This is a genomic window from Bacillus sp. ISL-57, from assembly GCF_018613135.1.
GTDB classification, from domain to species: Bacteria; Bacillota; Bacilli; order Bacillales; family DSM-1321; genus Peribacillus; species Peribacillus frigoritolerans.
The window spans coordinates 772,283-829,953 of the sequence record NZ_JAGGQV010000002.1; the positions used below are offsets into that span (position 1 = coordinate 772,283).

55 protein-coding genes (2 of these 55 running past the window's edge) are annotated in these 57,671 nt (G+C 39.5%); 8 read left to right on the top strand and 47 right to left on the bottom strand.

All coding sequences use genetic code 11. The annotated features are described in order from the left end of the window. From J7I90_RS07030 to J7I90_RS07045, 5 genes are all read right to left on the bottom strand, one after another. A protein-coding gene (locus tag J7I90_RS07030) for a HAMP domain-containing sensor histidine kinase (RefSeq protein ID WP_251025164.1) crosses the window boundary here: on the bottom strand, positions 1–202 show its start. Its footprint begins 1,229 nt before the window's first position; 202 of the gene's 1,431 nt are visible here — the first part of the coding sequence; the start codon lies at positions 200–202; its stop codon lies off the left edge, out of view. After that, on the bottom strand, positions 192–881 hold the full coding sequence (locus J7I90_RS07035) for a response regulator transcription factor (RefSeq protein WP_053534009.1): 690 nt from the start codon (positions 879–881) through the stop codon (positions 192–194). Before J7I90_RS07035 ends, J7I90_RS07030 begins: the two co-directional genes overlap by 11 nt. A gap of 273 nt (positions 882–1,154) precedes the next feature. After that, positions 1,155–2,081: a cation diffusion facilitator family transporter gene (locus tag J7I90_RS07040; protein ID WP_214769748.1), complete on the bottom strand. Its 927-nt coding sequence runs from the start codon at positions 2,079–2,081 to the stop codon at positions 1,155–1,157. 204 nt (positions 2,082–2,285) lie between these two features. Next, positions 2,286–2,414: a hypothetical protein gene (locus J7I90_RS27705; protein ID WP_255256801.1), complete on the bottom strand. Its 129-nt coding sequence runs from the start codon at positions 2,412–2,414 to the stop codon at positions 2,286–2,288. Between the two features lie 98 nt (positions 2,415–2,512). After that, positions 2,513–3,256 carry a metallophosphoesterase family protein gene (locus J7I90_RS07045; RefSeq protein WP_214769751.1) on the bottom strand — a complete coding sequence of 248 codons (744 nt, stop codon included), beginning with the start codon at positions 3,254–3,256 and terminating at the stop codon, positions 2,513–2,515. Positions 3,257–3,470: 214 nt separating this feature from the next. On the opposite strand from J7I90_RS07045, the gene J7I90_RS07050 reads away from it, so the two are divergent. Further along, positions 3,471–3,605 (top strand): YjcZ family sporulation protein, encoded by a 135-nt coding sequence (locus J7I90_RS07050; protein ID WP_063577172.1) that lies wholly within the window; start codon positions 3,471–3,473, stop codon positions 3,603–3,605. 45 nt (positions 3,606–3,650) lie between these two features. Here the strand turns inward: J7I90_RS07050 and J7I90_RS07055 are convergent, their stop codons facing one another. Beyond that, positions 3,651–4,262, bottom strand: coding sequence for a DedA family protein (locus J7I90_RS07055; RefSeq protein ID WP_214769754.1), 612 nt, complete (start codon positions 4,260–4,262; stop codon positions 3,651–3,653). Between the two features lie 346 nt (positions 4,263–4,608). Continuing rightward, the gene (locus J7I90_RS07060) at positions 4,609–5,574 is read right to left on the bottom strand and encodes an NAD(P)H-dependent flavin oxidoreductase (protein ID WP_214769757.1); all 966 of its coding nucleotides are present in this window, start codon (positions 5,572–5,574) and stop codon (positions 4,609–4,611) included. A gap of 81 nt (positions 5,575–5,655) precedes the next feature. Between J7I90_RS07060 and J7I90_RS07065 the strand changes: the two genes are divergently transcribed. Beyond that, on the top strand, positions 5,656–6,168 hold the full coding sequence (locus J7I90_RS07065; protein WP_214769760.1) for a gamma carbonic anhydrase family protein: 513 nt from the start codon (positions 5,656–5,658) through the stop codon (positions 6,166–6,168). A gap of 65 nt (positions 6,169–6,233) precedes the next feature. On the opposite strand, the gene paaX is transcribed toward J7I90_RS07065, so the two are convergent. From paaX to J7I90_RS07135, 14 genes are all read right to left on the bottom strand, one after another. Continuing rightward, positions 6,234–7,115, bottom strand: a complete 882-nt coding sequence (gene paaX / locus J7I90_RS07070) for a phenylacetic acid degradation operon negative regulatory protein PaaX (protein WP_095391064.1) — start codon at positions 7,113–7,115, stop codon at positions 6,234–6,236. An 85-nt stretch (positions 7,116–7,200) separates the two neighbouring features. Beyond that, entirely contained in the window at positions 7,201–7,977 is a 777-nt protein-coding gene (locus tag J7I90_RS07075) for an enoyl-CoA hydratase-related protein (protein WP_214769763.1), read from the bottom strand. A gap of 66 nt (positions 7,978–8,043) precedes the next feature. Next, complete coding sequence (locus tag J7I90_RS07080) at positions 8,044–9,252, bottom strand: acetyl-CoA C-acyltransferase (protein ID WP_214769766.1); 1,209 nt, start codon at positions 9,250–9,252, stop codon at positions 8,044–8,046. Next, positions 9,249–10,121 carry a 3-hydroxyacyl-CoA dehydrogenase gene (locus tag J7I90_RS07085; protein WP_214769769.1) on the bottom strand — a complete coding sequence of 291 codons (873 nt, stop codon included), beginning with the start codon at positions 10,119–10,121 and terminating at the stop codon, positions 9,249–9,251. The genes J7I90_RS07080 and J7I90_RS07085 overlap by 4 nt, the downstream gene beginning before the upstream one ends. A gap of 118 nt (positions 10,122–10,239) precedes the next feature. Next, complete coding sequence (locus J7I90_RS07090; protein ID WP_214769772.1) at positions 10,240–11,760, bottom strand: aldehyde dehydrogenase family protein; 1,521 nt, start codon at positions 11,758–11,760, stop codon at positions 10,240–10,242. A 23-nt stretch (positions 11,761–11,783) separates the two neighbouring features. Next, positions 11,784–12,557 carry an enoyl-CoA hydratase-related protein gene (locus J7I90_RS07095; RefSeq protein WP_214769775.1) on the bottom strand — a complete coding sequence of 258 codons (774 nt, stop codon included), beginning with the start codon at positions 12,555–12,557 and terminating at the stop codon, positions 11,784–11,786. 10 nt (positions 12,558–12,567) lie between these two features. Next, a complete protein-coding gene (locus J7I90_RS07100; RefSeq protein WP_214769778.1) occupies positions 12,568–13,344 on the bottom strand; it encodes an enoyl-CoA hydratase/isomerase family protein in 777 nt (258 codons plus the stop codon). After that, positions 13,341–13,646 (bottom strand): EthD family reductase, encoded by a 306-nt coding sequence (locus tag J7I90_RS07105; protein ID WP_034314904.1) that lies wholly within the window; start codon positions 13,644–13,646, stop codon positions 13,341–13,343. The genes J7I90_RS07100 and J7I90_RS07105 overlap by 4 nt, the downstream gene beginning before the upstream one ends. A gap of 20 nt (positions 13,647–13,666) precedes the next feature. Then, positions 13,667–14,164, bottom strand: coding sequence for a 1,2-phenylacetyl-CoA epoxidase subunit PaaD (gene paaD, locus J7I90_RS07110; protein ID WP_214769781.1), 498 nt, complete (start codon positions 14,162–14,164; stop codon positions 13,667–13,669). A 24-nt stretch (positions 14,165–14,188) separates the two neighbouring features. Beyond that, positions 14,189–14,989, bottom strand: coding sequence for a 1,2-phenylacetyl-CoA epoxidase subunit PaaC (gene paaC, locus J7I90_RS07115; protein ID WP_214769784.1), 801 nt, complete (start codon positions 14,987–14,989; stop codon positions 14,189–14,191). Continuing rightward, positions 14,979–15,338, bottom strand: coding sequence for a 1,2-phenylacetyl-CoA epoxidase subunit PaaB (paaB, locus tag J7I90_RS07120; RefSeq protein ID WP_034314912.1), 360 nt, complete (start codon positions 15,336–15,338; stop codon positions 14,979–14,981). Before paaB ends, paaC begins: the two co-directional genes overlap by 11 nt. Positions 15,339–15,356: 18 nt before the next feature. Next, positions 15,357–16,313 carry a 1,2-phenylacetyl-CoA epoxidase subunit PaaA gene (paaA, locus tag J7I90_RS07125; RefSeq protein ID WP_214769786.1) on the bottom strand — a complete coding sequence of 319 codons (957 nt, stop codon included), beginning with the start codon at positions 16,311–16,313 and terminating at the stop codon, positions 15,357–15,359. A gap of 127 nt (positions 16,314–16,440) precedes the next feature. After that, positions 16,441–16,680 carry a ferredoxin gene (locus J7I90_RS07130; RefSeq protein WP_214769789.1) on the bottom strand — a complete coding sequence of 80 codons (240 nt, stop codon included), beginning with the start codon at positions 16,678–16,680 and terminating at the stop codon, positions 16,441–16,443. 114 nt (positions 16,681–16,794) lie between these two features. Then, positions 16,795–18,123 (bottom strand): phenylacetate--CoA ligase family protein, encoded by a 1,329-nt coding sequence (locus tag J7I90_RS07135; protein WP_214769792.1) that lies wholly within the window; start codon positions 18,121–18,123, stop codon positions 16,795–16,797. Positions 18,124–18,396: 273 nt separating this feature from the next. Between J7I90_RS07135 and J7I90_RS07140 the strand changes: the two genes are divergently transcribed. Genes J7I90_RS07140 through J7I90_RS07150 form a run of 3 tightly spaced genes read left to right on the top strand, consistent with a single transcriptional unit; the run spans position 18,397 to position 20,758 of the window. After that, positions 18,397–18,750, top strand: coding sequence for a DUF485 domain-containing protein (locus J7I90_RS07140; protein WP_214769795.1), 354 nt, complete (start codon positions 18,397–18,399; stop codon positions 18,748–18,750). Further along, entirely contained in the window at positions 18,747–20,297 is a 1,551-nt protein-coding gene (locus tag J7I90_RS07145) for a solute symporter family protein (protein ID WP_214769798.1), read from the top strand. The genes J7I90_RS07140 and J7I90_RS07145 overlap by 4 nt, the downstream gene beginning before the upstream one ends. Before the next feature lie 14 nt (positions 20,298–20,311). Further along, complete coding sequence (locus J7I90_RS07150; RefSeq protein ID WP_214769801.1) at positions 20,312–20,758, top strand: PaaI family thioesterase; 447 nt, start codon at positions 20,312–20,314, stop codon at positions 20,756–20,758. Positions 20,759–21,040: 282 nt separating this feature from the next. Here J7I90_RS07150 and J7I90_RS07155 read toward each other — a convergent pair whose 3' ends face one another. Next, positions 21,041–22,303 (bottom strand): pyridoxal-phosphate-dependent aminotransferase family protein, encoded by a 1,263-nt coding sequence (locus J7I90_RS07155; protein ID WP_214769804.1) that lies wholly within the window; start codon positions 22,301–22,303, stop codon positions 21,041–21,043. A 192-nt stretch (positions 22,304–22,495) separates the two neighbouring features. Here J7I90_RS07155 and J7I90_RS07160 point away from each other — a divergent pair, with 192 nt between their 5' ends. Next, positions 22,496–22,654: a hypothetical protein gene (locus J7I90_RS07160; RefSeq protein WP_214769807.1), complete on the top strand. Its 159-nt coding sequence runs from the start codon at positions 22,496–22,498 to the stop codon at positions 22,652–22,654. A 725-nt stretch (positions 22,655–23,379) separates the two neighbouring features. Here J7I90_RS07160 and J7I90_RS07165 read toward each other — a convergent pair. The 5 genes from J7I90_RS07165 to J7I90_RS07185 form a co-directional block, all read right to left on the bottom strand. Further along, entirely contained in the window at positions 23,380–25,554 is a 2,175-nt protein-coding gene (locus tag J7I90_RS07165; protein WP_214769810.1) for a malate synthase G, read from the bottom strand. 277 nt (positions 25,555–25,831) lie between these two features. After that, positions 25,832–27,136: a uracil/xanthine transporter gene (locus J7I90_RS07170; protein ID WP_214769813.1), complete on the bottom strand. Its 1,305-nt coding sequence runs from the start codon at positions 27,134–27,136 to the stop codon at positions 25,832–25,834. A gap of 217 nt (positions 27,137–27,353) precedes the next feature. Next, entirely contained in the window at positions 27,354–27,737 is a 384-nt protein-coding gene (locus J7I90_RS07175; protein ID WP_194719361.1) for a cupin domain-containing protein, read from the bottom strand. 128 nt (positions 27,738–27,865) lie between these two features. Continuing rightward, the gene (gene allE / locus J7I90_RS07180; protein ID WP_214769816.1) at positions 27,866–28,630 is read right to left on the bottom strand and encodes a (S)-ureidoglycine aminohydrolase; all 765 of its coding nucleotides are present in this window, start codon (positions 28,628–28,630) and stop codon (positions 27,866–27,868) included. A gap of 255 nt (positions 28,631–28,885) precedes the next feature. Then, positions 28,886–30,256 (bottom strand): allantoinase, encoded by a 1,371-nt coding sequence (locus J7I90_RS07185; RefSeq protein ID WP_251025122.1) that lies wholly within the window; start codon positions 30,254–30,256, stop codon positions 28,886–28,888. Positions 30,257–31,009: 753 nt separating this feature from the next. Between J7I90_RS07185 and J7I90_RS07190 the strand changes: the two genes are divergently transcribed. Continuing rightward, positions 31,010–32,662 (top strand): PucR family transcriptional regulator, encoded by a 1,653-nt coding sequence (locus tag J7I90_RS07190; RefSeq protein WP_214769819.1) that lies wholly within the window; start codon positions 31,010–31,012, stop codon positions 32,660–32,662. A gap of 339 nt (positions 32,663–33,001) precedes the next feature. On the opposite strand, the gene J7I90_RS07195 is transcribed toward J7I90_RS07190, so the two are convergent. From J7I90_RS07195 to J7I90_RS07280, 19 genes are all read right to left on the bottom strand, one after another. Then, complete coding sequence (locus tag J7I90_RS07195) at positions 33,002–34,252, bottom strand: allantoate amidohydrolase (protein ID WP_214769822.1); 1,251 nt, start codon at positions 34,250–34,252, stop codon at positions 33,002–33,004. Positions 34,253–34,455: 203 nt separating this feature from the next. After that, a complete protein-coding gene (locus J7I90_RS07200; RefSeq protein ID WP_251025123.1) occupies positions 34,456–35,436 on the bottom strand; it encodes a sugar phosphate isomerase/epimerase family protein in 981 nt (326 codons plus the stop codon). A 103-nt stretch (positions 35,437–35,539) separates the two neighbouring features. Further along, positions 35,540–37,297 (bottom strand): thiamine pyrophosphate-binding protein, encoded by a 1,758-nt coding sequence (locus tag J7I90_RS07205; protein WP_214769825.1) that lies wholly within the window; start codon positions 37,295–37,297, stop codon positions 35,540–35,542. Continuing rightward, positions 37,298–38,752 (bottom strand): four-carbon acid sugar kinase family protein, encoded by a 1,455-nt coding sequence (locus J7I90_RS07210; protein WP_214769827.1) that lies wholly within the window; start codon positions 38,750–38,752, stop codon positions 37,298–37,300. It lies immediately after the preceding gene. A 33-nt stretch (positions 38,753–38,785) separates the two neighbouring features. Then, positions 38,786–39,733, bottom strand: coding sequence for a transketolase family protein (locus tag J7I90_RS07215; RefSeq protein WP_214769829.1), 948 nt, complete (start codon positions 39,731–39,733; stop codon positions 38,786–38,788). Position 39,734: 1 nt separating this feature from the next. Next, the gene (locus tag J7I90_RS07220) at positions 39,735–40,559 is read right to left on the bottom strand and encodes a transketolase (protein ID WP_311315248.1); all 825 of its coding nucleotides are present in this window, start codon (positions 40,557–40,559) and stop codon (positions 39,735–39,737) included. Positions 40,560–40,831: 272 nt separating this feature from the next. Further along, positions 40,832–41,587, bottom strand: a complete 756-nt coding sequence (locus J7I90_RS07225) for an IclR family transcriptional regulator (protein WP_214769831.1) — start codon at positions 41,585–41,587, stop codon at positions 40,832–40,834. 167 nt (positions 41,588–41,754) lie between these two features. Beyond that, the gene (gene allB, locus J7I90_RS07230) at positions 41,755–43,137 is read right to left on the bottom strand and encodes an allantoinase AllB (protein ID WP_214769833.1); all 1,383 of its coding nucleotides are present in this window, start codon (positions 43,135–43,137) and stop codon (positions 41,755–41,757) included. Between the two features lie 134 nt (positions 43,138–43,271). Next, on the bottom strand, positions 43,272–44,669 hold the full coding sequence (locus J7I90_RS07235; protein ID WP_214769836.1) for an NCS1 family transporter: 1,398 nt from the start codon (positions 44,667–44,669) through the stop codon (positions 43,272–43,274). Positions 44,670–45,015: 346 nt separating this feature from the next. Next, positions 45,016–45,258 carry a hypothetical protein gene (locus J7I90_RS27265; RefSeq protein ID WP_251025124.1) on the bottom strand — a complete coding sequence of 81 codons (243 nt, stop codon included), beginning with the start codon at positions 45,256–45,258 and terminating at the stop codon, positions 45,016–45,018. Continuing rightward, entirely contained in the window at positions 45,239–45,676 is a 438-nt protein-coding gene (locus J7I90_RS27270; RefSeq protein WP_251025125.1) for a GntR family transcriptional regulator, read from the bottom strand. The genes J7I90_RS27265 and J7I90_RS27270 overlap by 20 nt, the downstream gene beginning before the upstream one ends. A gap of 554 nt (positions 45,677–46,230) precedes the next feature. Then, positions 46,231–46,761: a thiol peroxidase gene (gene tpx, locus J7I90_RS07245; RefSeq protein WP_214769839.1), complete on the bottom strand. Its 531-nt coding sequence runs from the start codon at positions 46,759–46,761 to the stop codon at positions 46,231–46,233. A 147-nt stretch (positions 46,762–46,908) separates the two neighbouring features. After that, positions 46,909–47,826 (bottom strand): class II fructose-bisphosphate aldolase, encoded by a 918-nt coding sequence (locus J7I90_RS07250; protein ID WP_214769843.1) that lies wholly within the window; start codon positions 47,824–47,826, stop codon positions 46,909–46,911. A 298-nt stretch (positions 47,827–48,124) separates the two neighbouring features. Then, complete coding sequence (locus J7I90_RS07255; protein ID WP_214769846.1) at positions 48,125–49,429, bottom strand: MFS transporter; 1,305 nt, start codon at positions 49,427–49,429, stop codon at positions 48,125–48,127. 1,035 nt (positions 49,430–50,464) lie between these two features. Further along, a complete protein-coding gene (locus J7I90_RS07260; protein WP_153246179.1) occupies positions 50,465–50,605 on the bottom strand; it encodes a hypothetical protein in 141 nt (46 codons plus the stop codon). A 517-nt stretch (positions 50,606–51,122) separates the two neighbouring features. Further along, complete coding sequence (locus tag J7I90_RS07265; RefSeq protein WP_214769849.1) at positions 51,123–52,022, bottom strand: carbon-nitrogen hydrolase; 900 nt, start codon at positions 52,020–52,022, stop codon at positions 51,123–51,125. 34 nt (positions 52,023–52,056) lie between these two features. Then, entirely contained in the window at positions 52,057–53,682 is a 1,626-nt protein-coding gene (locus J7I90_RS07270; RefSeq protein WP_214769852.1) for an amidohydrolase, read from the bottom strand. 27 nt (positions 53,683–53,709) lie between these two features. After that, on the bottom strand, positions 53,710–55,065 hold the full coding sequence (locus J7I90_RS07275) for an APC family permease (RefSeq protein WP_214769855.1): 1,356 nt from the start codon (positions 55,063–55,065) through the stop codon (positions 53,710–53,712). A 283-nt stretch (positions 55,066–55,348) separates the two neighbouring features. After that, positions 55,349–55,492 (bottom strand): hypothetical protein, encoded by a 144-nt coding sequence (locus J7I90_RS07280; protein ID WP_214769859.1) that lies wholly within the window; start codon positions 55,490–55,492, stop codon positions 55,349–55,351. A 437-nt stretch (positions 55,493–55,929) separates the two neighbouring features. Between J7I90_RS07280 and J7I90_RS07285 the strand changes: the two genes are divergently transcribed. Further along, complete coding sequence (locus tag J7I90_RS07285) at positions 55,930–56,718, top strand: carbon-nitrogen family hydrolase (protein WP_214769864.1); 789 nt, start codon at positions 55,930–55,932, stop codon at positions 56,716–56,718. Between the two features lie 705 nt (positions 56,719–57,423). On the opposite strand, the gene J7I90_RS07290 is transcribed toward J7I90_RS07285, so the two are convergent. Beyond that, on the bottom strand, positions 57,424–57,671 hold the end of the coding sequence (locus J7I90_RS07290; RefSeq protein ID WP_214769865.1) for a PTS sugar transporter subunit IIA. It continues 250 nt past the right edge of the window; 248 of the gene's 498 nt are visible here — the last part of the coding sequence; the start codon falls outside the window, past its right edge — the gene reads right to left on this strand; it ends in the stop codon at positions 57,424–57,426.

Below are 57,671 nucleotides of genomic sequence, written 5' to 3' on the forward strand. Positions count from 1 at the left end.
CGACAATCTGGCCATTTTCCTTTATCGCCCGATCGGATGTTTCATCCGCTAAGTACTTTAGAAGGCTGAGCCTATATTCCAAAGCCGTTTTTTCCATCCACCATAATGAAAAAACAGACAATAATATCAAACCGGAAATCAAGGTCAATACGTATCTCTTTGTCCAATAGCGTTGTAAAGTGGTTCTTTTTTTAGTTTTCATAGACACTCAATTGATACCCCAATCCACGCAATGTTTTTATTTCCCCCTCAGTTACCGGCCATGCATCTATCGCCTTCCTGATTCGTTTGATCGCCAGGTCCACCGCCCGGTCACTGCCGTCATAATCCATGCCCCACACCTGGTCGAGCAGCTGTTCCCTCGTAAAAATTTGATTAGGGTGCTTAGCGAAAAAAACGAGAAGAGACAAATCACGCGGCGTCAAGTTTATCTCTTCCCCATTCAAATGCACCATATATGATAGATCATCGATGGTTAAACTCCCAAACTCGTGTACATGACCATCTTCCGTAACAACCGATGATGATCTTCTTAAAACGGCATGAACCCGGGCCACGACTTCTTCAGCAACGAAGGGTTTGGAGATGTAATCATCCGCACCTGACTTAAATCCCGATAATCTATAATCGACATCTGTCAGTGCAGTCAACATGATAACCGGACATGTATCGTCCTCACGAATTTCCTTCAATATATCCCAGCCTTCCTTACCCGGCAGCATGACATCCAGCAAGACAAGGTCTGGCTTCGTTTCTTCAAACACTGGAATGGCCTTTAGCCCATCGTAAACTTGGACTACATCAAAACCTTCCCGCTCCAAATATGCTTTCAATACCATCGATATGGCAATTTCATCTTCTACTACAAGAATTTTCTTCATATATGGATTCCTCCTTCCTGAATTATAGTGGAATTATTTTGTATATGCTAACTATTAAAAAACACCAAGACTTTTCCCTCAATTTTACCCTTTTTATGTGTCAGGATTATGTTCGCAGTAAAATTAACCGGTGTTTTCACTTAGTAACTTGTGTAAGTGATCTCGATTCATTTTAACAGGAATGCCACTACATGATCGTAAAAATCATACAGAAAAACCATGAGCTCCTCATTACACTCTAAAGAGGCTGGCTCTAAGCCGAGCCAGCCCTTTTCAATTACATGTCTCGTGTGGATTGGGACAGCCTGCTTCCTGCCTTTCCACTTGGATCGTGCTATGTTCAATTCCAAACTGATCATGAAGTAGTTTTTGCGCTTCTGCTAAAACTGAATCGTGATTACCGTCCTTACCTATGACAACATGGCAGCTCATTGTCAAAAAACCAGAGGTGATCGTCCAGATATGAAGATCATGGACATCGGATACACCGTCCAATTCCACCAAGGATGCTTTCACTTCATCCATATCGACTTGGTCTGGTGTGCCCTCCATCAAGATATGGAAAGAATCCCTCACTACCCTAAAACCGCTGATAATAATTAAAATCGCGACTATGACGCTCGCGATCGGATCTGCAATTCCCCAATCGAAAAAATAAATCAAGAGTGCGGCCGCAATGGCACCCACAGATCCAATCATATCACCAATGACATGTAAAAAAGCACTTCGCACATTCAGATTGTCTTCCTTATCTCCGCTCATTAAAATCCAGGCGGCAATGACATTAACAAGTAAGCCTATGATTGAAATCATTAGCATTCCCATGCTTTGAACCTCAGGAGGATCCAGGAACCTCTTAATTGCCTCAAAGAAAATGAATACGGATATGACGATCAATGTCAATCCATTCAAGCAAGCAGCAATGATCTCAAACCGTTTATATCCAAACGATTTGGACGATGTCGCTTTCCTTTCCCCCAACCTGATTGCTGTATAACTAAGTCCTAATGCTGCCGCATCGCTAAGCATGTGACCTGCATCCGACAGTAAAGCCAGACTATTTGTCAAGAATCCCCCAATGACCTCGACTATCATAAATGTGGAGATTAATAAGAAAGATGCCAACAATGCTTTTTTATTGTTAGAATGGTGGTGGTGTCCGTGCCCATGATCATGGGAGTGACCATGATGATGTCCCATGCCATCCCTCCTCTCGATTTGAAACTTATATATAGTATGGGATAAATCCAGAATGGTTTCAAATGATTCACTTCCGGGATTCACCGGCTGCAAAAAGAGCGGAAACGGGTAGGAAGTGAGTTTTTACGAAAAGTAAAAATCGGACTTCAACCAATTCAAAGTAAAAATAAACGCTACAGACATTTCCTGCAGCGTTTTCCCCTTTTATTTTTCCTCTTGCATCGTATCATCGACAATGGCATACAGATCCTTATTAAACAATTCATCATTGCAGACAAGGCTATGCCGTTCCATCTCTTCCTGCTCTTGAATTACCTGTTCATTTTCCTTCATGACCTACCTCCAGCTTCATGATGTTTGCCTATTAGCGTATCCGCAGGCATGTACCTTTATGCTCAACATTTCCCCAAACTTCATCTTTTATAAACGTCTTAGGCCTGCTGTCCGCCATGGAAGGCACGTATAATGAATTCATGCTCTGGAACTTGTAAGCTTTGGTACGATGACAGGAACGATGTATTATCATAGGTGACTTTTTCAAGCTTTACCTGAATACCCCCATTTTCAATTGAAACAATGGCATAAGGAGCAACTGGTTCACCATTACAGCCAAGAGAACCAGGGTTCAGGTATATCGTTCGGTCATTTTTATAAAGGTGGATAGGATGATGATGTCCGAATCCTATTAAATCGTGTTGCTGATCTTTGAAAAGCAGTTCCAAGTTATTTAAACTCGGTTCAACGATTTTACTATACGGATTTTGGCTTATGTGCTCATCCAATTTCTTCGATTCCATGTGATAATGGGTGAAGTAAACGGAGTGATCATTAATGATATGATGTATGGTTCGAGGCAATTTTTCCAATTCATTTATGAATTTCAGATGCATCCTTTCAGCTATCCATTCATGATGCTCCTTAACATGAATATGTCCGTCCGGATGCGGCTCCCCGTTTATGATGGCCAGGACAGCTTCATCATGATTTCCAGTTATCATCGATAAATCATTTCTTGAAAATAAAAGTTCAAGGACTTCATTTGTATCCGGGCCAATCCCAACCATATCTCCCAGACAATAGAGACGATCTATTTCTTCCCTTTGATCAATATCCCTAAGGACGGCTTTTAACGCTGAAGCATTACCATGCACATCCGTTATAATGGCAACTTTCATGACTTAATTCAGCTCCCTTCTCCACAATCCACATGGTATATTATAACATTCAAAACGAAATCAAAAAAATATTCGGGCTTAATCCCTTGGTTTGCCCACGCCCATTTTTTATGAATAAGCAAACACTTCGGCCTAGAATACATAGTATGAAGTATTCCCGGTAAAGATGTTTTGCTAGGTATGTAATTCATAATATATATGAGGAGGAAATCAAATGGGTGGAAATGGTAACGAATGTTGTGGCGGCGGTTTCGATAACGGATTCGCATTGCTGATCGTATTATTCATCTTGCTGATCATCATTGGATGCAGTTGGGGATTCGGCGGCGGATTTGGCGGATGCTGCTAATAATGACATAAATCAAAAAGGCGCCTGATCATGGCGCCTTTTTTGTTATGGATTGACTTTTATTTTTTCTCTTTGCTTTTGTTTTCGAGTCTTCATAATGAACCAAATGACTATAAGTGCAATGGGGATAAGCAAGAAATTCGCATATTGTGAAAAGATGGCTCCCGCCTGCTCCCATCTGGATCCTAACTTAAACCCTAAATAAACATAAACGCTTGTAACAGGAAGCATCGCCATATAGGTATATAATATGAATTTCCAAATATTCATTTTCAATATTCCGCATGGCAGCGACACGGCGGTACGAACGCCTGGTACAAACCGTCCAATGAAGGCAATCCCCCCACCATACCTTTCAAAGAAGCGGTCAGCTTTGTTCAACTGCTCATCTTTGATCAAAAAGTATTTTCCGAACTTTAATACAAGCGGCCTCCCGCCATACTTGCCTAAGGCATAAAGCGTCAACGGTCCCGTTACCCCACCAAGCGAACCGGCAAGGATAGTCAAGTATAAATTCATATCACCTTGATAAACCCAGTATCCTGCCAGTGGCAAAACTATTTCAGCGGGAATGAATTCAAAAGTCAAAGCTAGCAAAACACCGAAATAAGATAAAGATTTAAACGCTTCAATCATATCCATTATTAAAGTTTCCATTGAGGTTTCCCCTTTTCTAACTTTTATTACATATAAAAAGGGGTGCTCCAAAATGAATCCGGGCACCCATGATGTCAAAAAGCACATTTTCCATTGTATCACAAGTTAACCCGCGTTTTTCCATAATGTTTTCCTAAAACAATGTTCTTATGGAGTCCATATTTTGTTATCGGGCTATTTACTACAGAACTATGCTTATAAGAAGAACGATAATAGAATATCAGATGGCCCCGAAACGAAAAAAACTTGAGGACGAATTGACCTCAAGCATTCGATATAGTTAACCAAGTGAATAGCCCCTAAATGGGGAGAGATGTACACATGACAAGATCGGTATCCTTAGTTCTCAAATCATAAAAGGGGCAGAGAGCCTGCTCAATCCATCCTCCATTTGTTTTTTCGCATCTTTCATCATGCCATCAAGTAATTCCTTTACTGTGGGTATATCGTCAATCAATCCGGCAACCTGGCCGCTATTCATAAAACCATTTGTAACATCCCCGTTCATCGCTCCATTAATATGATGGACTTCAGAGGTCATTTCACGATAATTCATGGGAGACAGTCCCTGTTTCTCCAAATCCAGCACTTTCTCGGTATATGGGTCCTTCAATACCCTTCTGACCTGTCCAAATGATCTGCCCAAAATTACCGTATCATTGCCCATCGCTTCGATTAGTTTCTGCTTATATGACGGATGGAACGGTGCTTCTTGTGTAGCGATCAGCCTGGTTCCCAATTGGACGCCTGAAGCCCCCAGCATCAATGCAGCTGCCAACCCCTGCCCATTGCCTATTCCGCCAGCGGCCAAAACGGGAAGCGTCACATGCTTGCTGATTTGCGGAATGAGTGTAAACGTCGTCATTTCCAGGTTCGAGTTGATGCCGGCAGCTTCAAACCCTTCTGCGACCAACACATCTGCCCCTGCATCTTGCGCTTTTTGTGCGTGCTTGACCGACGCAACGATGGCAATCACTTTTATATTCTTTTTTTGCAATAGGGGAATGAAAGGGGCTGGATTTCCTGCAGATAAGGAAACTACAGGGATATCATGCTTCAGGACAAGATTCACTAACTCATCTGTATATGGACTAACGTTTATTGGAATGTTCAACGCAAAATTGTTATTGGTTTTATCTTTGGTCTCGAGAATGATGGCTTCTACCTGTTCAGGAGTCATGGTACCGCACCCTATTGTTCCCAGGCCCCCTGCATTGGATACTGCAGCCGCAAGACTTGCATTGCTTATATTCCCCATGCCGCCTTGAATAATTGGATATTTTATCTCAAAAAGTTCACAAATATATTTCACTTTCATCCCTCCCAGTCCATTTAATGTTATACTATATTCATTAGAAAAACAATTCTGACTTTTTAAAAAAGGAGCGAGACTATGATTATTCCGTACAATAATAAAAAACCATCCATTGATGATAGCGTTTTCGTGGCACCTGGTGCTCATTTAATCGGTGATATTTCGATTGGGAAAGACTCGACCATATGGTTCAATGCGGTACTGCGCGGTGATGAAGATTCAATTACAATAGGAGAAAAATGCAGTATTCAAGATAACTCCACCATTCATTTATTTGAAGGATGCCCGGTTGTCATTGAAGATGAAGTGACGGTTGGGCACAATGTCATCCTGCATGGTTGTAAAATAGGCAAACGATCCATTATTGGTATGGGTTCCACGATATTGGATAATGTAGAGATCGGCGAAGAGTGCATCGTCGGAGCGAACACATTGATTTCCTCTGGCAAAATCATACCTCCACGTTCATTGGTCATCGGTTCCCCCGGGAAAGTGGTTCGCCGATTGAATGATAAAGATCTTGAATTGATCCAACTTTCCATCGATACGTATGTTCAAAAGGGGAAAGACTTCAAAGGGATACTTGATTAATTATTGCAATGAATTTTGAAAAGAGCTTCGGCCAGTCGTCACAAACGATTGGCTGAAGCTCTTTTTCACTTAATGATAAGTGGATGGTCCTTTGCATCATAGGTTTCATCTTTCCGGCATAAATCATTGTTTTCCTGAAATACACTTTCAAAGAAACGGCTTGCTGGTTCAGCCAAGACTTGATAGTACTGGCTAAATAAAAGAGCAGCATGATTCCCATTCCACTTAGAAGGCAGAAGTTCCTTTGGCAGGCCCGGATCAATGAATAAAAACTTACGGTATTCATGCACCAAGTTCGTTCGTTCCACAAAACAATCTGCATCGGACATTTCGCCCCTGCTAATGATGCTTTGATGAACGATGAATTGTTTACTGTATTTCTCGATGAATTCTTCATATTTATTTTCAATCTCTTCTAATTGCCAGCTTTTCTCTACAAGCGATTGGTTTTCTTTTGGACCTTTGTACTCCGAGATGAAAAAATCAACATATTCATCTATGTCATATTTCTCGATCAAGCGATTGATTTGCTTCTCCAAATCATTGGGGGAAATCCAGCAACCACTTGAAAAACTGCCAAACCCGCTCCATAATAATTCTTTGCGGAGATCATCCCGTAATTGCCGCTTATCTTCAGGGATCGTGTACATTAAGATTCGCCATTTACCATCCCATTCATTCGGTTTCATCTTATATATGCGATTGGCCGCTTCATCCATTCTCTGCACACCGCGATCAGTCAAAAAATAATAGCTTTTATTTCCCTGCTTCTCTGACTGAATCCACCCTTGCTTGACCATTCGTGAAACGGCTACACGAACGCCCTGCTCATTATGGCCGAATTCCTTTAACAAACGAATTAAACTGCCTATCCAGATTTTACTTCCATAATTACGGATATAATCGCCGTATATCGTAAAAATCATGGATTGTGTATTAGTACCTATCTTTCTCACCTCGCCCTAACATTGTTACTATTTTCACACGGAAGACATAATAATTATTATATCTTTTTAAAATGAAAGCGCAATATTATTTACCAGTAAATCGCGCTTTTCTCCGTTCACTGAATGCCAGGAGCGCTTCCGATCTATCTTGAGTCGGAATGGTCAATTCATAGGCTTTTCCTTCTATGGCCATTCCCGTTTGCAAGTCCGTATTCATTCCTTGGTCAATCGCATATTTGGCTTGTTTGACTGCAATCGGCCCATTCTTCATGATATTGGCTGCCAATTCCTCACAGGCTGACATTAGACGATCCCTTGGTACGACCTTCAAAAGGATCCCTAATTGACATGCTTCTTCCGCAGTCAATTTTTTTGCGGTGAAGATCAATTCCTTCGCCTTCATTTCCCCAATCAATCTCGGCAGCCGCTGTGTCCCGCCTGCTCCCGGAATAATGGCCCAGCTAGTTTCAGTGAGCCCCAAAGAAACACCTTCCGCAGCAATTGCAAAATCACATGAAAGCAGCCATTCAAATCCTCCCCCCAATGCATATCCATTGACGGCAGCCATTGTCGGCTGCGGAAGCCCTGCGATACTATTAAAAACATCACGAATCGCTTTAACGTTCCTTCTTACTTCCGCATCATTCAAAGACTTTCTTTCTTTCAAATCCGCTCCCGCGCTGAATGCTTTTTCCCCTGCACCGGTGAAAATGACGACACGGATATCATCGTCATAATAAACGGCATCGATGACTTCCTGCAGTTCACAAAGTGTCTCATAGTCGAAGCAGTTCAATACGTCGGGCCGATTAACTGTTATATAGCCGATTTGATTTATCACTTTATAAATAACCTTGGACATGAGTCTCCTCCCCTTTTGAAAAAATGACCCTTATGCAGATAAAATTAATAAGGGCCATACGCATAATCATTCTTTTTCAATATTTTCTATAATGGCAGATATGCCTTGGCCGACGCCTACACACATCGTCGCAAGGCCATAGCGCACTTTCCGCTTTTTCATTTCGTGGACGAGGGTTGTTAAAATACGAGCCCCGCTTGCACCGAGCGGATGACCAAACGCTATTGCCCCTCCGTTGACATTCACTTTCTCCTGATCCAATTTCAACTGCCGGATGCACTCCAAGGATTGGGAAGCGAATGCTTCATTCAATTCCACCAGCCCGATGTCACCAATCGTCAAACTCGCCCTCTCCAATGCTTTTTTAGTGGCATGAATCGGACCAAGGCCCATAATGGATGGTTCCAAGCCCGCTACAGCCCCTACAACATATTTGGCCAGTGGCTTCAATCCAAGCTCCCGTGCTTTTTCTGCACTCATCAAAAGCAATGCCGAGGCTCCATCATTTACACCTGAAGCATTACCGGCCGTTACAGTGCCGCCTTTAAAGATCGGTTTGAGTTTTTCCAGCTTTTCGATGGTCGTGTCAGGACGAGGGTGTTCATCTTTATCGAAAATGACCTCATTCCCTTTTCGATCCGTATATCGAACAGGTACGATTTCATTAATGAAACGCTCATTTTCCACTGCATTTTTCGCCCTTTGCTGGCTTTGATAAGCGAATTGATCTTGGTCCTCCCTTGAAACAGAAAAACGCTGGGCGACGTTTTCAGCCGTTTGAGGCATGGAATCCGCACCATACATTTCTTTAAGTTTCTCATTCGTGAAACGCCACCCGATCGTTGTATCCTGAAGTTCCATTGAACCCCGCGGAAATTCACTCTCAGGTTTGGCCATGACGTACGGCGCCCTTGTCATGCTTTCAGTACCCCCTGCGATATAAATATCGCCTTCACCTACAGCAATGGAGCGTGCTGCATACATGACGGCATCCAATCCGGATCCGCATAAACGATTTATTGTCGTTCCGCCTACGTTTACGGGAAGACCAGCTAGAAGGGCGGACATCCGGGCCACATCGCGATTATCCTCTCCCGCTTGATTTGCATTCCCGAAGATGACATCCTCAATTTGATTTGGCGGCAGCTCTGGATTACGATCTATCAGCGCCTTGATTACAATTGCGCCGAGGTCATCCGGGCGAACGCTTTTCAATGCGCCTTTATATCTTCCGATTGGTGTTCTCACAGCATCAATGATCACAACATCCTTCATTTCCTCACCAACTCGCCATCTTTTGTATAATCGTACACACCCTTACCAGACTTACGGCCTAGCCTGCCAGCTTTAACATACTGTTCAAGGAGGGGAGCCGGGCGGTATTTCTCACCCAGTTTACTATGTAAATATTTTAAATTATTCAAACGGGCATCCAATCCCACCAAATCACCTAGTTCGAATGGTCCCATTGGGTAATTCAGTCCTAACTTTATTGCCTTATCGATTTCTTCTGGTGTTCCTAAGCCTTCTTGAAGCATAAAAAACGCTTCATTTCCTACCAAACAGCTGATCCTGCTTGTAACAAACCCAGGGAATTCATTTATGACCACGGTCTCTTTCCCCATTTTTTCGGCTACCTCTTTTATTACGGCTGCCGTTTCATCACTTGTTTCAAGACCACGTACAATTTCAACGAGCGGCATTTTTTGTACAGGATTGAAAAAATGCATGGCAATCGTTTTTTCGGGACGCTTTCCATAAGAACCAATTTCCGTCGGACTCATCGTGGAAGTATTGGTTGCAAAGTAACAATCTTCTTTTGCATGGACTTCAATCGTTTCGAAGACTGCCCTCTTGATTTCCGCCTTTTCCGGAACTGCCTCTATGATCAAGTCGGCATATGCTGCTGATTCTTTCAGATTGGCAGAATAGGTAAATCTGCTTTTTGCAGCTGCCGCTTCTTCCTCGGTAATTTTTTGGTAGCGCAAACCCTTTTCAAAAATGGAGTCGATCTCTTTTCTGGCACTTTCCAAAGCATCCTGATTCACATCCACAAGCACTACATTAAAGCCTCCGGTTGCTCCTACATAAGCTATTCCCCTGCCCATGACACCAGATCCGACAATCACTAGATTTCTAATCATTCGTTCATTCCTCCTTCAAAAATAAATAGGGCTGACTGCGGATGAATCAGATCAGCATTCAACCATACCTGAATTACTTTTCCGACATACCGATCAGCCAGCCGTCTATTTTTTTGTTTTATTGAATTCCAAAGGGATTTAAGGGACGGCTTCCATGATAGGAAATGATGCTTTTCGTTTCTGTATAAAGATCAAGTGTCTCAATACATAGTTCCCGGCCAAATCCTGATTGTTTATACCCTCCGAAAGGTGTTCCTGGAAATGCGGAGAATGGGCAATTCACCATGACGATTCCCGCTTCTATTTGATTGGCCACTCTAGTCGCACGCCCGCCATCTTTTGTCCATAGAGCTGAACCCAAACCGAATTCCGTATCATTCGCGAGCCTCACAGCTTCTTTTTCATCTTTGAATTTCATTATGACAACGACCGGCCCGAATATTTCCTCTTTCACTACATCCATTTCATGATTGACATTCGTTATGACCGTCGGCTCATACCAATAACCGTTTTCGAAGCCTTCAATGACCGCTGGCTTTCCGCCTGTCAGGATCTTCGCTCCATCTGTAATGGCAGATTGGACATAATTGTCGATGACATCCAATTGCCCTTGATCTATGACTGCACCGATGTGTGTTTCTTTGTCGAGCGGATTGCCCAATTTCAATTTTTTCGTCTTTTCTACGAATCTGGCAACGAACTCATCGTATATGTCTTCGTGAACGTATAAACGGGATCTAGCTTCGCAAGACTGCCCAGTATTATAGAAAATTCCATATAATGATCCATCGATGGCTGCTTCAAGGTCTGCATCTTCAAAAACAATATTAGGGGACTTACCGCCAAGCTCCAATGTGACCCTTTTTAATGTCTGTGAAGCCTTGCCCATAAGATCTCTGCCGATTGGAGTAGAACCCGTGAAGGCCACCTTATTCACTTTCGGATGCTGAACAAGATAATTCCCTACGTCTGATCCAGGACCTGGAATGATATTGACCACGCCTGAAGGAACACCTGCTTCTAAACAGATTTCCCCTAAAACAATGGCCGTCAGTGGCGTTAACGAGGCTGGCTTAACGATTACTGAACAGCCGACTGCGATTGCAGGTGCGATTTTCCATGCTGCCATCATCAAAGGGTAATTCCAAGGGATGATTTGAGCACAAACGCCTACTGGCTCTTTTTCCGTATAGTTATGGAATTGACCAGGCACATTATTCACGGATCCGCGGTGTGCAACTAAAGCGCCTGCATAAAACTCGAAATCTTCAATTGCCTGCATGACTTGGCCTTGCGCTGCAGAAATGGATTTGCCGCTGTTCAGGACTTCCAATTCAACCAATTCATTAAATCGTGAACGCATGATCGCTGCAATTTTGTTCAAAACACGAGACCGTTTATTAATCGGAGTCCTCTTCCATTTCCCGTTATCAAATGCTTCACGTGCAGCTTGAACAGCCTTTTCTGCATCTTCCTTGGTCGCCTTTGCAACCTTGGCAATGATTTCACCAGTCGCAGGGTTATACGCATCAATTGTGGAACCATCAGAGCTTTCCACTCTTTCCCCATTAATGATCAGATGATAATAATCACGCTTCATTTCCGCTTTTTCAAATGCCGCCTCTTGTACTCTAACCATGTAATCCCACTCCCTTTTCTATATTACTTGCCTATGAATTGAGCTTTCCTTTTTTCAGTGAATGCCGCCACACCTTCTGCATAATCCTTCGTTAAGCCAGCAATGCGCTGACCCTCCGCTTCTTCTTTTAAGTATTCTTCCAGTGAAAGATGATAGGACGCCTCTAAGTATCTTTTGATTAATCCGATTGCCTTTGTTGGTTTGTTTGCGATATTCTCTGCAAAGGCTTTCAAATGCTCGTTCCATTCATCCACACCGACCACTTTTGTAGCTAGCCCGATATTTTCCGCCTCGCTAGCCGTAACCTTTTCCCCCAATAAAGATAATTCAAGGGCTTTCGCATGACCAACGATTCGCGAAAGGTAATACAGATTCCCCGAATCAGGAATCAATCCGATATTGACAAAGGCATTTAAAAAACTGGCTTTTTCAGATACAAGCCGAAAATCGCATGCCAGCGCCAGGCTGAAGCCAGCACCTGCAGCCACTCCATTGACTCCTGCAATGATCGGTTTTTCACAGTTTGCCATTTGCTCCATCATCGGACCGTAATCTTCGCGCAGCTTCTGGCCTAAATTCATGCCCTCATCAACATCCGATAAATCCTGCCCCGAACAAAATGCCCTGCCTTCCCCAGTAATGATAATGGCCCGCACTTCATCTGCCCCCGCGGATTTTTTGATCGCTTTCTGTATTTCCTTATTCATTTGGGACGTAAAGGCATTTAGTTTATCAGGACGGTTCAAAGTAAGCCATGCCACTCCATTTTCAACCCTATATTTGATGGTTTCGTACATAGAGCACCCCTTATCCGCCTGTAAAATCCGGCTCTCTTTTTTCAACAAATGCTTTCATTCCTTCTTTTTGGTCCTCAGATGCGAAAAGGATATAAAAGTTCTTCCGTTCAAATTGCATGCCCTCATATAAGGTGTAATCAACGGCCTTATTGACTGATTCTTTGATCAGCCTTACAGCTAACGGGGGTTGCTTTGCTATCTTTCTAGCAAAATCAACCGTTTCTTCCATTAACAATTCAGGTGCCACGATCTTATTAATGAAACCATATTGCAGCGCTGTCTTTGCCTTTATCCTTTCAGCCGTCAACATCCATTCAAGTGCCTTTGTCTTGCCTACCAATTTCGTCAACCTTTGGGTTCCCCCCGCACCAGGCATGACCCCTAGTGTCACTTCCGGGAAGGAAAATTGGGTATCGCTGGCGGCAATCAGGAAATCACAGGATAAAGCAAGTTCAAAACCACCGCCGAATACAAAACTTTTCACCGCACCAATCACAGGCTTCTTGACTAGGCTTATTCGGTCCCAATCGGCAAATTGGTTCGTTAACTCCATGCTGATCGGATTGTCGTTCACCATCTCGTCAATATCAGCTCCAGCTGAAAATGCTTTTCCATTGCCCGATAGCAAGATCACCTTCACTTGCGGGTCCCGGTCGAATTCTTCCATGGTTGAAACTATTTCCCTTACCATTTTCCTGTTAAGGGCATTCAGTTGCTTCGGCCGATTTAAAGAGATATAACCAATGCCATCCGCGATTGACGTTTCGATGAATTGAAGCGCATTCATTTTATTTCTTCACCGATCATCATCGTTACAAGTTTCCCGGCAAAGCCCATTAGGTCTTTCCCTGATGCTTTTCCTTCCGGGGAACGCATTCCTTGTTGCAATGCATCATGGTCTTCATAATACATTTCACAAAGGATATAATACTCAGAGTCTTTGCCCATTGGGGTCCCTACAATTTTAGTGACCTCCATTTTTTGAAGACCAGGAATTTTTTCCGTTATCGGGCCATGTACATTGAAATAGTGCTCATCGAACTCTTCCTTGTTTTCAGGTTGTTTGTATAGGGCGATTAACTTTACCATTTTATAAAACCTCCATTATATTAGATTATTTTTATCATCGGTTTCATCGCTTCGAACGGATTTTTACATGCTTTACAATATAAAATGCTGCGGCAGGCAGTAGGGCCGAAGATATTTTCCATCGTTACATATGTCGATTCACAATATGGGCAATCCACATGCCATGATCCATCACTTTTCATTTGTCGAGGAGGAGGGGAGATTCCGAAAACCTTCAATCCAGCTTTCCCCTTTTCCGTAATTCGATCGGATGTCCAGGAAGGGGAACGTAAAAATTCCACACTTACATTTTTTACGGCAGGCAGCTGTTTAAGGGCTGTTTCCACATTTTTTTGAATGATCGACAATGCCGGGCACCCTAGAAAAGTTGGCAGCATTTTTACCGAGACGTCCTGGCCCGAAACCGTCACGTCTTCAACCATCCCTAAATCCAGAATACTTACTGTATCGATTTCGGGATCTTTAACGTCTTCCAGGAGCTTATAGATTTCTTTTGTGTTTAACTGTACGGTCGACATGGTACCCCTCCCCTTTCTATTGAATTACCATGAAGCTGCTTTATCTGTTGCGTATACTTCACTTAACGTTTTTAGCGCCTTTTCCAAATCTTCCGTATGCTGGCCATTACGGCCATCACCTCTTGCCATGCCCATTTCAATAGTTGTTGCCAAGCCGACACTTTCAAAAATTGGTATGATAGCCTCAATCCATTTTTTCTGTAAGTCAGCTTCGCCCTCTATCAAGCCGAGCTCCACCATTTCTTCTCCATATTGTCCAAGTGAAAATACGCCGGCGAAATCCGGCATTGTTTTCTCAATTGCCGCTTTCATTCTCGAAACCGCTTCTTCGTGACCAGATCCCAGCAATTGGACGAACCAGGTTTTCCAGTGCATCAAATGATAGTAAAGTTCCATCTGTACCTTTTGTGCCACCTCGGCAAGCGGTTCATATGAACATGAATGAAGGGATTGAACCTTAATCGCTTTGGCTTGGGTATAAAAATAATTCCGCACTACCGCAAACGCCCAATCATAATCCGGGTCTTTCATATAGTGGCCAGGACCATTGACCAATTCGAGAATGATCGCATTGCGCCGTTCCTTGGCGGGACGGTCGTGAGCCAGCTTATCCGCATCTCCTTCACCGAGTTCTTCAAGTAATTTATAATATATGGCTGCATGCCCCATCGTGTCTTGGGATATCGAGGCGGATGCAACATCTTCTTCGATATGCGGTGCGAGTCCCAACCATTCTGCTCCACGGTATGAATGGATGAAGTCATCGTCCGCCAGTTGAAACAGCAATTCCTTGATTGCGAAGTCCTTCAATGATTCATTCTTCATTTTTCACGCCTCCAGCCCAAGACATTATCTCTTTTTCATCTAGCATTCCCTGCTCATACTTCCGCCATTTTTTCTTTAAATACCCGTACCCTTTTGTGGTCCTGTAGTCTTTATTATCGATACGTTGAAGCGTTTTCTTTTCCTCGGCCGTCATTTTCCGTATATTCCGTCTTTTCACGACCCAGATATCATCAACCGCTTCACGTCTCATGAAGTTTTCTTGTGCCATCATGATGGCGATATCCTCATTCGGGGCGAGCAGGCTGAAGTGGTATTGAACGGGTGATGATTGCGTTTTACGGCTGAATACTTCAAATTCTTCAAAGTAATTTCCTTGTCTAGTTTCCATAGCGTCCTTCCCCTTCCCTTAAATGACCTTTGGCGCCAATGCCTCGCGTACCCATTTATTTTTTTCATAAGAATTTCTTCGAAGACTTAAGCGATCCTGCGAACGGGGACCTTCATTCCTTGCGAACACCTTCAATTTCCCCCAATCGGGTTGTTGGTAAATCCAGGTTTCAGATGCTTTGTCAAACCTAAGCGTTTTATCCGGAATGCTGAAGCCGAGTGAAAGGATCCGCTTCACATATTTGGAAAAAAAAGCTTGCCGAAGTTCTTCATTCGTACTGGTTCTGATTTTGTACTTAATCGTTATATCCTGTTTGGATGAGCCCACTTCTTTCTTACTCGGAGGTCCAAAGAAGAGTAACAAGGATTCCCACCAATAATTGATGGAGTCTTGAACCAATTTCCTTTGTTCTTCCGTCCCTTCAGCCAAAGCCATGATTATCGCTTCACCATGCTGGGCGTGAAAAACTTCTTCCGCGCAAATCCTCTGTAATGCCCGGGCATAAGGCCCGTATGAGGCGCCAAGCATGTTCGTCTGGGAAATGATGGCTGCACCATCAACCAACCAGCCAATCAATCCAGCATCGCCCCAGGATTTGGCTTCCATATGGAAGACATTATGAAACTTTAAATCTCCTTTAAACAAATCTTGCATGAGGTCATCCCGTTTTTTACTGTAAGGCTTTAGCAAATCTTCGGCGACGCGAAGCAATAATTGCCCATGCCCCATTTCATCCTGTACCTTTGCCATGATTCCAAGTTTCCTATTTAAAGTCGGGGCTTTAGGTACCCATTCCTTTTCTGGAAGCGCCCCCATGATTTCACTGATTCCATGCATCGATATTAATTTGATTAAAGTGCCCCGGTATTCTTCAGGCATCCAATCATCCGCCTCTATCTTTTCTCCCGCTTCGATTCTGGCAATGAATTGATTTAGCTTTTCTTCTCCTGCCATATCATTTAAAAGAACGTTCATCCAAATCACCTCTTTTTTATAATGTAACGTTAATATAACGTTATTATATTTTACCGTTATACTTAATGCAAGACTATTCTGTCTTTTTTAAAAATAAAAGGAAAATTTCTGGGTTTCTTTGAATTTTTTAATCCACTAAAACTTTAAAGGGCGAAGTTTCCACCTTGATAGAATCTGTCGGACAACCCTCCACCGCATCATCCAGATCATCAAATAAACCTTCCGGGACCTCTGCAGTTCCTTCATTTTCATCCAGGATGACAAATGCCACTCCCTCATCATTGTAATCGAAGATTTCCGGTGCAGCGGCACCGCATGCACCGCATGCAATACAGGTTTCTTGATCCACAACTGCATATTTAGCCATGATGCCTTCCTCCTTATCTCAATTTCATTAATTCTTTCTTCTTTCCCTACCGTCCAATTATCGTAACGTCCACTGCATTTTCTTATTCATATACCCTTTTACCCACTGCCCCATTCATACGCTAATGATTTCATCATTCCGTTTATCCACGACACGAATGGCTTTCCCTTCTGAACGCGGAATGCCTTTTGGGATGTTAACAACAATATCCATCGTTACAAGACATGTGGATTTCATATGATGTTGAATCGTTTTCTTTAATTTCTCTACTTTTATATGCGCTAAGTCTTCTCCAATCTCCCTGTAGAAACCGCTTTCAATTTCTATATGCAGTTCAACACTATCCATATTCCCCTTCTTAACGAGGTGAATCTGGTAATGAGGAACAATACCCTCCATTTGGAATAACACACGCTCAATTTCAGATGGAAATACATTCACTCCCCTGACTATGATCATATCATCCGTTCTGCCTTTAACACGGGACATTCTTGTTGTGGTGCGTCCGCATTTACATGGTTCATGGGTAATGGAGGCAATATCGCCTGTACGATAACGAATGATTGGAAGCGCTTCCTTTGTAAGGCTTGTAAAGACAAGTTCCCCATCCTCGCCGTCCTCAACCGGTTCAAGTGTATCCGGATTAATGACCTCGACAAGAAAATGGTCTTCTGCGATATGCAGTCCATCCTGTGCTTCATGACATTCAATCGCAACTCCCGGCCCCATAATTTCACTTAAGCCGTAAATATCGATGGCTTTCAAATTCAGTTTCCTCTCAAGTGTTGCCCTCATTGCCTCCGACCATGGCTCAGCTCCAAAAATCCCATACTCAAGCCCATTATCAGCAGGATCGATTCCCATCTCTTCCATCTTTTCAGCGATATTCAAAATATAAGAAGGGGTTCCGCAAATGCCGCGCGGTTTAAAATCATTGATGATCGTAATCTGGCGATCGGTATTCCCTCCTGAAATAGGTACTGTCGCAACTCCTAGCTTTTCTGCCCCACAATGCAAGCCCAGGCCCCCTGTAAACAGACCATATCCATATGCGTTATGGAAAATATCTGACTTGCGGCCTCCTGCAGCTACAATTCCACGTGCGACGATCGTTGCCCAGTTTTCCAAATCGTTTTTCGTATACCCGACAATGGTAGGCTTTCCGCTTGTTCCGGATGAACCATGAATGCGTGTCACATCCTCCATTGGAACGGCAAATAAACCGAAAGGATACTGATCACGAAGAGTCTGTTTTTTTGTAAAGGGAAGCTTTATCACATCGCTTAGAGTTTGAATATCTTTTGGATCAAGGCCCATCTCATCAAATTTTTCTCTGTAATAAGGTACATTTTCATATACATGGCTTATCGTTTTCTTAAGGCGTGTCATTTGTAGACTTTCCATTTCGGCACGCGTAGCCGTTTCAACTTCCGGATTGTACATTGTTTCAGTCCCCCTTATTTGGTCCCCATAGGACCTCTCTTTCATAACGATAATTACACGGAATTCAAATTAGTGTTATGCTTAATTTTAAGATTAATACGTCATTTATACGTTGTCAATCATGTTTTCTTGAATTCATCAAAAATGACAGAATAAACAAAAAAACAAAGTTTTAATTTACTAAATTTTCTGATTATGTTAACTTTAGCATTGATATATCATTTTATCTAAGCATCGTTTCAAAAACGTCCTACAATTTAAAGGGGGATTATTATGGAATCACCAGCTAAAACTGGGCATTCACCATCAGGTTATGACAGCGGAAACAAGTATCGTCAATTAATTGAAACGGAAGAATTCAAGGAACTTATCCAAAAGAAAAAAGCTTTTATCGTACCTGTCACTCTCTTCTTTCTTGCCTTTTATTTTGTTCTGCCTATTTTAGCTGCTTACACAGAAGTACTGAAAGGTGAAGCTTTTTTCCATATTCCTTGGGCTTGGATATATGCACTTCTCCAATTTGCCGTCGTATGGATAGGAGGAATCGTCTATATCAAAAAATCCGCGAAGTATGACAAGCTGGCTAAAAATATCTTGAAAAAATATGAGAAGGAGCTTGGCGAATGAGCATTTTATCCCTCACACTTTTTTTGGGCATCATTTTGTTAACGCTTACAATAACCTATTACTCTTCTAAAAAGACGAAAAATGCCAGTGATTTTTATACTGCCGGGGGCGGATTGACAGCATGGCAAAATGGATTGGCCGTAGCAGGTGACTTTATGTCAGCAGCTTCTTTCCTGGGAATTACAGGTGCAATCGCACTGATTGGTTTTGATGGCTTTTACATGAGCATCGGTAACCTTGTTGCCTTTCTTGTTCTATTGTACCTTGTGTCGGAACCACTTCGCAATTTAGGTAAGTTTACGCTGGCAGACATGATTTCAGCACGCTTCAAATCAAAAAAAGTGCGAGGGATAGCTGCCGCCAATACACTTGTCATTTCAATCTTTTACATGATTGCACAACTTGTGGGTGCAGGGGGATTGATTAAACTGCTGCTCGGCATCGATTATTGGCTATCCGTCCTTCTTGTCGGAGTATTGATGACGATTTATGTAATTTTCGGCGGGATGAGAGCGACAAGCTGGGTGCAGATCACCAAAGCGGTTCTCTTGCTAGGCGGTTCCGCTGTGTTGACGTTCATCGTATTTTCCCGTTTTAATTTCAACATTTCAGAGATGTTCCATCATGTCCAAACTGCAACACCGCTTGGAAAGGAATTTTTGCATCCTGGAAATAAATACACCGATGGACTCGACATGATTTCATTTAATATGTCGCTTGTCCTCGGGGCAGCCGGCCTTCCGCATTTACTCGTCCGCTTCTTTACAGTAAAGGACGCAGCTACTGCAAGGAAATCCGTCGTTTATTCCACATGGTTTATAGGATTATTTTTCATCATGACCATATTCCTAGGTTTCGGCGCTGCATCTTTCGTCGGGTTTGAGCGGATTGTCGAAGCAAACCCTGCTGGAAACATGGCCGCTCCTCTTCTTGCATTAACAATGGGCGGTGAATTTTTATTCGCCTTCGTTTCTGCTGTAGCATTTGCCACCATTTTAGCGGTTGTGTCCGGTCTTGTTTTAACGTCTGCATCCGCTTTTGCACACGATATATACGGTGAAATCATCAAGGAAGGAAATATTACGGAAAAACAGCAAGTACTCGTTGCCCGATTGGCTTCTGTCGGTGTAGCTGTCATTTCGATTCTACTTGCTTTATTCGCACAATCAATGAATGTCGCTTTTCTTTCAGTCCTCGCGCTTGGGATTGCTGCCAGTGCCAATTTACCGATCATCCTTTGCACAATATATTGGAAACGCTTCAACGCAACCGGAGCGATCACAGGAATGTCATGCGGTTTACTCAGCTCCATCATACTGGTCATGCTTAGCCCCAATGTATGGAATCCGGAACCTGGAATGGGGATTTTCACAGGCGATCCCCTCTTCACGATGAGCAACCCGACCATTTTCACCGTGCCGCTCGGCTTTATTGGAGCTTATTTAGGCACAATCTTGTCAAAGGCAAAAGATGAGGAAAACAGGTTTGCTGAAGTACTGTTCAAATCAAACACCGGATATGGGATAAGTTCAGCAAAAGACCATTAATAAGGGGGATTTCCATGACCACACATTTAGATAAGGATATTCACGAATTGCATTACGATCAAATCAAACAAGTACTGGTCGACGAACCATATGCTTCTTTTCTAGGGATGAGGCTGACGAAACTCGGTCCCGGCACAGCGGAAGCAGAATTGATTCCAAGTGACCACATGCTAAATAGCCACGGAACGGTTCATGGTGCCATTATCTTTTCACTTGCTGATTACGTGTTCGCAGCAGCCAGCAATTCATATGGCAAAATAGCGGTTGGCGTTTCAAACAGCATCAATTTCTTATCAGCTGGCAAACGGGGGGAGACTTTAACTGCCAGAGCAGAAGAGATCAAGAAAAACCATAAACTGGCCTGGTATAAAATAGACATGTTAAATGAAAGGGAATTGATTGCAACCATGGAAGCGATGGTATTCAGGAAAAATCAATATTTCGTCGACCAAGTTGAATAAGTAACGTTTGAAACCTGACAAACAATCCATTTGTCCGGTTTCCTTTCCCTTGATTTGCCAAGGATACGTACGCATAGAAATAAAAGGGGGATTCCCGATTGGAATCCCCCCCTCTATTTTATAATCCTTCTTCTAGTTATTGACCGCAATACTGGAACCTATCTCTATTAACGACTCCGCATTCCCGTTCACTTATCCCATCCGTCTGATAAGTGATTTTCCCTCCATGCCTTCCCCATGATCATGGACAGGTTTGCTGAAATCCACATGGACATCCATTATTCAAAGAGTTCCTTGTGATGCTGCCATTTTCTCCTTCTTTCCTACATATACATCCAGTGCAGCCTGCAAAGCCTCTCCCCGATTAACTTGGAACCCCTTGCGCAAAAGGACAGCTTCCAAGGAGGCCAATACAAACAGGATGTTTTCTTTCCTGCAACTGAATCCCATGGTCCCAATTCTCCAGATTTTCCCGTGAAGCGGACCAAATGAGGAAGCGATTTCGAGGCCAAATTCATTCAACAGCATGTCTCTTACAGCTTCACCATCGATTCCTTTTGGAATTTCAATGCAAGTTACACACGGAAGTTTGTTTTTCCCATCCCCGAATAACATTAGTCCCATTGCCTTGATCCCTTCAACGAGAGCAGCTTCGTGGAGTTCATGACGGGCAAAGCGCGTTTCCAGACCTTCTTCGAGCACAAGGCGCAATCCTTCACGTAACGCATAAATCATGGAAGTTGCTTCTGTATGATGATTCAAACGACGCGGTCCCCAATAATCCTGCAGCATGCTTAAATCGAAATAATTACTGGCAATCGGACGGCTGAGCGAAACCTGTTGGTTGTCTTCATCGGTGGCTATACCACGTTCCACCTTTTTGCGGGACAGGATGATTTCTTCTATTCGCTCATTATACGTAATCGGTGCCATACCGGAAGGAACGGACAAGCATTTTTGTGTCCCTCCTATCAATCCATCAATACACCATTCGTCCACCTTAACATCGGTGCCCCCGATGGAAGCAACCGCATCCACAACAAGCAGGACACCCAATTCACGGCAGGCCCTCCCGATTTCCTTCAAAGGCTGCATACAACCAGTGGAGGTTTCCGCATGCACGATTGCTGTTATTTTTGGGGAGACTTTCTTGATTTCCGCAATGACTGCTTGCGGTTCGAACACTTCTCCCCAAGGACATTCCATCGTATGGACTTCAGCTCCGTATCGCTCACAGATTTCCACCAATAAATGACCGAACCTTCCGAATATAGGAACCAGGACCTTATCCCCCGGCTCAATGATGCTGCATAGAATCGCTTCATTACCGGATCTTAAGGTGCCATCTATCGGGAACGCCCATTTATTTTTGGTTTGAAAAACCAAACGCAGCATTTCCATCACTTCATTCATGATAGTGGTGAATGCAGGATCGAATTGCCCTAATATCGGTGTGCTCATCGCCCTTAAAACACGCGGGTCAACTTCGACCGGTCCTGGTGTCATGATCGTTCTCATCGGTGCATTCAATTCTGTATATGCCATTTTTACCAACTCCTTCAATAGGCTATTTTATAAAGTATTTCATTCAAAAATCCGATTCCCTTATCCATATCCATCGCAACAGGTTTGACATCGATCGATTGTGAAACCCCAGCTTCATTTCCGCTTTATTTGCCATGGAGTCGAGATCGAAAATGTCCTTACAAAAACCTTTCAAAAACCTCTTCCTCTCCGATGCCATTCGGAACATTGAATTCCGAAGCCAGACGACAGCATCCTTCCTTTATGAATGGGGATGGTGCCCGCATGATCACTTTTACCAATGATTTTCACCGTATAAAGGCGGTGACGCCCCATCCTTGTCCGTTTCCATATGGGAACTGGTCGGAATGATTCCACCGGAGGGACCTAAATCATACACTATCAAAATATATAATAAGTTTTTTCCCATCCTCAGCTTTCATTGCCTGCTGAACGCTCATCCTTTCCTTGGAATATAATATCCGTGTCACCCCATTACTCTCTGTTCCCCCGAAAAATGCTAACCATTCTATCATCGAACGCAACATCATCCTTTTCATCTATTAATTTTTCGTTTTGATTGCCCATCATATCGTTTCCCTTCGCAATAGCCTTTGATGTCATGAACATTCACAAAATTTATCTCATCTATTATTTTACTTGCTTTCGCCTTTAACTTCATTGACAATTCTGTTAGTATTTCGGTGTTTTTTTGTGCAAAATAACCAACTGAAAGACAGCCAATAATGTATTTATATATAAATCTCTATGATCAAAAGAACTTTTGTTATAGTCAGCGCCTTATCATATTTCACTAGTATTTTTTGATAAATTAAGATACTGGTTCTACTTATGCCGGCCAAATTAACTTTTGATGGACTGCGAACCTAAAAAGATGATGTCTAATCTTTGTAACATCTAATTCACATATGTTTTATTTGCTTTTTCTTTTTATAAAGAATTAGACCAAAATGGGGAACAAGTAATCATGATCACTTGTTCCCCATTTTATCGAATAATCACTTATTTTAATCCTAAGCCCCGTATGAATTACTATAACATTGCATCCTGGTTGGTCTCAATGCCCCAGAAATCACTTAATGTTTACACTTATTTTCCTTCGCTTCAATGCGTCGTCGATGCAGGATAGGCTCAGTATACCCACTTGGTTGGTTACAGCCTTGAAACACTAGGTCGCATGCCGCTTGAAACGCCACAGAGCTGTCGTAATTATCCGCGATACATTGATAGGCTGAATCTCCACTGTTTTGTTCATCCACTACTATAGCCATTCGTTGTAAAGTCTCCAAAACCTGTCCTTTGGTACAAATTCCGTGGTGAAGCCAGTTAGCGATATGCTGACTCGAAATTCTTAGTGTGGCACGGTCTTCCATCAACCCTACATTGTTGATATCGGGTACTTTGGAACAACCAATTCCTTGTTCTACCCAACGTACAACATAACCGAGGATACCTTGGGCATTGTTATCCAGCTCTTGCTGAATTTCTTCCGGACTCCATTCGGGGTTTTGAGCCACCGGGATTTCCAAAATATCATCACGTAAATTTACTGGATTCTTTTTCAACTCGTCTTGCACCTTTTTTACATCCACTTGATGATAATGAAGAGCATGCAATGTTGCTGCAGTCGGTGAAGGCACCCACGCTGTATTCGCCCCCGCTTTTAGATGGCCAATCTTTTGCGTTAGCATTTCCGCCATCATGTCCGGCATTGCCCACATTCCCTTACCAATTTGAGCTCGACCTTGAAAACCGGTTGCTAGACCTATATTGACATTCGATTTTTCATAAGCTTGTAGCCATTTTGATCCTTTCATGTTATTTTTGAGGATCATAGGCCCGGCTTCCATAGAAGTATGAATTTCGTCTCCCGTTCGATCTAAGAACCCAGTATTAATAAAGGCCACCCTTTCTTTAACTTGGCGGATACAAGCTTTCAAGTTTAATGAAGTTCGACGTTCTTCGTCCATAACGCCAATTTTCAGTGTATTTCGCTGTAGACCAAGCATGTCTTCCACGCGATCAAAGAGCTCATTGGCAAAAGCCACCTCTTCGGATCCATGCATTTTTGGCTTAACGATATAAACTGATCCTTTAGATGAGTTTTGATATTTACCATTCCCCAACAGGGAATGTTTGGCAAGTAAACTAGTCATGACTGTATCCATAATCCCTTCAGGAATCTCCTCACCATTTGCATCCAGGACAGCGTTCGTGGTCATTAAGTGTCCCGCGTTACGGACAAACATAAGTGAACGACCAGGTAAAGAGAATTCTTCTCCATTTGGTGCTCTGTATAAACGATCCGGGTTCATTGTACGTGTCATCATTTTATTATCCTTTTTGAAACTTACAGCCAGATCCCCCCTCATAAGACCTAACCAATTTCGATAGACCAGGACTTTATCATCAGCATCCACTGCCGCAACAGAATCCTCACAATCCATAATGGTCGTAAGAGTAGATTCCATTAGAATGTCCTTAACGCCAGCTTTATCTATTTTACCGATCGGATGACTTCGATCAATCTGAATTTCAAAATGCAACCCATTATTTTTCAATAATATCGCCGATGGCTTTCCGTATTCACCTTGATTGCCAACTAGCTTAGATTCCTCTACTAAACTCGTAATTTCTCCATTTCTGAGTGTAACAGCTAATTTCCCATCTACTACTGCATAATTTACAGCGTCTTTATGTGAATGGTCCTTTAAAGGAGTTACTTGATCAAGAAAATCCTTTGCAAATGAAATGACTTCTCCACCGCGTACTTCATTGTAGCTCCCTTCTCGGTAGGCTCCTTCTTTTTCGCTAATAACATCAGTACCATATAGGGCATTATAAAGGCTTCCCCACCTTGCATTTGAAGCGTTAATAGCATAACGAGCATTATCAACCGGGACAACTAGCTGCGGACCGGCTTGGAAGGCAATTTCATCATCTACCCCTCCTGTCGTAATATGAAAGTCTTCTCCTTCAGGTTCGAGATAGCCAATTTCTTGTAAAAATGTTCTATATTCAGCAAAGTCCATCTCTTTATTTTCTCTATGCCATGTATTGATTTTGGTTTGAATTTCATCACGACGAGCTAACAATTTTTTGTTTTTTGGAGACATGTCATGTACCAATTTTTCAAAATCAACCCAAAATTGTTCCTGATTCAGTTCGCTTCCAGGCAGCCCATCTTTATTGATAAATTCAAAAAGTACCGAAGCCACTTGAAGATTACCTACTTTCACATATTCTCCCATGATGTATTCCTCCTCTAAAAATTAGTTTGACTACCGGCATACGCCGAGATAATTTTCTTAAACCTGGTGATCTCCCCCCCCTTTTAACGGGTTCAATGCTTAATTTGTTTTCGATTTCAAGTTCTCGAATTTATTGTTTTGTTATCTTATAATCAATTTCAAGTTTATCGTTAGAGATGTCAATGTGGTATGAACACCTTTTTCTTCAATTGTAAAATGAAATCCCATTTTTTTAGAACACCCACCTTATGTTTCCGTTTCCTGGTAGATATATCGGTTACTGCCCAACTTCCAATTTGGTTGTTAATTTATTCCAATTAATGAATTTTTCCAAAAAGATCGATATAATGACACCCATAATGAGACCATTTGTAATGAAAGGCTGCAAGAGGACAGGTAAACTGCCGAATAATGCTGGCGGGATGTTCATAATGCTAACTCCAACTAGGACTGGCCCCGCTATACGGAGTATCGTTTCAGAGTTGAATAACGTTCCTTTCAGGCTGTTTAATGCGGTCCCGAACAATTGAAGGTATGCGACAAATAAAACAGCGTTACCTATTGTTAATGGTATTGTTCCTAAGAATCTCCCTAATGGCGGTATAACTCCAAGGAGAGTAAACAAAAATCCGCTTATAATGAATGGCTTTCGTTTAAATAGCTTGGTACTTTGTAAAAAACCTATCGTAGATGTAAATGGTGTAAAAGGGACCAAGCCAAAAAACGAAGTGATAAACGCAAAAATACCTGTTACAAAAATAGATCTCCTGTATTGACTATGTTCCACCTTTTCCTTGTATACATCTGCAACAGCTTGAATAGAAGCGAAAGAATTCGTTAAATTCAGAAGGACCGCAAAAAAGGAAACAAAAATAATACCAATATTCAAGTTTGGAGTTCCAAGGGGAAAGAAAGTGAATGCCATACCTGAAGAGCTAGCCGTCGGAAGATCTGAAGGGAAAATAATTCGATATAATGACCATCCAACGATAATTCCGATCAGGATTGAGAAATTGCCTAGTATTTTCCCTCCTTTAATCCTTAAAAAGCCGACGAAGATGACAATCAAGATTGAAAACAAACTGACAGGGAGATCGATTGTTCCACTTTCGGTTATTTTAAACATACCTTTGAAGAAAATAAAAATGAGCTGAAAGGTCAGTAAAAATATATAAACACTTATCACCATCGGCTTAATTACTTTTTGTATGATATAAATCAGGTTAAATGCCGCAAGCAGTACGGTTACAGCTCCAGCCAGCAAAACACCTGTTGCAATTCCTCCCCCTACGGTTGCAAAATCCAATCCGAGTGCAGATGCAGAGATGCCCATATTTATCATCAGCCCCCACATTAGCCCCGAGTGGCTGTCCAATAATGGATAACGATGTCCAATCCAGGCCTGCAGAATACAGGATATGCCTGTAAAGATAAAGGAGCATCTTATCGTCATTTCAATTGTTTCTGTAGGAAGTTGGAATGCTGCTCCTACAGAAATTGGTACGACAACCGTATTGGCAAAAATAAAAAAAAGCCACTGTAAAGACGAGAATAATGTTACAGTAACTCCTTGCTGTTTCATCTTAATCATCACCATTTCCGATTTCTGGATTTTTTGTAAAATCAGTTTGCTAGTTTTTAAGGAAGCCAATCGTAAACATTACAAATCATCACTTTTTTATAAATAAAAATATAAGCGAAGCGCTGTCTTCATTACATCGCTTCGCCTTAATCACTTTTTTTGTTTTTTAAAGAAGAAACTTAAATTATATTGTAATGTTTAATAATCTTAACCTTTTCTAATATCTTGTTATATCCATAGGCAATGCCCCTGCAGCAAAGCCTACAAACATGAATCGACTGTTTCCTGTATTACGCATACCATGAATTTGATTAGGCTTGGCCAATACTACCATTCCTTTTCTGATCGTAATCTCATTCTCCAGATCAGGAAAGTATGTTCCTTCCCCCTCAATGCAAACCCAAATATCATCAACATTCGAATGGGAATGTAAATATACTTCCTGCTCAGGTTCAAGACACCAAACTGCCCCGACAGTTTTATCCGTTTCATAGAAATAATTTTTTTGTGGTGCATTAGAATCGAATTTTGCTATTTTATCGATTTCAAAAACTCTTTCCTCTATTATCGACTTTTTGTTCAAAATTACATTCTGGTCCATACCTCAGCACCTCTTTTATATTTAATGGTTTTGAATTACACTTACCGGATCTCCCTAAAATACAATTCTGCCCGCATTAAATCTCTTGAAGTTGTCATTTACTCATTTCTTCTAAATGATGTGACCTTTTACAAGGATGCATCGCGATTACAATCTTTAGAGTAAACATAAGTTAAATTTTCTCTGCCTACCGCATAGGCTGCTTGATGTACATATGGACCCATAAAAATGTAATCTCCTTTCTTTACGGGAACCCACTGATTATCCAGGTTATACATCCCTTCTCCCGAGAGTAAGTAGGCTCCATGTTCTTGCACATGTGTTTCGATGAACGGATGAGATGCAGCGGGATCAAAGGAAAGAATATGAAAATTCATATCAAAATCTATATCAGCAGGCAAAAGATCCTTAAGATGGACATTATGCATATCATCATAAATCCTGAATTCAATGTTGTTAGCATGGTTTGAATGGACCCAAGGCCTCCGTCCTTCAAGTGGACGATACTTTTGCTTATATAGGAATAGTTTAGAATCTCCATCCGATTGGTTTTCTAAATACATCTTTGTTCCTGGCGGACAGTATAAATAACCGCTTTCACCGAGGACAAACTCTTGTTCACCTGCAGCAGCTTTTATTTTCCCTTCAATAACATAGACAAATGTCTCAACATTATCTTGTCCACCAAACCCCTCGCTGTTCTTTCCTCCCTTTTGCATTGTCACAATGTAATCGACAAAGCTTGCTCCAAGCTTTGGAGAACCCAAAATGGAAATGATACAATTCTCAAATCCCGGAACAACATTATTAACCAATCCTTCAGGTGCAATTAAAGCATATTTACCGTGCTCAATTATTGATCTGCTTGCTAATAAATCTTTAGGATAACCCATCTTTTAAACTCTCCTTTTAATCGTATTTTATTTGAAAGTATGTGCCTCATGGTGTGCCCTGGTTTCCGCTATAAATCAACTTATAATTGAAGCTTGTTTCCATATATTATTAGCTTGTTAGAAACGATTAAGTCCCTTATATAAATATTAACCGCTTTCATTTAATTAGTCTTTATGCCTATTCGATAAAAACGTTTTATATTTTTGTTCATTATAGATAAAAAGATTTTCTCCAGCCCTTTATGCTTAACGACCCTAGATTTTAATTTTTTCCACAGTGGTAATGCTTCCATTTTCAAAAACAATAGCCCCATTGACGATCGTTGTTGTTACTTGCCCTTTGAATGTCCTGCCAACATAAGGCGACTGCTGATGGCGGTAGAACAAATCTTCCTTTTTCAGCTCGAAGCTTTTGTTCAGATTAACTATTGCCAGATCAGCGTCGCTATCAACGGCTATTATCCCTTTATGGGGATAAAGGCCAAATAACTTAGCTGGATTCGTTGATGTTAATTCAACAATTTTCCCCAGAGGAAGATTACGGTTGAAATGCCCCTCCGTCAACATAATATTGAGCGTAGATTGGGCACCGGAAATCCCACCCCAGGCACTAAAAAAGTCATTATTTATTACTTCTTTCATAGAAGCAGGTGCTGGTGAATGGTCGGATGCTATTACGTCAATTTCACCGTTTGCCACAGCTTCCCATAATTGTTCTACTTCTTCATCATCACGCAGTGGAGGGCAGCATTTTGCCAATCCGCCTTTTTCCTCTAAGTCTTTTAATGTCAAAGATAAATAATGAGGGCATGTTTCTACCGTAATATCCAGGCCTCTTTGCTTTGCCTGATTGATGACCTCCACTACTTTGCGGCTGCTCGCATGAACAATATGCAGTTTACACCCTGTAGCTTCTGCATATGAAATTATTCTTCTTACCGCTTCAATTTCGGAAATTATCGGTCTTGATTCGACGAAGTCTTTTGCAGTCGTCTTATTTTGTCTTTGTTTTTCTTGTGCAAGCTGATCACAAATGACTGTACTTTCAGCATGAACGGCTAAAAGTGAACCTACAGAGGCGATTTCTCTCATCCCTTTAAAAATCGTACTATCATCAACATGATTGAAATCGACAATTCCGCTCGGTGACATAAAAGCTTTAAATCCAATTACTCCATTTTCATCAAGTTCCTTAATATTCTCAATATTTTCCGGTATAAGTCCACCCCAAAAGCGGCAATTGATTACCGACTTTTCTTCGGAGCAAGCTCTCTTTAATGCCAGATATTCTTTATTGATTGTTGGTGGTGTACTGTTCAATGGCATATCAAAATAGGTTGTCACCCCACCTGCCGCTAAACTTCTGCTACCAGTTTGAACACCTTCCCACTCAGTTCTGCCTGGCTCGTTGAAATGAACATGAGTATCAATTAATCCTGGGAGGATGTGCTGCCCCTCAGCATTAATTTCTCTTGTTGCTAAAGCATCAATATTCTTTCCAATAGTCACTTCTTTAATTTTCCCTTCCTTAATTGCAATATCTCCTTGAACAATCGAATCAAACATTACCAGATTTCCATTTCTAATGAGTAAATCATATGTAGCCATAGGTTCATTCCTTTCCATGGGAAATCAAACTTTATAAAAACTTTTAAGGAGAATCCTCTTTACAAGTTGCCTGATGAAGAAACGAACATTTCTTTGGGCAGCTGAAATCGTATATATTCGGAATTAAATACAACTATTACATTCTGAACATCGTTTTGAGGTTTAGTAGATTCCACTAAAACTTCTATCAAGCAATTTTGGAATGAAACTTACAATCCATTTCCCAACTTAATCGCATCCACCTTTATGGAAACGGGAAGCGAGATGCGCAGCCTTGGCTGTTATCTTGTTTTGTACGGCACCCTCACCAAGGTCGTCAATACTGATTCATTTTTTTAATATTCGGACTCTTTTTCTGACTATTTCACGTTTCCATCAATTAAGCCCCTTTAACCACATCCTCTCGTTTCTGTTGCGCTTTTTAAAACAAAAACAATATAGATGAACGAATGCGAGCATCGTACCAGAAAAATATAGAGCAATTAATAGCTTGAGAGCAGGCAAAAACTGGCGGATTGTATGCGCTTCAAAAAATAAATATAGTTTCTAAATATAATAAAAACTTGGGATTCAAGGAATGTAAAAAAAATCTTGAAAACAGTTTCATTAACCTTCAATCCTCTATACAATTGATTATAAGCGGATTCATTCACAAAATCATTATGCGGTGTAAACAATTTCCATTTAAATTTTTGTCCAAATTTAACAAGATTCGTTTGCTTCCCTTTCTAGTAATAAAAACTGACAAAATGTAGAATTAGAAGGTGTATGATGAAAAAGGTAGAAGATTTATTTATCGTTGATGTGTTTCAAGAAGCCAAAATTATTGCTGGACATGCCGGACTTAAAAGGAAAGTAGAATCAATTGAGATTTCAGAAACACCAGATGCCATCAATTTTTTAGCTAAGAACTCACTATTATTGACAACAGGATACGCTTTTAAAAACGACCCTCATGCATTATGCAATCTCATTTCCCAAATTAATGAACTACCATGTGCAGGGATTGCCATTAAACTTAAAAGATTCATTGATAAGATCCCGCAGGATGTAATCGAATTGGCTGACTCATTAGAATTTCCAATTATTCAAATTCCAGAGACATTAACATTAGGTGCGGTTGCTCATCAATTATTAAGCTTTATATGGGATAACCAAATTGAAGAGTTATTCTATGCGATGCATATTCACAAGGAATTTACCAATATGATGATAAAAGGCTACAGTCTGAATTCTTTAATTGAAAATCTTGGCTCCCTATTAAAATGTCCTGTTCTACTACTTGATCCTATTGGTGATGTGACATCCTTTTCTCATCATTTTCGTACAGGAAATATGAAAATCGTCATGAAAAATGTTCAAGAACAAATTAAACGTGATATAGAAACATACCTGGAGAAAAACCAGCTTACTATCGACATCCAAAATACGGACATTTCTATAAAGATGTTTCGGGTGAAAACAATGCGTCCCTATCCCTATTTTCTATTAATTCTTCACCCTGAGAAGCTTTCATACCCATCTTCACAATTAGCTATAGAACAAGCATCAACAGTCATTTCATTCACGCTACTTAAAAACGAGGCCATTAGAGAAAACAGTCGTTTGTTAGAAAATAACTTTTTTGCTTCCCTTGTTGATGGAAAGATTTCTAACAAACAAGAAATTATTCATAGGGGAAAACAGCATGGCTTAATCGACAATATGAAATACGTATGCATTGTGTGTAAGATTGATGATGATAAACAAAACGCTTTACAAAAAAGTGCAGACATAATGAATAAATTATACGACTATTTATATAAATTTTTACATAAATCATTTTTAAAAATAGATACTAACAACATCGTTTTTATGAAAGATGGATATTTTGTTATTTTGATGCAAGCTCCTCTGAATATTAATGATTCGATTAAAAGCATAATAGAAGAAAGGCTGAAGGAATTCCAGAATGAGGCTTATTCAAATCTGAAAATTTCGTTGTCGTTTGGAGTTGGTAACTTTTCTAATGACCTTACCTATATCCACCTTACATACGAAGAGGCAGTGGAAGCATGGACAAATGGGGCTGAACTGTTTCAAAATAAATTTATCAACTTTTACGAGACCAAGCAATTAATCGAACTGATTCGGTTAATTCCCGAAAAAGATTTAAAAAAATTTTATGAAAATACTTTACGTTCTTTATCCTACCCGAAAAATAAAGATGAAAAAGACTTAGTTAATACCTTATTGGTATATTTGGATAATAATTGCGAACTTGCTATTACATCCAGGAAACTGTTTGTTCACCGTAATACCGTTAAATACCGAATTGCCAAATGTGAGGACATGTTGAATTATTCCGTTCATGATGCAAAAAACTCACTTCATTTACGTATAGCTTTACTCATGAGTTCAATTTTCAGGGGTAATAGTGATTAATAAGTTATTGTAATCACTACTAAAGCAGATATTGACTGAAGGTAAACTGCTCTACGCAGACAGAGATCAATATAAAGAGTAATTCTCGACTTTATTTTCTGGAAGTGTCTTGGATTATGAGGAATTCAGGAATTTCAGTGGCTTTTTAATGAACAAACAGAATTCCTTTTATTACATCGGATCATTGTCGATACGCATGACTGTTTCATCGAATGAAGGATCTTTGTCCAATAATTGAAATGTATTCATTTTGAAAAAACTCGTGTTCCGATACAGTCGGATCACGAGTTTTTTTGTAAGAAGTTCTCTTTTAGTTGATAGCTAAAACTTATAAGTTCCTCAATATTGTTTTGTGGCTATCTTAATCACTGTAGAGTAAAGGACTCTAGCTCCTGCACCCATATCTTCTACAGTCACGAATTCATCTGGGTGATGACTAAGACCATCTTTACAACGAACGAAAATCATTGCAACATTCGTTACATCCGCCATAGCCATTGCATCGTGACCAGCACCGCTTACAAGACTGATAGGACTGCCATCCAATTCGCTAATGGACTCCTCGATTACTTTAATCAATTGTTCATCACAGTATACAGGATCGGCTTCCATGACCTGTTCAAAATAAATTTGGAGTCCTCTAGCTTTTGCTACTCTTTCACTTTCAGTTAATATGGCATCAATGGCTTTTTTCTTACGATCCACATCTAAATCACGGATATCCAGCGTTCCTGTTACAAGGCCAGGTATTACATTACTAGCACCCGGACTTACAGTAAGTTTTCCGATGGTCGCCACTAATGGTTCATTTTGGATAGCGATGTTCTCAATGTAGGAAATGAGATCACTAGCTCCTAAAAGCGCATCTTGTCTAAGGGCAACAGGAACTGTACCTGCATGTCCAGGTTTCCCGATAATTTCAAAATAAAATCTTGTAGCACCAGCAATCCCGCGAACTATGCCGACAGGTTCATTCTCCTTCTCAAGCACAGGCCCCTGTTCGATATGAAGTTCCAAATAAGCGAGAAGTTCTTCTGGAGTACGACTAGCGTCTTTATAAGCATATGGGTCAGCAATGCCAATTCCTTTTAACGCTTCAGCAATTGTTATTCCTTGTTCATCTGCCCTTTCTAAATCTTCAGCAGTAAAGGTTCCTGCAATCGCTTTACTACCAAGGAAAGTTGAGTGAAACCTTACTCCTTCCTCATCACAAAAACCTACCACTTCGATTGGATTGTATAATAAAATGCCATTATCCTTAAGAGTTTGAACAACTTCTATTCCAGTTATAACTCCTAGAATCCCATCATATTTACCTGCTTCAATCACGCTATCTAAATGTGAACCAATCATTAAAACTGGAGCTGTAGGATCTTTCCCTTCATAACGTCCGATTATATTATTAAGAGCATCTTTTCTTACCGTCATCCCAGCTGCTTTCATCCACTTTTCAACTAGACTTTCTGCTTTTAAACTTTCCGCTGTGAAAGGTAGTCTAGTGACACCAACAGATGTGGATGAACAAGCAGCAAGTTCTTCGGTTCTAGTGTTGATTCTTATAGCATCAACATCCTTCTGAAGTTTAACCAATCGATCACTTCCCTGCCAATTTAATCTCCAAGTAAAATTTTTGTTATTTAAATCCAGTTACTTAATATGCAAAGTCATATTAACACTTTATTTAGTCTTTGCTCAATAGGAATTCTGCATGATAAGCTAATTAAAAGTTAGATTAAACGGTGACAAGCAAAAGCACTTGTCACCGTTTAATACATATCGTACATATATATAGGCTAACTAACTAAACGCCCTTTTTTTGAATGTAATAATGACCACGCATCAACTAGAGTACGTTTTGACTGTGCAATTACAATATCAGATGATTCTGTACCGACAGGTTTCACTTCAAAAGCGACTATATTCTTTATACCTTCACCAATGTAACCAATTTCTAATAGAGACCGTAAATACTCAGCTAATTCAGGAACATCAACTTCACTTCCTGGATATCCGAAACGCGGATGCTGATCGCCGTAAGCAGGATCAGAAGTATCTTTAATATAGCAATTTCCGATATGGGCATGGTTAATATAATCACGAGCTACCGTTAATGCATCATGAGACGTTTCACGTTGCATCGGTAAATGACTTAAATCAAGCATTAAACCGAAAGTGGGATCTACTTTACGAACTTCTTTTGCAACTTCAACAGCAAGTTTATTCGAACCGATTAAACATTTCTTATCAGTCTCATCATCAAATGTTTCAAGTGAGAGTACTAAATCACCTTTAGATTTTGCATAATCGCATAATTCTTTGATAGAATTCGTTAGTAATTGTAATGCGACATCTTGTTGATTATCTGGTTTAGCCCCACTTAAGAAACCAAGTTTAGCAGCATTTACTTCGTAAGCCTGGTCAATTCCGCCTTTTACTAAATCGATAGCCCTTCTACGCTCTGCTTCATCAAAAGAATTAAGGTTTCCTTTGTTTCTTAATAGAATCGGTTGTGCACCAAACCCTACATTCATTCCACCGGATTGTAAAATTTGAGCAGCCTCTTTACGTTCTTCAGGATTGTTAATAGATGTAATTTCAATTCCAGAGAAAAAATCATCTTGTACAATTTTCTTAATTGTTTCAACAGCTGGGCCCTCTCCACCCATTGTTTCCGGATAAGCCATGAAGTGAACAATTCCGACTTTCATAGAATTATGAAGATTTGCTGACATTGTTTCGCCGATTTTTCGGCTTCCCTCCTTTAATGAACCCATTATTTAAGTACAGTCAATCCTGCTTTTCATTACTAATATGTTTTTTGAAGCAATAGGTCATATCCCATTGCTTCAAAAAAACCACTTCCATCAAGAGTGATGACTATTTGGAATAATCAATCTTTTCTGAGTATTTAAATCCGTTAAGTGCACCGTTGTTAGAGAATTCGCATGCGTTCTTAGGATCTGGATCAACTATAACTTCGATTAAATATGGTTTACCTGAGTCAACTGCACGTTGCAGAGCTGGTTTGATGTCATCATAATGTGTAACTAGCTCACCACGAACACCCATGCCTTCAGCCGTTTTAACAAAGTCGATTCCTCGCTCTTCATTATCACATAATTCATTTTTGTAAATTAAGTCCGTAGATATTTGGCGTTCATTATAGAACCAGTTTTGTTGTTGGCGAATTAATCCCATTAATGAGTTATTCATACAGAAAATAATGACCGGAATATCATGCTTTGCAGCTGTAGCAATATCTTGCAATGACATTCCTAAGCTTCCATCACCAAGGATGTTTACACTTTGTCTTTCAGGAAATGCAAGTTTCGCTGCCATTGCTGCACCAAGGCCCCAACCCATTGTCCCCGCACCGCCAGTTAATAAGTATGTTCTTGGTACATACGTTTCAAATAATTGACTAGACCAGATTTGACTGATACCGCAGTCATGTGATACGAAGGCATCGCGATCCAAGAATTCACGAAGTTCTCGCAATGCACGCTCTTGTCTGATTGGAAGTGTTGTGTAATCCGTTTTACGTGCCCATTTCTTACGCTCTTCAGTTAAGTTAACTCTAGTGCCTACTTCGGCAGTTGCAGCTACATGAGCACCAAGTGCTTTATGGGCTTCTGCAAGTTTAATCATGAATGTTTTAACATCAGAAACGATACCTAAAACCGTTGGTACAACTTTACCAATTTCCTTATTATCAAGATTTACGTGGATGATTTTCTTACCGTTTTGTGTGAATACCGAAACATTACCAGTTGAGCGATCAGCGAAACGTCCGGCAAGGTTGATTACTAAATCGGCTTCAACAATTGTTTTGTTACCGAATGGAGTATCAAGCATCGTTCCCATACGTCCAGCGAATAAAGGGTGATCGTTAGGGAATGTATCCATCCCCATGCCAGAAGTTACTACAGGGATTTGCAGTTCTTCAGCTAACGCTTTTAATTCAATGGTAGCGTTCGCAATGTTGACCCCTCCACCAGAAAGTAGGACCGGTCTTTTAGCATCTTTTAATAATTCTAATGTTTTCTCTATATCAGCGTCGGAAGCTTGTGGTAAGTTATCGACTGGAGTAGAACCGATAAGCACATCCAAGTCTACTTCTATTTCAACTTTTTGTTGATCAACCGGTAAATCAAGAAGCACTGGACCTTTTCTGCCAGTAGTAGCTGTTACCCATGCTTCATGGATAAATTCAGCAGCTTTCGAACCGTCAGTTAAACGGTATGCAGCTTTCGTTACAGGCTTTGCCATTTCAACGATAGGCGCTTCTTGGAATTGCATGGTTCCAATTAAACTATTTTTTTGTTGACCGGTAATGGCTATCATTGGAATGGAATCCATCCATGCACCGTAAAGGCCAGTTAAGAAGTTAGTTCCACCAGGACCTGATGTGGCAGCACATACACCTACTTCACCAGTTGCTCTTGAATAACCATCAGCCATGAAAGCACCCGTTTGCTCGTGACGAACAATATATGATTCGATTTTAGTTAATTCTTTTATTGCATCATAGAATGGTAAAATTGCAGCTCCCGGTACACCATAAACATGCTTCACCCCTCTTTTTTCTAAATACAAGGCAATTAACTCAGCAGCTGTCATTTTTTGTTTAGCCATCTATATCTCTCCCTTTTGATCCTTTTTTATATTTTCAAAGATTTGAGCAATCGAATCTTTATCCCCAACGTTGCCTGGAAATACGATATAAGGTGTATCTTTAAACTTAGCTTCACTTCCGGTTAACCATACTGGAACACCGGCGATCGCTTGCCCTAAAATTTTTGCATATTTAATATCTAAGCCGTCAGTTGCCACATCACTCGAAGTTATACCACCTTTTGCAATGATGAATTTCGGCTTTACTTTCAGTGAGCGAATAACTTTAACTAAAGAACTTGAAACAGTTTGACTAATCTTCAAGTTTTCTTCCTTATCTTTCGCACTAATTAAATCCCTACTCGTATATACAAGCGTATCGCGATTAGAAGAAATATTTTTATCTACTAATTGACATACTCGGGTTAGCTCTTCAATTCTCGTTTCTTCATTCAGAACTTTCACAACATTCATTTCGATTTGTTCAATCGGGTATTTATTCATTAGTTCCTTAATTTGTTCCGTAGTTTTATTCGTGTGAGAACCTACTATAATAAAGCCACCATTGTTTTGGCTTTCATCATTTGAAACAATCTCATTAGCTGATAAATATGGACGATCCTGAATGCCCGCAATCGATTTTACAATAGATGCCGCAGTTCTAAACAAGAATTGTTTGCCAGAATCAATTGCTTTAAGGACAGCTAATGATACGATGTCCAAGTCATAGTAAGATTTAGCATTTACTATAATAGGAGTATTATTGTTAGCAGATAGTAAAATCTCATAAACTCTATCAATGCCGCCATTATGAATATCTTCCAGTGAAATGATCAATGCTGACTCTGAAGCTACGTTTCCATTTGTCTTTTCTTCAATCCATTTTGGCAAATTAGCGGTTTTGAAACCGAAAACGGAATCATTCGCAAATTCTGTTTCATTTACTGGGACAAGCTGGCCTTCCATACCTAAATAATGAATATTGTCTATGGTGTAACGATGTGCTTCAAAAAAAGCCGGAATGATTAAATGACCTGAAATTTGTACATCAGCAGTTTTTAATAATTCATCTTGGAGCACATTAATTTCAAGTGGATAATGCCCTCTTAATGTTGAGTCACTTCTACTGATAATTGAATAATTGATTCCCATTTCCTTAGTAACGTCAACAATGTTTTGGACAATCTCCCTATTGATGATTTCCGTCTTTTCTGCATTATGACTTCTTGTGTTTGTTAAAATATAAAGTACACTTCTCTCATCAGATAATCCTTTTTTAATCCAGTCTTTTCCCCAGTCTGTGATGACAAAAATATCATGTACCGTCTGGACACCGGTTGGATCATCATCTAAAACGATAAATTTATGTTTTGTTTGGTTTAAATGAGCTTTGATTTCAGCACGAAGGCTGTCATCCGATTTAGAGAAGAGGTCTAAAGTATCCTTTAAACTTAGATATTGGGTTGCGTTTGACAAAAAACCTCCCCCTTTCATTATCTAAAAATGTGATTAGCTAGTTACTCTATGCCCTAATAATTCATTTGCAGTAGAAATAATACGGTGTGCTCTTAATTCAAATAAATCAAGTAATTCATCCATTTTTCCAGAAACCCCAAAACGGTCATTTGTACCGATTCTTCTTAATATAGCTGGTTGGCTTTCCGATAATACTTCAGCAACAGCACTACCTAATCCACCTATAATTGAATGCTCTTCAACTGTGATGACATGTTTTGTTTTCGCAGCCGATGCAATAATGGCTTCTTTATCAATAGGTTTAATTGTATGGATGTGTAAAAGTTCGGCGCTTACACCTTGCTTTTCCAATTCACCTGCTGCTTTTAGTGATTCATCAAGCATTATCCCAGTACTGATGATTGTAATATCAGATCCTTCACGGTATTTAATTGCTTTACCTATTTTGAATGGTTCTTCTTTTTTGGTAACGATCGGTACTGGTAATTTGCCAACACGGAGGTAAATTGGTCCTTCATGGTAATAAGCAGCTTCTACTGCTTTTTCCATTTCAACCGCATCAGCTGGAACAATTACAGTCATACGTGGGAGTGATCGCATTAAAGAAATATCTTCAAGCGGTAAATGTGTTGCACCCTCTTGAGCAGCTGATGTACCAGCGTTATGACCGACAATCTTCACATTGTTATTTGAATAACATACTGAAATTCTCATTTGATCAAATGCGCGCCCAGTAAGGAAGTTTGCATAAGCATTGGCAAATGGTACTTTACCCGCCACTGCCATGCCGGCCGCGGTACCCACTAAATCACATTCGGAAATACCGATATTGAAAAAACGTTCTGGAAATCTATTTTTATATAGATTTGTCATATTCGATTTTGCGCAGTCCGCGTCAAGTACCACTAAATTGTCATGTTTTTCTCCAAGTCTAATTAGTGCATCAGCAAAACCTTTACGTGGTGCTTCTTGATTTGCCATCTTAAGCCAACTCCTTTAAAGCGATTTCTAATTGCTCATCATTCGGAGCCATTCCATGCCAATCATGTGTATCTTCCATAAATGAAACTCCCTTGCCTTTAACCGTATGAGCAAGAATTGCAGTAGGTTTGCCTTTAGTCCGTTTAGCTTCTTTATACGCTTCATTAACTGCATGAATATCATGACCATCAATTTCAACAACGTGCCAACCGAAAGCTCTAAATTTATCACCAAGATTTTTTAAACCTTTTACATTTTCAACAAAATCATCAAGTTGAATTTTGTTCCAGTCGATAATCGCACAAACGTTATCAAGATTGTAATGTGCAGTTGTCATTGCCGCTTCCCAAACTTGGCCTTCTTGTAATTCTCCATCACCTATCATGCAATATGATCTTCTATTGCTGCCATCAAGCTTTGCAATTAATCCAACACCATTAGCTACCGATAATCCTTGACCAAGTGATCCTGAAGATATGTCTACACCTGGAATATGCTCTCCACATGGATGTCCATGTAACCTGCCGTCAACATCCCTGAATGTCATTAACTCTTCAACCGGGAAGAAACCTTTTTCAGCTAATACTGAATAAAATACAGGTGTACAATGCCCCTTGGATAAGAAGAAACAATCTCGGTCTTGCCAATCTGGGTTGTCAGGATCAACATTCATGTGTTCAAAAAATAGGACGGACATTAATTCAGTTGCCGATAAAGAACCACCGGGATGACCACTTCCAGCATGGTTCGTCATTTTAACTATGTGCCGGCGAATCGTTTTCGTTAGATTATTATAAAATTCGCCTTTCTCTTTAGAAAAATCCACTATTTACTCCCCCTTTTAGTCGCATAATAAGCAACGTCGTTTCACTAAATGGTTAAAAAAATAAAATTAAGTAAATTGTTGCTTATTAACTAACCTTGTTTCTTATTTTGATATTATCACCGTTTTTTGAATATTTCAAGTATTTTACCATTAAATTTTTTATAAAAATTTTCGGAGGACAAAACACCAAAGTCCCTACTCGAAGATAAACTTGATTCAATAAATTTCCACAAAAAAAGAATTGGCATTATACCAATTCTTTTTCACATTATTTAATTATCCGTGTAACCAAGCCTTTTGGAAATCTTTTTACCAATATCCATTATAATTGGTTTAATTTCAGTTAATCTTTCTTCAGTCATTCGGATGCTTGGTCCTGATATACTAACAGCAGCTGTAATTTTCTTACGATTATCAAAAATTGGCGCTGCAATACAGGTGATTCCTTGTTCATTTTCTTCAATTTCCCTGCCAATACCTTCGTTCCTTATTTTTCCCAATTCTTTAAAAAAGAGTTCTTTATCGGTAATCGTTTGTTCAGTATGTTTTGGTAAACCATGCTTGTCAATTATATCTACGATTTCATTTAATGGCAGATGGGCCAAGATTACCTTCCCAACTGCCGTACAATGCATTGGGGCCCGTCTCCCTACTTGTGAATGTGTTCTAAGGGTTTCACTTCCCTCAAGTTTTTCAATATAGATTACCTCTCCTTGATCATATACGGTCAAGTGGATCACTTCATTAATATGTGATTCTAACTCTTCCAGAAATGGTTTAGCTTGAGTTCTCAAGTCAATAGATTCAAGCAGCATCGAACTTAATTCTAAATATTTATAGCCCAATCTATATTTTTTAGTTTCAGGATTTTGTTCGATGAATCCATGATCTACAAGAGTACTTAATAATCTGAATATAGAGCTTTTATTTAAATCTAGGTTGGAGGCCAGCTCAGTAACCCCAATCCCATCTTTACGCTTGCTCACTAATGAAATAATTGTTAACGCCCTATCTACTGACTTAACCATTTATATTAACCTCCGATTAAATCCTATAATACTGATCCTGTTTCTTTATCTTACCACAAGAGCAATCCACAGACATAATACCAGTCAAAAAATAAACCAAAAAAGAAGGTATGACGCCATTAAGGGCAACTTAAGTGCCCTTTTGGGTCAACCTTCTTTACATAACTTTATGCTTTTACGAGACTACTTTTTGCCGAAATGAACTTCCCAATCGGATGACTTACAATCCCTTTCTCAAAATCAAATACTAGTTGTCCTCTTACAAACGTTTTCGTCACTCGACAGTTAATCCTTCTTCCAATATAAGGGCTTTGTTGATGACGGTAATACAAATCTTCTGGCTGAATGGTGTATGATTTATTTGGATCAAGAAGAATGATATCAGCGTCATAGGAAACTTTAATGCTTCCTTTATTTCTTAAGTTAAATATTTCTGCAGGTTTTGTCGCAATCATCTTTGAAAAATCACTTACAGAAACCCCACGTTTCTTAACAGCCTCGTCAAACATTAAATCAACATTATTTTGGCAGCCACTAATCCCTCCCCACACATCAAACATATTATTGGTGTTGCTCTGCTTCATTTCCGGAGGACATGGGGAATGGTCTGATGCCAGGATATCAATTTTCCCTTCCTTAAGAGCTTCCCATAATTTATCTTGTTCTGTTTTAGTACGAAGCGGTGGGGCGCATTTCGCAACAGGTCCTATCCTTTCAAAGGTTTCCATATCCAACGTGAAATAGTGAGGACACGATTCTATCGTAACCTCTTGGCCTAGTTTACGTGCTTTAAGGATTTCTTCAACAGCCTCTTCACTGCTAATATGAACAAAATGTAATTTGCATCCAGTCTCTTTACCCAATAACAAAGCACGTTTTACAGCATCAACCTCAGTAAAAATGGGGCGGGACTCTACATAATCTCTTGCTGTTGTCTTCCCTTGTTTTTTCTTTTCAATTGCCAGTTTATCAGTAAGCTCTGCATTCTCAGCATGTATAGATAGAATATGCCCCAATTCGGATAGTTTTTTCATACCTTGATATAGAGTAAAATCATCAACATTTTTAAAATCTCCAATTTCCTCACTGCCACATGTTGCCATAAAACATTTAAAGGCCACAACACCTTCGTTAGAAAGGTCCTCTAAATCTTGGAGATTATCCGGAACTAATCCACCATACAAAGCATAGTCAACATACGCCTTATTTTCAGCAGATCTTAATTTTAAATGCAGTGAACTCTTTGTAGTCGTTGCCGGCAAAGCGTTTAATGGCATATCTACAAATGATGTTGTCCCTCCTGCAGCCAGTGCTTGAGTTCCTGTTACAAACCCTTCCCACTCCGTTCTGCCTGGCTCGCAAATATGGACATGGGCATCTATCATCCCAGGCATGACATATTGATGAGCAGCATCTATGATTTCAGCAGATTCTCCGGCAATTTCTTTTGAAATTTCTGCAATCTTGCCATTAAGTATACCGATATCTAGTTGTTCCACTGTATTTTCAATTACTACATTTCCGTTCTTTATAACTAAATCAAATTTCATTCTCCCAACCCCTTTTTTTGCAATTTTCAGTATATTTTTATTATACAATTGCCTTGTTTATTTCATCCTCAGATTGCATCCATCCATTATAAATGGACAGAGAGAATAGCCCCCGGAAACATAGAAATACAGGTCTACTTTTCAAAAATAGTACCCTTTTTGAATTTTGAATCTTTAAATGCAAATTTCATCAAAAGCAAATATGCACTACCTCCCACTACAACTCCGATAATCCATGCCAGCTCCACTTTCAAACAGGCTCCACCGGCGCCGATTAGCAATGCAAGCACCGCTGCTGGATTATACCCGGCAAATGGACCGTCTTCCTTATACAAATCTGCAACATTCACCTTTTGCTTTCTTAATATATAATATTCGACTAATAATATAGAAACAATCGGTCCTAAAAATGCGGAATATATAAGAATGAAGATTCCAAGACCCTTTGCCGAAGAATCCTGCACAAGAACCCAAGGGAATGAACAAAATGCAAGCAGTCCGGTTATGGTAACTGCAGGTTTATATTTCATTTTTGTAAGCAATGTAATAACATAGGTTGGCGGAATAATATTGGCAACCATGTTTACTGCCACCGCACCCAAAACAATAAATGCGGATACAAAGAGGGTAATATAAGAGTTATCCACCACGACCGCAAACGCCTTCACAGGATTGTTGATGCCGGTTGCGGAAGCAAGCATTCCACCGATTGTAAGTGTCAAGCCGTATGCCATTAAAATAGGAAGAAAGTACAAAAACCCGCGTTTTTTGTCGCTAATACCGGATTTTAGCTCTCTTGAATAGTCCGCTGCACTTAAAAAGATAGCCGCATAATTCCCCATGAACATCATGATCAATGCAAAGAAAGGTAAGCCCCATGATCCTTCTGCATGAACCCATTTCTCTGCAATAACATCGCTATAGGAGGTTAGTAGAACGCCAAATACATAGAGAAGCGCAAGTACAATAACAATAGAAGCTAGCGTTTCCACCCATTTAATGGCATGGAATCCATACAGTGAAAGCCCAATTTGCACAAACTGCAGCACGACAAAGCAAATGGCAACATTATCAAAGGCGCCGCCCGTCATAATCTTCGCAATTTCATTTAAGGCAGTACCGCCAATCCAACTTTGAAAACCGTACCAAACAATGGCGGGAATACCGCGCATCAGTGATGATATAACGGAACCCTTCAGCCCAAAGGACATTCTAAGCTGTACAACATATGGGATTCCCGTTCTGTATCCGAGCCTATCATTTAAAGCAAAAACAGTTGAAATGATACCAATTGCCATGATAGCTGCGGCAAATGTCTGAAAGATATTTAACGTAGCGATTCCCGCTACAATCATACTGGCTCCAAGCGTCATATTACCTAAATTAACACCGTCACCCACCCACATGAAAATATAGTCTACCGGACTTACCGTCCTACCTTCCTCGGTTTTCGGATTAAGTGATTCATCCACACCCGTATCATGTTGGATCTGCGTTTCTTGTGAAACGTAACTTTCTAAATTTGTAGACATGATACATCCAACCCCTTTTTTATTGTTTGCCGCATTTTAATGCATTGGTTAACAAGTCAGGTCTTAGATGTTTGCCAAGGCTATGATATGATATGATACACTTCCTTCTAAGTGGTCTTTTCCGTTCATCATTCACAGGAATTAAAATGCGAATTTGTTTTGTTAAAAGTACTATTTCCCATAGATCATCAGATACCTTGTCGCGCATTAAGCAACGTCGTTTCATTGGAGTTGCAAAAAAAACACATGACAACACTTTAAATTTGAAAATGCCTTCAAAGGACTGTATCACCTCCTTAAAAACCCTAGTGGTGAGCGCTTTCAATGACTGTATACCAAATTACAATTAAAGAAATATATCTAACAAGGAAGAAGAGATCTGTAATTCCTCATTAAAATGAAGATTCGACTCAATTTCACTAAGATGAATGAGAGATAAGCGTTCTGCAAGATTACCATCCCTTTGCTTAATGGCATTTAAAATTTGCAAATGATCGTGAGAACCACATGTTTCCATTTTACCTCTTCCATATATTGCTATAATCACATAAGTTAGGGAAATTAAGTCTTCATTGATAAAAATACGCATTCCCTGCGATTTCAGCTATTTTCAAATGAAAATCCCCTGATATTTTTAAAGATTCATGAAAATCCAGACTACCATGAATATGTCGTTCTTCTTCTACCAGAGCCTCTAGTTCTTTTAATTGTTCCTTGTTATAGAGTCTGCATGCTCTTCGCACTGCTTCCCCTTCTAAGATTCTCCTCATCTCAAATACTTCTTTTGCTTCTTCAATTGTTGAACAGGAGACAAAGGTACCTTTATGCTCTTTAATTTTCACTAATTTTTCATATTCCAATCTGCGCAGAACATTTCGAACAGGGGTACGGCTTACGCCAAACGATTCAGCAAGATCCTTTTCTATGAGTTGCATATTTGGCCGAAGCTTTTGCTGGATAATAGCTTGCTTGATTTTTTTATAGATATCTATTTCTAAACTATTCAACACTTTATACCTCCCCTCAATGAAGAATTCAAAATTGAATGCAGTATTGTATACAATACCGGGTAAAAAAATTTGAACTGGATGATTAGACTAAATTTTATATGACTGATCATTTAAATTAAGTTGTTTAAAATGCTTCGTTCTGTCTGTTCTCAAAGAACATTGCCAAATCTCAAAAGATCTAGCCACCCTTTTTGTACCTCAATAAGCAACATCGTTTCAATCATAGAGTGAAATATAACAATTTACTCTATATTTTACATTTTTATACTATCACCGCTAATTTAGTTTTTCAGTAAAAAAATATAAAATTCAGAATATTATTTTTTCCTTATTTAACATAAAGTAAATACTATTGTAGCGGGATGCACTTTTTCAACTTAAGCCTATTCCTTTAAGGTAATAACAACTTTTGCACCTTACCACCCCATTTTTACTAACCATATAGGAGAAGAGGCTGACCTTTTGTAAGGCAGCCTAGTATCATTCTACTTCTTAGGATTAATGAAAAACAATATGCGTTCTCTAAATCATGAGTATATTGTTTACTTATATCACTTTTTAACTTTTATATATGACTTAATGGCTTTTATAGCTGCTTCATAGTTCGGATGTTCCGTAATTTCCGGAACGTATTCAACATACCGTACGACATCATTTTCATCTACAACGAATACTGCACGGCATTCCAAACGATGTTCCTTTATATATGTGCCATAAGCTGTCCCAAATGACATCTTAAAATGATCTGAAAGGGTTTGGACTTGTTCTATTCCTGCTGCTCCACACCATCTTTTTTGTGCAAATGGAAGATCTACACTAATTGTTAACACTTCTACTTCACTTCCTAGATTGCTAGCTAATTGGTTAAATTGCCGTGTTTGTGCGTCACATACTCCTGTATCAAGAGAGGGAACACATGAGATAAGGCGGACTTTCCCTTTTGAATCTTCAAGTGTAACTTTTGAGAGATCGTTTGCTAACACTTCAAAATTTGGAGCTTTATCCCCAACACGAATTTCACTCCCAATCAATGTAACTGGATTGCCAGCAAATGTAACTATACTTGATCTTTCTATAGACATATTATTTTTCCTCCTATTATCTTAGCAATTCTTCTAAAAAAGGTTATCTTCAACGATAAGTAGTCTAGCCATAAATTATGTGGTTAAAGGGTTTATCCCTGTGTCTAAAATATGGGGTACTGTTCAAAGGTAGTATCATATTACTTCTTAAACATAGTAAGAAGCACTATCACTACTTATTAAAAAGTTTTCAATTTTTTCTTTTACTACGTTCTGAACTGCGTTTTGGACTAAAGTCAATGTTTCAGTCGGTAGTTCCGACCACTCTTTTTCTGTAACATGATTTTCTCGATTAAGCGTTTTTATCATCATATGTTCTAAATCTGTTGCAATATTCACTTTACTAATTCCACCATTAGGAATTTGAATTGCCTTCTTTATCATCTCTGAAGGAGTGCCTGAACCACCATGTAACACTAAAGGTACAGATGTTAATGCACGAATTTCCATTAAACGTTCAATATCAATTTTTGGATCTTTAACGAGATAAACCCCATGTGAAGTTCCGACAGAAACCGCCAATGCATCAATACAGGTCTCTTCAACAAACTGTTTTGCTTCTTCAGGCTCTGTAAATAGCTCTTCATCAACGTCGGTTTCAATAAAGTCGGTTGTCCCTATCTTGCCTAATTCAGCTTCTACAGTTACGCCTTTTGAATGCGCATACTCAACAACCTTTTTTGTTATCTCAATATTTTTCTTAAATGGTTGCTCTGATGCATCAATCATAACGGATGTAAAACCAACTTCGATGGCTTCTGCAATTACATTGAAATCCTTCGTATGATCTAAATGTAACACAGCAGGGATCGTAATATTCTCCTCTTTGATCACACGATAAAACTCTCGGCTAAATTCCGCTAAATTAATTCCATATCGTTCCTGCTCCCTCTCAGAAGTTTGAACAATAACCGCAGATTTCTTTTCTTGGGCCGCTCTAAGTATAGGAGCCACCATCTTTGTAGCTCTAGGTGTAAACGAACCGACAGCAAATTGATTTTGCGTAGCTACTGCAAGTACTTTTGTTAATGAACTAACATTGTTTGGTTTTAAATTTACTTTCATTCATTCAAACTCCCTTTAAGATGATTTAACTTATTTCGTTCATTCACGCCCTTTCTGTTACCTAATAAGCAACTGTGTTCCCTTTTGATTTTAAAATCTTTTCTGAAAATTGCAACACATATTCCCCTCTTTCCTACTCACTAGATGAAAAGAGCCTCCGCAATTTTTTTACGAGGATTCGCCACTGACAGCCGCTTATCAACAAGGGTTTTGTAAATATAATGCTATTACCCTGTAAGAAAACATTCTCAACAAAGATAAAGAATCCATTTACTTACTGATAAATTGGCAATTCAGATCAGGCTTCCACAACTGTTTCTGAATTTATTGAATTTTCTTTTTCGGTATTATTGCCAATCGTAAGGGCAATAATTGCTGCAACAATTATGGCTACAATCATTAATATGAAAGTTGAATTGTAAGAACCACCGCTGCTTTCAATCATATAACCCATAAGTAACGGGGAGATAAAACCTGCAATTGATCCGAAACAGTTAACAGTGGATGAACCTGCAGCCATTATTTTTGCAGGAAGCGTGTCGACAACCAGACCCCAGAATGCTCCTTGAGCTAGGAACATGAAGAAGGCTGCAACACATTGATACGTAATGACCACTGCAGTGGAAGAAGCTTGAAGCATTAAAAATAATGCCAACCCGCTAATTACAGCATTAGGGATGAACACCCATTTCCTCTTTCCTTTTACTTTATCTGACAAGTACCCACCAAGAACGATGGAAACTGTACCTACTAAATACGGTAAGGCACTGAAAATGCCAGTATCCATTAAAGAAAGCCCTCTAACATTTATCAGATAAGATGGAAGCCAAGAAGTGAAGCCCCAGAAAGTAATATCAAAGAAGAACCAAATGAACGCCATCTGCCATAAAATCGGTTTTTTAAATAGTTCCTTAAAGGAAACTCCTGATTTTTTTTCTTCATTCGATTTTTCAGTATCAATGTCTTCATCCAATTCTGCAAGCTCTTCCTTCGTCATTTTAGGATGATCTTTCGGATTGTCTTTGAATTTAAACCAGATATACAGACCGAGTATAATGCCCGGAATACCCATTACCATAAAAACCGTACGCCATCCGAATGCCCCAATAATTGCTGCTGCAGCAATAGCAGCAATAGCCGGTCCCAACGTATTAACGGTTGATTGAATTCCAGTAGCTGTTCCTCGTTGCTTACTAGGAAAATAATTAACTATTCCTTTATAAGCAGCACCTGGTAAACATGCCTCACCTAGACCGAAAACGAATCGGATAAGTAACATAAGTGGATAAGAAAAAATAAAACCAGTCAATGATGTGAAAATTGACCACCAAACAATCGCAATGCTCATCACGCGACGAAAGCCAAATTTATCTGATAACATCCCGCCCGGTATTTGGAACAGTGCATACCCTGCAAAGAAAATACTTAACAGTAACCCTTGAGCTGTTGCCGTTAAATTAAGATCTTCACCAATATAAGGCAATGCAATAGTGATAACCATTCGATCCAGGAAGGAAAACAGCCAACATAACCATAATACGAATAAGACAGTATAACGAACTTTCCATTTAGATTTCTTTTTCATCTGCAGTTGTTTGTTCATTAAACAAAAACCTCCTCATGTAAAGTTGTGCCTTTTCTAATCTAGTTACGATGTTATGATCTAAAACACGGGACATTACCAACTGACAACGTTTATACAAGCGCTTACATTTCTTTCATACCAAAAAATAAATCATTGGCCTATTTACATCGCCTTGGTGTTATTAGCTAATTTTCTTTAATATTATTTCCCGTCAAACTTTCTATAGGTTGATTTCAAAGAAGCGCTTTCAAATCATTTTTCTCCCCCCCTTATAAATAGATTTGAAGAATATTAAAACTGAAGATGTTTAATCGACACTCTCGGTTTCTTAATAAGCAACATTGTTTCTTCCTATAACCAAAAAATCTTTTATAAAAAGAATGATTAGTTATGTCGAACAATCATTGTGCTGATTTTGGTTATAAGGTAATAGGCAAGAAAGCGTCGTCAAGGCTTTATTTCCTGGATAGATTCTTTAGTCCCTTCACCATCGGTTTTGTTGCTTATTAAGAAACATAGTTTCACCATTAAAGCAATATCATCTTATTTATAATATTCTTACCTGAAATGAATTCTAACATGTGCACGAACCCATTTCAAGAAAATTCTGAATTTTTTTCCACCCCCTCTTTTACTAATAATGTAATAGTGATTGATATTTTATTGTTTTGGTTTTATAAGAGCAGATGCAGTTTATAAAACACCAGCAATTACAAGCTGCATTTAACAAAGAAACCATAATGGCTTTACCTTATACATGTCCTCGAACAAAAGAAGGGTTCGTTCGCACACATGACCATGAATACGAGAAAAATTTGATTGTTACCTTTGCCTTCTGGCGAGCTTATAAAGTGCTCAACAAAGAGGGCCATCGCGAGTATAAATCGCCAAAACACATCTGTGCAACATGCCGAGATATCCTATTAATTAAAAATAAGCACTTAAAACACATGACAAAACCCCACCTGTTTCCATAGCAACTGGTGGGGTTTCTAACTGGCTTCTACATCTACATCAACCGGGAGGTCCATCTTTGCAAACACGTCCTTTCGTTTAAACGGCTAATTTGCTGTATTCGTCCAACTGATCTTTAGTTAAATTTTTGATGAAATGGTCAATGTTTATCGACTCGATTTCATACCTTTCACAAATCTTTAAATAACTTTCATAAGCTTTATCATAAATGTTCATCATCTAGATTCCTCCTTCTGTTATATAACAATAAATTTAACTTATTAATAATATATAACAACCTTAATTTCCCGTCAATGTATTTTTCTGAAAATTCGGTAAAAATTTCATTCCCTTAGTATTTCCCATATTGTTCTTAGCTAACCGTCTTATAATGAAAAAGCCGCCTTAGCGACAGCTGAATGCCTGTTACATTAACGACCAATGAATAACGGAAAAAACCAACTCTCCATATAGGAAAATTGGTTTTTATCATTTCAACGATAGATTATCCAAGCAATGCAGTCAGTCATTATTTGTAGCTGCTGCAAGCACACCAGTGTATTTAGTTCTACCACTAATAAGCTCCGCCTAAAATTCAGCTTGTCCAAGGGAGACTCCACAGGCACCGTGCCTAGAAGGCTCCTGGACCGCCGCGGAAAGCGAGTGCCTAGAAGTGGAAAATATTGATTTAGGCAAACTCGATCATTATCAGGTTTGTATACAGTCTGAGCAGGTACTGCCTGCTATTCCTTACATATTAACTAAAAAGAGCTTTGTTTGTTCCCTTTTTTGAAGGGGATGGGGTCGGGAGTATTTCTTTCTGTAATATAGGCCCGTATGTATCGACACGACGGTCTCTAAAGAATTGCAGAATTTTTCTAGTCTCTTCTATCTCTTTTAAATCAATTTCTTGGACAATAATTCCTTCTTCCTCATCAAGTGAAGCTAAAATATTCCCGAATGTATCGCTAATGAATGAACCTCCGTAAAAATTCATGTCCTTTTCCTGGCCCACTCGATTTGTCGCAGCAACAAATACACCATTAGAAATGCCATGCGCGGAAATTGCCTTTTCCCAGGATGATCTTGTCGAAATCTCGGGATGGTCTGGCTCTGAACCAATAGCGGAAGGATAGAATAATATTTCTGCACCTTGTAAGCTCAAAATTCGGGCAACTTCTGGATACCACTCATCCCAGCAAATCCCAACTCCTATTTTTCCATAAGCTGTTTCATAGACAGGATATCCAGTATTGCCTGGAACGAAATAATATTTTTCATGATACTGGGGACCATCCGGAATATGATTTTTTCTGGTAATCCCTAAACATTCCCCATCAGCATCAAATACAACTGCACTATTAAAATAAATACCAGCACCTGCTCTTTCGTAAAAAGGGACAATCAAGACAATGGCCAATTCCTTTGCTAATTCACCCATTTCGGCCAATGTACCGCTATTTACATTTTCAGCTAAATCATAATTTTTCACACTAACCGTTTGCGGAAAATATTGTGAAGAAAATAATTCCTGTAAGCAGACGATTTGTGCACCTTTCTTTACTGTTTCTTTTATTTTCTCTATCGTTTTTTGGATATTTTGCTCAATGAATTCTCCGCAATGAATTTGAATAAGACCAACTTTTACTTTTGACATTTTCTCACTTCCTACCTTTTAATGTTTTTTTATCTTATACCTTTTGGACGACCTGGTTTTCATATACAATCTTTCCATCCATAATCGTCATCTTCACTTCTGTTTCAAGAATTTCCTCTGTTGATATGCTAAATAAATTTTTATTTAATACTGCGATATCCGCTATCTTCCCTGCTTCCAATGTGCCTAATTCCTTTTCTCGGAAAGACCCGAATGCCGGTGTAGCCGTGTAATATTTTAAGGCTTGTGCTAATGTTATTCCTTCCGACTCTTGCCACGCCTTCCCGGTTAAATCTTTTCTGGTGATTGCCTGATATATGCCCATCATGGGATTTAGGGGCACTACAGGAAAATCTGTACCAAAGGCAATTTTTGCACCAGTATCCACGAGTGTTTTGATAGGATAATAGAGTGGTTGTTGTTTTTCACTGATTCTGGCCGTATATGCCTCACTTTCCATTAATTCAATATGTTTAGGTTGAAATGAGGCGATTACATTTAATTCCTTAAAGCGATGAACATCGTCTGGATGCAATACCTCCACATGTTCAATGACATGTCTGGCATCTCTTTCCCCATTTACGTTTCTCGCTTCTTCAAATGCATCCAGTGCTAAGCGGACAGCACCGTTACCAATAGCATGGAAACGAATTTGAAATTTTTCCTTATCTGCCTTTTTTACTAATTGTTTAATTGTTTCAGCTGGATAAGTGGTCCCGCCTTTTGTTTCAGGACGGTCTTTGTAATGATCCAATAAAAAAGCAGTATGACTAGTCACGACACCATCTATAAATTGTTTTAATCCAGAAAAGGTAAGCTTGTCTGACTGATAATTTTTTTGTAATTCCTTGGCGGAAGCTACATCCATTTTTAACTCCGGCGAAAAGTGAATTCTGGTTGTAAGTAACCCTTCTCTCTCAAATTCCTTGAAAATTTCAAGGTCGTCTAATGGATTCGGAGCAATTTTAGCTCCGTATAAATCATTTACGGATGTGATTCCCAACCTTTTTGTTTCATTAAGAAAATCTTGGAATAGGTTTATACGTTTTTCTTTCGGTAATTTGTATGCATGTTCTGATGCATACCCAATTGCCTGTTCAAATAGAAGGCCTGTCAGTTCCCCATTTTCGTCTTTTCCAATTTCCCCATATTCCGGATTTGGGGTATCCTTCGTTAATTGGATTATTTCCATCGCTTTACTATTGATCCATGCGTAATGCACTTCTGCATTGAATAATAAAACGGGACGATCACAAATATATTTATCCAGTGTTGTTCTATGTGGCAGCACTTTATTCTTCCAATTGGTATGGTCCCATCCAACACCGAAAATCCACTCATCATTTGGTCTCGTTTCTGCAAATTCGGCTACTATTTTGGCTGCATCTTCTTCTGAAGCTGCATCAAATAATTTGGCACTATCCTTCTGTAAAATGCTTCCCATCATAATGTGCATATGAAAATCATGAAATCCCGGAATGATCAGCCCCTCTTCGAAGTCATACACCTTTGTTTGATCTCCAAGGAATGACATTATATCTTCTTTAGAACCGATTTTAATCATTTTATTATCTTTAATAGCGATAGCTGCCTGTATAGGCTCATCTTGTAATCCAGTAAAAACATGTTGACCAGAAAGAATGATGTCTGCATTTACCATTATTATCCTCCTTGATGCATAAAGCTTTTATGCTTGAATTTCTTTTTCAATCGCACTATCAATGGAAAGCTCTGGCGGCTGCTTACTAAACATTTTCGTATTTGAAAACAGCATGATGACACCAATTCCGAACCATCCTAGTCCGAGTAAGAGTGCCTTTGAATCAAGACTGGTCCATAACCAAATTGTGAAGCTCGTTCCAACCATTGGAAGTATAAGGTATTTCAGTGCATTAATTCCTTTTCGCTGTTTTTCTCTAATAAAATAATGGGAGATAACCGAAAGATTGACAAAAGTAAATGCAACAAGCGCCCCAAAGTTAATAAAGGATGATGCTGTCACTAAATCAACAAATAAAGCAGATAAAGCAAAAATACCCACTAAGATGATGTTGTATGTTGGAGTTTGAAATTTCGGATGAATATGACCAAATATTTTCTTTGGAAGAACTCCATCTCTTCCCATCGCATACAAAATCCGTGAAACACTTGCATGAGCTGATAAACCGGAAGCCAGCCCCCCGGTAATGTATCCTGCTAGAAAAATAGATTGAAATAAATGCCCCCCGATGTACATGGCAATTTCCAAGGAAGCGGAATCTGGATCTTTAAAGGCTTGGAAATTCGGGTAAACAAGGTGACTGATGTATGAGATGGTGACAAACAGACCTCCTCCTATTAATGCGACGAGGAAAATGGCCTTTGGTATCATTTTTTTCGGATTAATGGTCTCCTCCGAAAATGTGGTAACAGCGTCAAATCCTAAAAAAGATAAACATAAAATGGAGGATCCTGCCAATACTAAAGATAGTGGTATGTCTCCGTTCACGAATGGAGAACTCACGAGTAATGTTCCTGAACCCAATCCGTTCAGTAGCCCTTTAATCGAAAGGAATGTAAATATAACGATTATTAGAAATTGAAAGGCAACTAATAAAAGATTTATTTTTATTGCTATTTTCACTCCAATTATATTTACAGCGGTGATTAAAATGACGAAGGCAATTAACCAAACGGAAAAGGGAACGGATGGAAAATACGCGTTTAAGTAGATGGCGATCAATAATCCATTGATCATTGGCAAAAATAAATAGTCCAATAGGATGACCCATCCCACTAAGAATCCAAGGTGAGGATTAAGGGCCTTTTGAGTAAATGTATAAGCAGAGCCGGCAACAGGGTAGGCCTTGACCATTTGACCATAGCTATAGGCTGTAAACAGCATACCAGCCAAAGCTATGATATAGGCAGCCGGCACCATCCCTTTCGTTATTTCCGCAACAACCCCATAAGTAGAAAAAACTGTTGTAGGTGCCATATAAGCCAATCCAAATAGCACTAAAGGAAATACTGTTAACGAACGTTTTAATTTTGCATTCTCCATGTATCACTCCACCCTTATTCGTGATTAATTAACTTATATGCAAATACCATACCAAGCGGGGATTGATGGTACTTTCCTAATAATTTCAATATACAGATTATTCAATATATTAGTGGGTTTATGCAATTCTACATCAATTATTTAAAATTGCATAATCAGTCGTCAGGGACATGTTATGGCAACTCATTATTCAAGACTTTTTCTAATTGAACTAGCCGGCCTCGGCCTCACTATTCGGATATGTAAGAAATATCTATTCATTAAGTCATATATTAAGGGAAAATTAGCTGGCAGGGCTGGCGAAAACCCAGCCGCTAATAAAGTTACCATCGCTAAAACAACTCCAATAATCAAATATATCTTTAAATGCCATAATGCCTGCAATAGATGCAGTAGCTAAGCAGACAATGAAACATAATCTTTTCATATTTTTTACACCCTATTTTAGTGGGTAATATCCTCAATCCTTAATAGGAATAATCATTGCGGAAGTATGGTACGTTTTAGCCCGAGACTATCCTGAAATTCACAAATTAGTGAATATACATGAAAAAGAATATATACTTGAAGACAGAGAAATTGTTGATACTGCCAAAGTTAGAGCACCATGGAATACTTTTCTGAAAAAGTTATAGATTTTGGGCGTTAGGAATGCAATATTTTGTTGTTTTATATATCATTACTTTCTTTTTAGTTTTGTTACCTACCTATCTACTGGAAGATAGACGATTCTCATTAAGTTAAATGGGATTTGCTGCGCCTACCTTGGTTAGCAATACTGAAATAATCCCTGAGTTTTTGCAGCTTATGGTTGTTAATAAAACCGGTTACTTCATTACTGAATAATATTGAGGAGTGAATAAAGTGAATTATTTGGTATTTCAAATGGATTTAGAAGTTGGGAATCCAGAAGAGAATAGGAAAATCATTGAACGCTGGTTAGAAGCTAACTACAGTGATGATTTGGACGTTGTAGTACTTCCTGAAATGTGGTCGACGGGTTATGCGTTGGAAGAATTGAAAGAAATCTGCAAAGTGGATGGTAATAAATCAATTGAATTTTTACAATCACTAGCTAAGAAGTTTACTGTAAACTTGGTGGGTGGTTCGATTGCTGTACTCGAAGGTCAAGATATTTTTAATCGTGCAGTTATTGTAAATCGAATGGGTGAAATTGTTCATACATATGACAAGATGCACCTTGTTCCGATGTTAGATGAACCCAAGTTTTTAACAGGCGGTCATAATCAAGTGGAAGTATTTGAACTTGAAGGTGTGAAAATGGGGATTATTATTTGTTACGATTTACGATTCCCTGAAATTATTCGGGACTTAGCATTACAAGGTATTCAAGTGTTACATATCGTAGCGGAATGGCCGCTCGCAAGGGAGAAACATTGGAATACGTTACTTCGCGCACGCGCAATTGAGAACCAAATGTATGTTGTTGCATCCAATGTAACGGGGACAAAGTTAGGAGTGGAATTCGCAGGTTGCTCACAAATTGTAGATCCATGGGGAGACATTGTTCAAAAATTAGATCAAGAAGTTGGTGAATTAAAGGCAACTTTAGATTTAGAAAAAGTACCTCAAATAAGAAAAGATGTTCCCATATTCGATTCCAGAGTACCAGAAAAGTATAGAAAGTTATAAAGTAGAAGCTACTCCAGATATACAATCTGGAGTAGCTTTTTAGGTTTAATTCTTATAGTATTTCAAAGCATAAGTTTTACATGGAAAATTCATATAAGGATATAATTAGATACCTTCTTATACAACTATACTCCCCGTTAGCCATCCATGAAGCGCAAAAATCAGCGCTTCATGGATGGCGAAGAAGGTCGTTGAACTATGGTGCCTTTGAGCCCATCCGTTAGTCTAACTCCGACGACCACGGTGTACCACCGACTGTCGCGCCCTTTATGGGTAGCACTCATGGGAGATTAATCCTTTTTTGGTCGTCGCGCTAGCCCCTACTTAATTTGCTATGATTGGAGGCTTTTGTTTAACGATTGACCAAACTCAATCAGATCACTCATAAGGCTCAGCCTTTTTTAAAAAGCGTTTTTACTGAGTCTATGTTGTTGTGGTTTTTTCCGGATTTTGAGCTTTTTTAATTTTCATGAGAGTTCATTAAGCGAAAAGGTCACCAAATGGCAGCCCGGAATACTGCAGTAATAATATACGTGCAAAATAGCACTTAAAATAAGTGCAAATTATCACCCTAAAGTAACACAATTCCGTTAAGTTATGATATCAATTTTAGTTAAAATAAAAACACCCCATTTCTGGGGTGTACATCTCTTGGTCATATGTTCTTTAGTTCTTTAACGAGTTTCTTCTATTTTACTCATCCTCCTATTTTAAGGTAACTACCAAAACGGTCGTTTTACCGGCTACAGATTGTCCACTATAGTGGTACTCTAAATGTGTCACAATGTCTCCATTGGTAATAATCATCGGTGTAATAGTACTTGATGCTTTTTCCTTTACTAGTTCAAGGCTATAGGTGACCAATATGTCTCCTGCTTTAACCTGGTCACCTTCTGCCACACAAACGGAAAACCCTTCTCCTTTCATGTTAACCGTGTCCAATCCAATATGAA

Bases quoted from the DNA above. Each gene is read 5' to 3' on its own strand.
- J7I90_RS07035 (WP_053534009.1), bottom strand. From the start codon at position 881: ATGAAGAAAATTCTTGTAGTAGAAGATGAAATTGCCATATCGATGGTA.
- J7I90_RS07040 (WP_214769748.1), bottom strand. From the start codon at position 2,081: ATGGGACATCATCATGGTCACTCCCATGATCATGGGCACGGACACCAC.
- J7I90_RS27705 (WP_255256801.1), bottom strand. From the start codon at position 2,414: ATGAAGGAAAATGAACAGGTAATTCAAGAGCAGGAAGAGATGGAACGG.
- J7I90_RS07045 (WP_214769751.1), bottom strand. From the start codon at position 3,256: ATGAAAGTTGCCATTATAACGGATGTGCATGGTAATGCTTCAGCGTTA.
- J7I90_RS07050 (WP_063577172.1), top strand. From the start codon at position 3,471: ATGGGTGGAAATGGTAACGAATGTTGTGGCGGCGGTTTCGATAACGGA.
- J7I90_RS07055 (WP_214769754.1), bottom strand. From the start codon at position 4,262: ATGGAAACTTTAATAATGGATATGATTGAAGCGTTTAAATCTTTATCT.
- J7I90_RS07065 (WP_214769760.1), top strand. From the start codon at position 5,656: ATGATTATTCCGTACAATAATAAAAAACCATCCATTGATGATAGCGTT.
- J7I90_RS07075 (WP_214769763.1), bottom strand. From the start codon at position 7,977: ATGTCCAAGGTTATTTATAAAGTGATAAATCAAATCGGCTATATAACA.
- J7I90_RS07080 (WP_214769766.1), bottom strand. From the start codon at position 9,252: ATGAAGGATGTTGTGATCATTGATGCTGTGAGAACACCAATCGGAAGA.
- J7I90_RS07085 (WP_214769769.1), bottom strand. From the start codon at position 10,121: ATGATTAGAAATCTAGTGATTGTCGGATCTGGTGTCATGGGCAGGGGA.
- J7I90_RS07090 (WP_214769772.1), bottom strand. From the start codon at position 11,760: ATGGTTAGAGTACAAGAGGCGGCATTTGAAAAAGCGGAAATGAAGCGT.
- J7I90_RS07095 (WP_214769775.1), bottom strand. From the start codon at position 12,557: ATGTACGAAACCATCAAATATAGGGTTGAAAATGGAGTGGCATGGCTT.
- J7I90_RS07100 (WP_214769778.1), bottom strand. From the start codon at position 13,344: ATGAATGCGCTTCAATTCATCGAAACGTCAATCGCGGATGGCATTGGT.
- J7I90_RS07105 (WP_034314904.1), bottom strand. From the start codon at position 13,646: ATGGTAAAGTTAATCGCCCTATACAAACAACCTGAAAACAAGGAAGAG.
- paaD (WP_214769781.1), bottom strand. From the start codon at position 14,164: ATGTCGACCGTACAGTTAAACACAAAAGAAATCTATAAGCTCCTGGAA.
- paaC (WP_214769784.1), bottom strand. From the start codon at position 14,989: ATGAAGAATGAATCATTGAAGGACTTCGCAATCAAGGAATTGCTGTTT.
- paaB (WP_034314912.1), bottom strand. From the start codon at position 15,338: ATGGAAACTAGACAAGGAAATTACTTTGAAGAATTTGAAGTATTCAGC.
- paaA (WP_214769786.1), bottom strand. From the start codon at position 16,313: ATGAACGTTCTTTTAAATGATATGGCAGGAGAAGAAAAGCTAAATCAA.
- J7I90_RS07130 (WP_214769789.1), bottom strand. From the start codon at position 16,680: ATGGCTAAATATGCAGTTGTGGATCAAGAAACCTGTATTGCATGCGGT.
- J7I90_RS07135 (WP_214769792.1), bottom strand. From the start codon at position 18,123: ATGTACAATCCGGAAGTTGAAACGGCTACGCGTGCCGAAATGGAAAGT.
- J7I90_RS07140 (WP_214769795.1), top strand. From the start codon at position 18,397: ATGGAATCACCAGCTAAAACTGGGCATTCACCATCAGGTTATGACAGC.
- J7I90_RS07145 (WP_214769798.1), top strand. From the start codon at position 18,747: ATGAGCATTTTATCCCTCACACTTTTTTTGGGCATCATTTTGTTAACG.
- J7I90_RS07150 (WP_214769801.1), top strand. From the start codon at position 20,312: ATGACCACACATTTAGATAAGGATATTCACGAATTGCATTACGATCAA.
- J7I90_RS07155 (WP_214769804.1), bottom strand. From the start codon at position 22,303: ATGGCATATACAGAATTGAATGCACCGATGAGAACGATCATGACACCA.
- J7I90_RS07160 (WP_214769807.1), top strand. From the start codon at position 22,496: ATGCCATTCGGAACATTGAATTCCGAAGCCAGACGACAGCATCCTTCC.
- J7I90_RS07165 (WP_214769810.1), bottom strand. From the start codon at position 25,554: ATGGGAGAATATGTGAAAGTAGGTAATCTTCAAGTGGCTTCGGTACTT.
- J7I90_RS07170 (WP_214769813.1), bottom strand. From the start codon at position 27,136: ATGAAACAGCAAGGAGTTACTGTAACATTATTCTCGTCTTTACAGTGG.
- J7I90_RS07175 (WP_194719361.1), bottom strand. From the start codon at position 27,737: ATGGACCAGAATGTAATTTTGAACAAAAAGTCGATAATAGAGGAAAGA.
- allE (WP_214769816.1), bottom strand. From the start codon at position 28,630: ATGGGTTATCCTAAAGATTTATTAGCAAGCAGATCAATAATTGAGCAC.
- J7I90_RS07185 (WP_251025122.1), bottom strand. From the start codon at position 30,256: ATGGAAAGGAATGAACCTATGGCTACATATGATTTACTCATTAGAAAT.
- J7I90_RS07190 (WP_214769819.1), top strand. From the start codon at position 31,010: ATGAAAAAGGTAGAAGATTTATTTATCGTTGATGTGTTTCAAGAAGCC.
- J7I90_RS07200 (WP_251025123.1), bottom strand. From the start codon at position 35,436: ATGGGTTCATTAAAGGAGGGAAGCCGAAAAATCGGCGAAACAATGTCA.
- J7I90_RS07205 (WP_214769825.1), bottom strand. From the start codon at position 37,297: ATGGCTAAACAAAAAATGACAGCTGCTGAGTTAATTGCCTTGTATTTA.
- J7I90_RS07215 (WP_214769829.1), bottom strand. From the start codon at position 39,733: ATGGCAAATCAAGAAGCACCACGTAAAGGTTTTGCTGATGCACTAATT.
- J7I90_RS07225 (WP_214769831.1), bottom strand. From the start codon at position 41,587: ATGGTTAAGTCAGTAGATAGGGCGTTAACAATTATTTCATTAGTGAGC.
- allB (WP_214769833.1), bottom strand. From the start codon at position 43,137: ATGAAATTTGATTTAGTTATAAAGAACGGAAATGTAGTAATTGAAAAT.
- J7I90_RS07235 (WP_214769836.1), bottom strand. From the start codon at position 44,669: ATGTCTACAAATTTAGAAAGTTACGTTTCACAAGAAACGCAGATCCAA.
- J7I90_RS27265 (WP_251025124.1), bottom strand. From the start codon at position 45,258: ATGCGTATTTTTATCAATGAAGACTTAATTTCCCTAACTTATGTGATT.
- tpx (WP_214769839.1), bottom strand. From the start codon at position 46,761: ATGTCTATAGAAAGATCAAGTATAGTTACATTTGCTGGCAATCCAGTT.
- J7I90_RS07250 (WP_214769843.1), bottom strand. From the start codon at position 47,826: ATGAAAGTAAATTTAAAACCAAACAATGTTAGTTCATTAACAAAAGTA.
- J7I90_RS07255 (WP_214769846.1), bottom strand. From the start codon at position 49,429: ATGAACAAACAACTGCAGATGAAAAAGAAATCTAAATGGAAAGTTCGT.
- J7I90_RS07260 (WP_153246179.1), bottom strand. From the start codon at position 50,605: ATGATGAACATTTATGATAAAGCTTATGAAAGTTATTTAAAGATTTGT.
- J7I90_RS07265 (WP_214769849.1), bottom strand. From the start codon at position 52,022: ATGTCAAAAGTAAAAGTTGGTCTTATTCAAATTCATTGCGGAGAATTC.
- J7I90_RS07270 (WP_214769852.1), bottom strand. From the start codon at position 53,682: ATGGTAAATGCAGACATCATTCTTTCTGGTCAACATGTTTTTACTGGA.
- J7I90_RS07275 (WP_214769855.1), bottom strand. From the start codon at position 55,065: ATGGAGAATGCAAAATTAAAACGTTCGTTAACAGTATTTCCTTTAGTG.
- J7I90_RS07280 (WP_214769859.1), bottom strand. From the start codon at position 55,492: ATGAAAAGATTATGTTTCATTGTCTGCTTAGCTACTGCATCTATTGCA.